This window comes from Streptomyces sp. NPDC052721 (assembly GCF_040678315.1).
GTDB lineage: Bacteria > Actinomycetota > Actinomycetes > Streptomycetales > Streptomycetaceae > Streptomyces.
In genome coordinates, this window is record NZ_JBFATL010000015.1 from 57,480 (window position 1) to 115,150 (window position 57,671).

The 57,671-nt window shown below is 68.3% G+C and carries 33 protein-coding genes and 1 pseudogene (2 of these 34 cut by a window edge); 26 read left to right on the forward strand and 8 right to left on the reverse strand.

The window, feature by feature from the left end; genetic code table 11:
* The 4 genes from AB0L21_RS16955 to AB0L21_RS16970 all read right to left on the reverse strand — a co-directional run.
* A protein-coding gene (locus AB0L21_RS16955; RefSeq protein ID WP_365784723.1) for an aldehyde dehydrogenase family protein crosses the window boundary here: on the reverse strand, positions 1 to 968 show its 5' portion. The gene continues 511 nt to the left of window position 1, outside the view; only the first 968 of its 1,479 coding nucleotides appear in the window; the start codon lies at positions 966 to 968; its stop codon lies beyond the left edge, outside the window.
* A 90-nt stretch (positions 969 to 1,058) separates the two neighbouring features.
* Entirely contained in the window at positions 1,059 to 2,045 is a 987-nt protein-coding gene (locus AB0L21_RS16960) for an aldo/keto reductase (protein ID WP_365784725.1), read from the reverse strand.
* A 130-nt stretch (positions 2,046 to 2,175) separates the two neighbouring features.
* Positions 2,176 to 2,946, reverse strand: coding sequence for an alpha/beta hydrolase (locus AB0L21_RS16965; protein ID WP_365784727.1), 771 nt, complete (start codon positions 2,944 to 2,946; stop codon positions 2,176 to 2,178).
* Between the two features lie 311 nt (positions 2,947 to 3,257).
* Positions 3,258 to 4,088, reverse strand: a complete 831-nt coding sequence (locus AB0L21_RS16970) for an oxidoreductase (protein WP_365784729.1) — start codon at positions 4,086 to 4,088, stop codon at positions 3,258 to 3,260.
* 166 nt (positions 4,089 to 4,254) lie between these two features.
* On the opposite strand from AB0L21_RS16970, the gene AB0L21_RS16975 reads away from it, so the two are divergent.
* Genes AB0L21_RS16975 through AB0L21_RS16990 form a run of 4 tightly spaced genes read left to right on the forward strand, consistent with a single transcriptional unit; the run spans position 4,255 to position 8,562 of the window.
* A complete protein-coding gene (locus tag AB0L21_RS16975; RefSeq protein WP_365784731.1) occupies positions 4,255 to 5,082 on the forward strand; it encodes an enoyl-CoA hydratase/isomerase family protein in 828 nt (275 codons plus the stop codon).
* Positions 5,079 to 6,548 (forward strand): NAD-dependent succinate-semialdehyde dehydrogenase, encoded by a 1,470-nt coding sequence (locus AB0L21_RS16980; RefSeq protein ID WP_365784733.1) that lies wholly within the window; start codon positions 5,079 to 5,081, stop codon positions 6,546 to 6,548. The genes AB0L21_RS16975 and AB0L21_RS16980 overlap by 4 nt, the downstream gene beginning before the upstream one ends.
* On the forward strand, positions 6,545 to 7,324 hold the full coding sequence (locus AB0L21_RS16985; RefSeq protein WP_365784735.1) for an SDR family NAD(P)-dependent oxidoreductase: 780 nt from the start codon (positions 6,545 to 6,547) through the stop codon (positions 7,322 to 7,324). The genes AB0L21_RS16980 and AB0L21_RS16985 overlap by 4 nt, the downstream gene beginning before the upstream one ends.
* Positions 7,321 to 8,562, forward strand: coding sequence for a CoA transferase (locus tag AB0L21_RS16990; RefSeq protein ID WP_365784737.1), 1,242 nt, complete (start codon positions 7,321 to 7,323; stop codon positions 8,560 to 8,562). The genes AB0L21_RS16985 and AB0L21_RS16990 overlap by 4 nt, the downstream gene beginning before the upstream one ends.
* Here the strand turns inward: AB0L21_RS16990 and AB0L21_RS16995 are convergent.
* On the reverse strand, positions 8,511 to 9,152 hold the full coding sequence (locus AB0L21_RS16995) for a TetR/AcrR family transcriptional regulator (protein WP_365784738.1): 642 nt from the start codon (positions 9,150 to 9,152) through the stop codon (positions 8,511 to 8,513). The two genes, AB0L21_RS16990 and AB0L21_RS16995, sit on opposite strands and share 52 nt — an antisense overlap.
* Before the next feature lie 25 nt (positions 9,153 to 9,177).
* On the opposite strand from AB0L21_RS16995, the gene AB0L21_RS17000 reads away from it, so the two are divergent.
* The 10 genes from AB0L21_RS17000 to AB0L21_RS17045 all read left to right on the forward strand — a co-directional run bounded on the left by AB0L21_RS17000 (position 9,178) and on the right by AB0L21_RS17045 (position 21,538).
* Positions 9,178 to 9,972, forward strand: coding sequence for an enoyl-CoA hydratase/isomerase family protein (locus AB0L21_RS17000; protein WP_365784740.1), 795 nt, complete (start codon positions 9,178 to 9,180; stop codon positions 9,970 to 9,972).
* Entirely contained in the window at positions 9,969 to 11,114 is a 1,146-nt protein-coding gene (locus tag AB0L21_RS17005; RefSeq protein WP_365784742.1) for an alcohol dehydrogenase catalytic domain-containing protein, read from the forward strand. The genes AB0L21_RS17000 and AB0L21_RS17005 overlap by 4 nt, the downstream gene beginning before the upstream one ends.
* Positions 11,111 to 11,641: a thioesterase family protein gene (locus AB0L21_RS17010; RefSeq protein WP_365784744.1), complete on the forward strand. Its 531-nt coding sequence runs from the start codon at positions 11,111 to 11,113 to the stop codon at positions 11,639 to 11,641. The genes AB0L21_RS17005 and AB0L21_RS17010 overlap by 4 nt, the downstream gene beginning before the upstream one ends.
* Positions 11,638 to 12,828, forward strand: a complete 1,191-nt coding sequence (locus AB0L21_RS17015; RefSeq protein WP_365784746.1) for a thiolase family protein — start codon at positions 11,638 to 11,640, stop codon at positions 12,826 to 12,828. The genes AB0L21_RS17010 and AB0L21_RS17015 overlap by 4 nt, the downstream gene beginning before the upstream one ends.
* A 27-nt stretch (positions 12,829 to 12,855) precedes the next feature.
* Complete coding sequence (locus tag AB0L21_RS17020; RefSeq protein ID WP_365784748.1) at positions 12,856 to 13,617, forward strand: 3-hydroxyacyl-CoA dehydrogenase; 762 nt, start codon at positions 12,856 to 12,858, stop codon at positions 13,615 to 13,617.
* Between the two features lie 33 nt (positions 13,618 to 13,650).
* Entirely contained in the window at positions 13,651 to 14,460 is an 810-nt protein-coding gene (locus tag AB0L21_RS17025) for a crotonase/enoyl-CoA hydratase family protein (protein WP_365784750.1), read from the forward strand.
* 322 nt (positions 14,461 to 14,782) lie between these two features.
* Positions 14,783 to 16,111, forward strand: coding sequence for an MFS transporter (locus AB0L21_RS17030; protein WP_365784752.1), 1,329 nt, complete (start codon positions 14,783 to 14,785; stop codon positions 16,109 to 16,111).
* 546 nt (positions 16,112 to 16,657) lie between these two features.
* A complete protein-coding gene (locus AB0L21_RS17035; RefSeq protein WP_365784754.1) occupies positions 16,658 to 16,810 on the forward strand; it encodes a hypothetical protein in 153 nt (50 codons plus the stop codon).
* Positions 16,811 to 18,658: 1,848 nt separating this feature from the next.
* A complete protein-coding gene (locus tag AB0L21_RS17040) occupies positions 18,659 to 19,978 on the forward strand; it encodes an MFS transporter (RefSeq protein WP_365784756.1) in 1,320 nt (439 codons plus the stop codon).
* A 108-nt stretch (positions 19,979 to 20,086) separates the two neighbouring features.
* Positions 20,087 to 21,538 (forward strand): aldehyde dehydrogenase family protein, encoded by a 1,452-nt coding sequence (locus tag AB0L21_RS17045; RefSeq protein ID WP_365784758.1) that lies wholly within the window; start codon positions 20,087 to 20,089, stop codon positions 21,536 to 21,538.
* A gap of 230 nt (positions 21,539 to 21,768) precedes the next feature.
* Here the strand turns inward: AB0L21_RS17045 and AB0L21_RS17050 are convergent, their stop codons facing one another.
* Positions 21,769 to 24,141 (reverse strand): acyltransferase family protein, encoded by a 2,373-nt coding sequence (locus AB0L21_RS17050; protein WP_365784760.1) that lies wholly within the window; start codon positions 24,139 to 24,141, stop codon positions 21,769 to 21,771.
* A 125-nt stretch (positions 24,142 to 24,266) separates the two neighbouring features.
* Here AB0L21_RS17050 and AB0L21_RS17055 point away from each other — a divergent pair.
* The 3 genes and pseudogenes from AB0L21_RS17055 to AB0L21_RS17065 form a co-directional block, all read left to right on the forward strand.
* Positions 24,267 to 24,728: pseudogene (locus AB0L21_RS17055) on the forward strand (hypothetical protein); the annotation flags it as partial.
* A gap of 134 nt (positions 24,729 to 24,862) precedes the next feature.
* Positions 24,863 to 28,156, forward strand: coding sequence for a right-handed parallel beta-helix repeat-containing protein (locus AB0L21_RS17060; RefSeq protein ID WP_365784762.1), 3,294 nt, complete (start codon positions 24,863 to 24,865; stop codon positions 28,154 to 28,156).
* Positions 28,157 to 28,284: 128 nt separating this feature from the next.
* Positions 28,285 to 29,430 (forward strand): S8 family serine peptidase, encoded by a 1,146-nt coding sequence (locus AB0L21_RS17065; protein ID WP_365784764.1) that lies wholly within the window; start codon positions 28,285 to 28,287, stop codon positions 29,428 to 29,430.
* Positions 29,431 to 29,516: 86 nt separating this feature from the next.
* Here the strand turns inward: AB0L21_RS17065 and AB0L21_RS17070 are convergent, their stop codons facing one another.
* Both AB0L21_RS17070 and eccCa read right to left on the reverse strand, forming a co-directional pair.
* Entirely contained in the window at positions 29,517 to 30,353 is an 837-nt protein-coding gene (locus tag AB0L21_RS17070; protein WP_365784766.1) for a zinc-binding dehydrogenase, read from the reverse strand.
* Positions 30,354 to 30,606: 253 nt separating this feature from the next.
* Complete coding sequence (gene eccCa, locus AB0L21_RS17075; protein ID WP_365784767.1) at positions 30,607 to 34,533, reverse strand: type VII secretion protein EccCa; 3,927 nt, start codon at positions 34,531 to 34,533, stop codon at positions 30,607 to 30,609.
* A 275-nt stretch (positions 34,534 to 34,808) separates the two neighbouring features.
* On the opposite strand from eccCa, the gene eccD reads away from it, so the two are divergent.
* The 9 genes from eccD to AB0L21_RS17120 all read left to right on the forward strand — a co-directional run.
* Positions 34,809 to 36,209: a type VII secretion integral membrane protein EccD gene (eccD, locus tag AB0L21_RS17080; protein WP_365784769.1), complete on the forward strand. Its 1,401-nt coding sequence runs from the start codon at positions 34,809 to 34,811 to the stop codon at positions 36,207 to 36,209.
* Between the two features lie 26 nt (positions 36,210 to 36,235).
* Positions 36,236 to 37,708, forward strand: coding sequence for a type VII secretion protein EccB (eccB, locus tag AB0L21_RS17085; protein WP_365784771.1), 1,473 nt, complete (start codon positions 36,236 to 36,238; stop codon positions 37,706 to 37,708).
* 263 nt (positions 37,709 to 37,971) lie between these two features.
* Complete coding sequence (locus AB0L21_RS17090) at positions 37,972 to 38,337, forward strand: WXG100 family type VII secretion target (RefSeq protein ID WP_365784773.1); 366 nt, start codon at positions 37,972 to 37,974, stop codon at positions 38,335 to 38,337.
* Between the two features lie 80 nt (positions 38,338 to 38,417).
* Entirely contained in the window at positions 38,418 to 38,741 is a 324-nt protein-coding gene (locus tag AB0L21_RS17095) for a hypothetical protein (RefSeq protein WP_365784775.1), read from the forward strand.
* A gap of 48 nt (positions 38,742 to 38,789) precedes the next feature.
* Entirely contained in the window at positions 38,790 to 39,254 is a 465-nt protein-coding gene (locus AB0L21_RS17100) for a type VII secretion system-associated protein (RefSeq protein WP_365784777.1), read from the forward strand.
* A 40-nt stretch (positions 39,255 to 39,294) separates the two neighbouring features.
* Positions 39,295 to 42,390, forward strand: coding sequence for an AAWKG family protein (locus AB0L21_RS17105; protein WP_365784779.1), 3,096 nt, complete (start codon positions 39,295 to 39,297; stop codon positions 42,388 to 42,390).
* Between the two features lie 60 nt (positions 42,391 to 42,450).
* Positions 42,451 to 42,900: a YbaB/EbfC family nucleoid-associated protein gene (locus AB0L21_RS17110; protein ID WP_365784781.1), complete on the forward strand. Its 450-nt coding sequence runs from the start codon at positions 42,451 to 42,453 to the stop codon at positions 42,898 to 42,900.
* 4 nt (positions 42,901 to 42,904) lie between these two features.
* Positions 42,905 to 43,249, forward strand: a complete 345-nt coding sequence (locus AB0L21_RS17115; RefSeq protein WP_365784783.1) for a hypothetical protein — start codon at positions 42,905 to 42,907, stop codon at positions 43,247 to 43,249.
* Positions 43,250 to 43,305: 56 nt separating this feature from the next.
* A protein-coding gene (locus AB0L21_RS17120; protein WP_365784785.1) for a toxin glutamine deamidase domain-containing protein crosses the window boundary here: on the forward strand, positions 43,306 to 57,671 show its 5' portion. It continues 9,043 nt past the right edge of the window; only the first 14,366 of its 23,409 coding nucleotides appear in the window; the start codon lies at positions 43,306 to 43,308; the stop codon falls past the right edge of the window.

Consider the following 57,671-nt stretch of genomic DNA (forward strand, 5'->3'; position numbering starts at 1 on the left):
AATTTGAGATCTCGTACTCGGTCGACGTAGAGCTCGACGAACCGGTTGTAGACGGCGTCCTGGACGATGATGCGGTTGGCGCTGATACAGATCTCGCCCTGGTGGAAGAACCTGCCGAAGACTGCCGCCTTGGTGGCGAGTTCCAGGTCGGCGTCGTCGAGGACGACCAGTGGGTTGTTGCCTCCGAGTTCGAGCGCGACACGCTTCAGTCGCGGTCCGAGGGCCACTTGGGACGCGATGCGCCGTCCCACCGGAGTCGAGCCGGTGAACGAGAGTACAGGCGACAGAGGGTTCAGCACGAAGGCGTCCCCGATCGCGGAGGCGGGGCCGCTCACCACATTCAGGACGCCCTGCGGCAGGCCTGCCTCGTCGAAGATCCGGCCGAAAAGGAAACCGCCGGTGACTGGTGTCTCCAGCGAGGGTTTGATGACGACGGAGTTGCCGAGGGCGAGGGCCGGCACGACGGTACGACTGGTCAGGTGTGCGGGCCAGTTCCAGGGACTGATGACGGAGACGACGCCTACTGGTTTGCGGTAGTTCCGGTTCTCCTTGCCAGGGACGTCTGAGGGGAGGATGCGGCCCTCCGCCAGGTGCGGAAGTGTGGATGCGTGGAGGGTGATCGCCCGGACGGCATTCCACTCTGCCGTTGCTTTCATCCGAGTACTGCCGGACTCCTGGATCAGCCAGGTGATGATCTCTTCCCTGCGTCGCTCGATGATGTCAACGGCCCGGCGCAGGACGTCAGCCCGCTCGCCGGGGGGCGCTGCCCCCCACTCCAGCTGAGCGGCACGTGATGTGGTGAACGCCTCCGCGACATCCTCGCTATCGGCATCCGCTATGTCGAGCAGAGCCTTGCCTGTGTAGGGGTCGGTCACCGTCGTGGTAGTCGAGGCACGCCCGGTGCGCCATGAGCCGATCAACTGGTCACCGAAGGAATAGGGCGATGACGGGGACGATGCTTCAATCATGTCCTGTGTAGTCCTGACTGTCGGCGCGCCGCTGCGGCGCGCGGTTAGGAGGCGGAGGATTGTCCTGGACCGGATCCTCTTCGCCCTGCGTCACTTGCCGACGGCGCCGGCGTGACTACTGCCGTAGCGCTCCCCTGAGACGGCGTCGCGGGGGACCGCAGCCTCGATGGCGGCGAGGTCAGAGGGGGAGAGACGCAGGGAACCGGCTGCGGCGTTCTGTTCCAGGTAGGTGACGCGCTTGGTGCCAGGGATCGGAATGATGTCGGGTCCCTGGTGAAGGAGCCAGGCCAGCGCCAGTTGCCCAGGCGTCACGCCCGCTTGGTCGGAGAGCCGGGTCAGTGCGTCGACCATGGCCTTGTTGCGCTTGATATTCGCGTCGGTGAAACGGGGCATCTTGCTGCGGATGTCGTGCGGACCGATTTCCGCCGCCGAATTGATGCCTCCTGTCAGAAAGCCGCGGCCGAGCGGGGAGAACGGTACGACCGCAATGCCGAGTTCTCGGCACGTAGGGAGTACCTCATCCTCGATGTCCCTCGTCCACAGTGACCACTCGCTCTGGAGCGCCGTCACGGGATGGACGGCATGGGCGCGTCGGATGGTCGAGGCGGAGGCCTCCGAGATGCCCAGGAATCGGACCTTGCCCTGCGTGACGAGCTCCGCCATGGCACCCCAGGTTTCCTCAACGGGCACGTCGGGGTCGACACGATGCTGGTAGTAGAGGTCGATGTGGTCGACGCCCAGCCGACGCAGGGAGTTCTCGCAACTCTCCCTCACGTAGGAGATGTCCCCCCGGGCACTCATGGCGCCGTCACGCCAGACGATCCCGAACTTGGTCGCCAGGCAGGCCTCGTCTCTGCGTCCCCGCAGCGTCTGCCCGATGAGTTGTTCGTTGGCTCCCTGCCCATAGATGTCGGCCGTGTCGAACAAGGTGACGCCTATGTCGAGGGCGCGCAGCAGAGTGGCACGCGACGTGTCGTCGTTCCGTTCCCCATAGGCATGGCTCATGCCCATGCAGCCGAGCCCCACAGCGCCGACCCGGGCGGTGCCCAGCGGCCTGGTGGGGAGCTTGTCGCTCATCAGATTGGCCTCCGACTATCTATCTGTATCCGGTGTGTTACGTAATTGCTGTGGGGTGCTTCGTCGTGTATGTCCACTCGGTCCGGCTCGGAGGCGCAGTGTCCCGGCAGGCCGCGAGGTCGGCCGGGGATCAGTGGTGCGCATGGCCGTGCTTGGCTTCCACCTCATCCACGTGATCGAGGAGCAGCGCTGCGAGAGGCTCCGGTTGTTCCAGTGGGAGCAAGTGGGCAGCGTTGTCCACAATGTGGTGCGTGGCAGCCGGCAGGGCGGCTGCGAGATCGGCGGCCATGGACGGAGTCGATCCCAGATCGTCGCTGCCGGTGATCACCCGGGTCGGTGCGGCGATTCCCGGAAGGCGGGGCCATACCTCGAGATCTGCTTTCGTGAATAGCCGGAAGCATGCGAGGAGAGATTCACGTTCATGCCCGCGGATGGTGACTGTGAGCTCGTGCGCGAGATCCCGGTCCCGCTTGAGCCAGTGCGGCGGGAACCAGCGGGCGAGCATGTCATTGACCCCTGCGTCGAAGTCGCTTTCCATCAGGGCGAGACGCTCGCGGACGATGGCTCTCTCCTTCTGCGTACGGCGTCCAACGGTGCTCACGAGGGTCAGCGATCGCACCAGGTCGGGGTAAGTGTGCGCGACAAGGGCGGCCACGAGGCCGCCCAAGGAGAAGCCCACGAGATGGGTGCGAGTGCGCAGGCACGAGGCGGTGAAGTCCGCCATGTCCCGCAGGGTCAGGTCAGAGGGTGCCAGCGGCCCTGGAGCGTGGCCCAGCAGGGGTTGGAAGCTCACATCGAGCCGTCCGGGAAGGAGCCGTGCGACGCGATGCCACATGGTGGCGTCGAGGCCGAGACCGTGGATGAAGGCCAAGCGCGGACGCTGATGTGCGCTGCCCTGCATCGGGCTCTCCTCGGGGCGAGTCGGAGGTAAGTGCGGATGAGGGCTCTTGCCCCCCTGCTCGACGGTCATTGCTTCGCGGCGCGTGGCGCCGCGGTGCCGTCCCGTGTGCAGGATGGTGCGCGCCGGGGCTGGCGCGATGAATCGTTCAGTCCACTGTGGGAGACCCGGCGCCACAAACGGGGTCTTGGCGTAGGGGCGGGAGACACAACGCGCGTTGACGGCCGATCTCGATTGGTGTGTCGAACCGGGCCTGAGCGTACAGATCCGGCCCCTGTGCAGACAGCTGCCGCCTGTGCGGCGTCGTGCACACATCAGGAGTGGGCGGTGGACAGTGCGAGCTCACGCCATTGCGCCAGTTCACTCGCTACGACTTCCAGCTTCGCCTCGACTCGTGCGACGCAGTCAGCGCCGAGCTGGATGCGCGTGGGTGGCTCGGAGCTGTCGGCCACCGTGATGATCGCAGCAGCCGCCTTGACCGGGTCACCGGGCTGGGCGTGGTTGTTCTGTTCGGCCCAGGTCCTGGTGCCACCCGCCGTAGTGGCGTAGTCGTCGATCGTACGCCCGGTCCGGTGCAGTGAGCTGCTGTCGAGGAAGTCGGTGCGGAAGACGCCCGGCTCCACGACGGTGACCGCGATGCCCAGTGGGGCGAGTTCCGCCCGCATCGCCTCGCTCAGGCCCTCGACCGCGAACTTCGTGCCTCCGTAGACACCCCAGCCTGCGCCCGCGGTGAAGCCGCCCACGGAGCTGATGTTCAGGACTCGACCGGAACGGCGCCGACGCATGACCGGAAGGATGGCCCGTGTGACGGACAGCAGACCGAAGACGTTGGTGTCGAACACGGCCCGGACCTCATCGTCGGAGGCCTCCTCGACTGCCCCGAGGAGACCCCGGCCGGCGTTGTTGACCAGGATGTCGACCCGGCCGAACCGGTCGATGGCGGCATCGGCCGCCTGTAGTGCCTGCTGCTCGTCGGTGACCTCGAGAGGGAGAGCCAGCAGGCGGTCACCGCCGCCTGGGAGTGCCTTCTCCACGGCCCGGGGGTCGCGAGCGGTGGCTACGACGGAGTCTCCCCGCTCAAGGGCCTGTCGTGCGATCTCCAGTCCAAAGCCACGGGACGCTCCCGTGATGAACCACACCTTCATTGACGGCCTCCAGGTGAACACCAGCACTGTGTGGTGATGACTGCTTTCGAATGGGTGGGCGCCCGGTCTTGCGGGCGGCTCGACCCGGGATTACATTACGTGTCTAGCACGAAATATAAATCGGGGCAAGCCACAACGGTGCCTATGGGCCCAGAGGGAGGTCTCCGTGTTGCCGACACCCGCGCCGGACGAGGACGAGCCTGTACAGCTCGCGGTGAAGGGAGACGTTGCGCAGATCCGCTTGAACCGCCCGGGACGTCTCAACGCCGTCGACGATGCAATGATCGAAACCTTTGCGTCCCACTTGGACACCCTGCGCCTGCGCGACGATGTCCGCGTCGTCGTTCTCACCGGTGCCGGCCGGGCATTCTGCGCGGGGGGTGACCTGAAGCGCCCGCCACGTACTGGGCCCGCCGATGAGCAGGCCGCGCTGCTGCGGCGCCAGGCCGCCACGGTAGAAGTGCTCGCCGCGCTGCCGCAGGTTACGGTCGCCGCGGTGAACGGCGCCTGCGCCGGCCTGGCCGTCGGATGGGCCGCAGCCTGCTCCCTGCGTGTCCTCAGCGACTCCGCAGTGGTCAACACTGCCTATCTCGCCGCCGGATTGTCCGGAGACTTCGGCGTCGCATGGTGGCTCACCAGGCTGCTCGGGCCCAGTGTCGCGGCCGACTGGATGCTGCGACCGCGGAAGATCAGCGCCCGTGAGGCGCAGGAGCGCGGGTTCGCCACCATCAGATGCCCCGAGAGCGAAGTCGGCGCGACTGTGGAAGCTCTGGTCCGCGAACTCTGCGCATGGCGCCCCACAGCGCTGGCCGGGGCACTGGCCAACCTCCGGCAGGCCTACGACCTGCCGCTGCCCCGATACCTGGATGAGGAGAGCGCCCGGCACGTCGCCGCACGCCAGGGGCCGCAACCAGGGCTGCCTGCGACGCCTTTGGGTACGACGGCCCCCGCACCGGCGCGCCTTGCGGCCCCAGAGGAAAGGACAGCGCGATGAAGCTGCCGTACCCGGCCATCCGCCAGTACATTGCGGGTGAATGGCAAGAGGGACGGGGGGAGGGCTGCACAGCCGTCCTCAACCCTGCCGACGAATCGAGCCTCGCCCAGCTGCGCCATGTGAGCACCGCTCAGCTCGACACCGCGCTGGGCGCCGTGCGTGACACGGCCCGGCTCTGGCGTCGCACGCCTCCAGCGGAGCGCAGTGCCGTCCTGCGCAGGGCCGCCGCGCTGCTGCGGGAACGGCATGAGCATGTCTCCCGGATCCTCGTGCTGGAAGAGGGCAAGCCACTGCATGAGGCGCGCGCTGAGATCCTGGTCTCCGCCGACATCCTGGACTGGTACGCGGAGGAGGGGCGCCGGGCCTACGGCCGCGTCATTCCAGGCGAGTACGGGAGCAGGCTCAGTGTCATTCCCGAACCCATTGGTCCTGTGGCGGCCTTCACCCCGTGGAACTTTCCCGCGACCTCGTCGGTCCGCAAGCTCGGCGGGGCTCTCGCGGCGGGCTGCCCCATCATCCTCAAGCCGTCGGAGGAGACACCGGGAACTGCCGTAGAGCTCTTCCGCGCGTTGCACGACGCCGGACTGCCTGCTGGGGTGGCCAACCTTGTCCTCGGCGATCCGGCCGCCATCGCCGCGCGTCTCCTGGCCGGCCCGGTGATCCGGAAACTGTCGCTCACGGGCTCCCTCGCGGTGGGACGCACGCTGGCACATCTGGCGGCGGACGCCGACATCGTCACCACCATGGAGCTGGGTGGCAACGCCCCGGTGCTGGTCTTCCCCGACGTGGACGCGGGAGCGGTCGCAGAAGCGTGCGCCAAGGCGAAGTTCCGCAACGCCGGGCAGGTGTGCAACGTCCCGAGCCGCTTCTTCGTCCACGAGTCGCAGGCCGATGCCTTCGCCGAGGCGTTCGCCGCGATCGCAGCTGAACTCCGGGTCGGGCACGGGCTGTCGGCGGACGTGGAGATGGGGCCGCTGGCCAACGCACGCCGCAGAGACGCGGTGCAAGAGATGGTCGACGAGGCAGTGGCGCAGGGTGCGCGGGTCCTGGCGGGTGGAACGCGTCCGGCTGGTGCCGGATTCTTTTACGCCCCGACCGTTCTCGCCGACGTCGAGGAGAAACACCGGGTCTTCTCCGAGGAGGTCTTCGGGCCAGTCGCTCCCATCACTACCTTCCAGGACGCGGACGAGGCCGTCGCCCGGGCCAATGACACTGGATACGGGCTCGGTTCCTTCGTTTTCACCAGTTCCCTCGACATCGCCACCCGGGTCTCGGAAGACCTCCAGGCCGGAATGGTCGGTGTCAACACCACCGTGCTGTCGCGGGCGGAGACGCCGTTCGGCGGTGTGAAGGCATCCGGGCACGGTCAGGAGAGCGGATCTGAGGGACTTGATGCGTACCTCGTCCGCAAGGCCGTGCTTCAGCATCGGCCGCTGGCTTCCAACACTACGAAAGGCACCGTATGAACGACCACGCACCCACACCTGCCGATTTCCCCGTCGCCCTGATCACGGGCGGCGCGAGTGGAGTGGGACGGGCCGTGGCACGCGAACTGCACCAGCGGGCCTATCGGGTGGTGTTGCTCGATGTGCAGGGAGATGCCGCCGCTGAGGCTGCTGGTGAGCTGTCCTCCGATCACACCACGGCCCTGGCGCGCAAGACGGATGTCACCGTGGAGCGTGAAGTCGTCGACACCGTCCGCGAGGCAGCAGAGGCATGGGGCCGACTGGATGTGGTGGTGAACTGTGCCGGCGCGGCCACGCACAGCATCCCCTTCACCGATACGACCGCCGAGCTCTGGCAGCGAACCCTGGCTGTCAACCTCATGGGTCCCGTACACATCAACCGCGCGGCCGTCCCGTACCTGCGCCGTAGCCGGGGCTCCATCGTCAACATCAGTTCCGTGGCGGGTGTGCGTCCCCGCGCCCGACTGTCCGCATACTGCGCGGCGAAGGCGGCTCTGGTCTCGCTGACCCAGACTCTCGCACTGGAGCTCGCGCCCGACCGGGTCCGGGTCAACTGCGTGGCCCCCGGCGCCCTCGAAACCCCCATGTTCAACGGCTTCAGTCTGCCCGGGGAGTCCCCCGACGACGTCCGCCGCCGGTACGTGGAAGGCATCCCCCTCGGACGGCTGGGCACCCCGGACGACATCGCGCACGCGGTTGCATTCCTCGCCGACGGCGATGCCTCATCCTTCGTGACCGGTCATGTCTTCGTCGTGGACGGAGGACGAGCCCTGTGAACCACGACGCCACTCCTGACGCCGGCGGGGCCCTGCGGGGCCTGACGGTGCTGGATCTCTCCCGCGTGCTGGCCGGGCCGTACTGCGCCCAGATGCTCGGTGACCACGGCGCCCGCGTCATCAAGGTCGAACCGCCGGAAGGCGACATGACCCGGGAATGGGGGCCCTCGGGCGCCGACCGGATCAGCGCCTACTACGCGGGCCTCAATCGCAACAAGGAGCACATCAGCATCGACCTCGGAAGTACCGAGGGCCAAGAGCTGCTCCTGGAACTCGCCGAGGGCGCGGACGTCCTCGTCGAGAACTTCAAGGCGGGGACGATGGATCGCTGGGGGATAGGCCCGGACACCCTGCTCCAACGCTTCCCCCGTCTCGTCTACTGCCGGATCACCGGCTTCGGCTACGACGGTCCCATGGGCGGCTTGCCTGGTTACGACGCGGTGCTCCAGGCATTCACCGGCATCATGCACATGAACGGCGAAGCCGGCCGGGGCCCCGTGAAGGTGCCGATACCAGTGGTCGACCTCACCACCGGCCTCCTGGCTCTGTCGGGCGTCCTGCTCGCGCTGCAGGAGCGGCAGCGGTCGGGCCGGGGACAACTCGTCGATCTCGCCCTACTTGACGGCGCCATGAGCCTTTTGCACCCCCAGGCCGCCAATTACTTCCTGTATGGGGAGGAGCCCCGGCGAATCGGCACCGCCCACCCCAACGTCGCCCCCTACGAGACTTTCGGGGGACCGGACAACCAGCTCTTCGTAGGCGGTGGCAACGACCGTCAATTCCGCGCCCTCTGTATCTGGCTCGGCGCCCCTGAGCTAGCCGACGAGCCGCAGTTCCGCAGCAACGCCCAGCGGGTGGCGAACCGCGCGGAGCTCAGCGCTCGCATCGCGGATCTCATGGCAGATATCGACTTGCAGGAGGTCGCGGGGACGATGCTCGCGCACGGCATCCCCGCCAGTCCGGTCCGGCCACTGCCCGAGGTGGTCGAGGACCCGCAGGTCTGGCACCGCCAGATGGTGCAGGACGTGGGCGACTACCGGCTCCTTGGTGTGCCGGTGAAATTGGCCCGCACGCCGGGAGCGGTGAAGACTCCGCCCCGCGCGCTGGGCGCTGACACCCGCCGGGTCCTCACCGATCTGGGCATCACATCGAAGCGGGTCGAAAAGCTGGTGCGCGACGGGGTCGTTCACGTCCCACAGGCGTCGCTCTCCGACCCCGCCGACGGCATGGGGGTGTGATGGCGCGCTCCGTCGAGCAATGTGGTGACCACACGCTCTTCCCAGTCGGCATCCAGGGCAAGCTGCTGTGTGTAAGCGCCGTAGAGGGCGCCGATGAGCATCGACGCCAGCAGCGGGGCATCCGTCTCCGGCGGCAGTTCACCGGCGTCCATCGCCCGGGTGATGATCGCGGCGATGCGTTCCCGGCGCGGCTGGACGACCCAGCGGCGCCAGGCCGCGATGAGTTCAGGGTGATGGGGCTCCTCAGCGAGCAGCGTACCCACCATGGCCATGGGAACCGTGCGTTCGTAGGTCTGCCGTACGTCGTGCAGTTCCGCCACCAGATCCCTGCGCAGGTCGCCCACCGGGTCGGGCCGGTTGCGGTGGCTGTTGGCGATGGCAGCGGCGACGACCTCCGCCTTGTCGGACCAGCGCCGGTAGACCGCGGGTTTGGACACACCGGCACGCTCGGCGATGGCCGCGATGGTCAGGCGGGGGAAACCCACTTCCGCGAGCAGCTCCAGCGCCGCCGACAGGATCTGATCGTCCGCGTCCAGCCGCGGACGGCCAGGGCGGCGACGGGACCCGCCGTCAGCTCGTGCAGAAATCATGCAGACAACCTACAAGGAGATGGCCGTGCCTGAGATCACGGATGTCGATGTCGAACGCGCGGGACCAGTCACTGTCCTTCAGCTGTCCAACCCCGGCAAAAAGAACGCCTTCGACCGGCACATGCTCGACAGGTTGACCACTGAGCTCGTCCGGGCCAGCCGGGACCCCGAGGTGCGTGTGATCGTCCTCACCGGAAGCGGGGACGCGTTCTGCGCGGGCGGGGACATCTCCGGGATGGGCGACAAGTCGGACGCGACCAGCCATCTGACGTACCTCACCGACCATATCCACACAGTTTCCCGTACCCTTATCAGCTGCCCAAAACCCACCATTGCCATGATCAATGGCCCGGCTGTCGGCGCCGGCTTGGACATCGCACTCGCCTGCGACCTCAGAGTCGCCGCCCGATCCGCCGTCCTGCGCGAGGCGTATGTCAGGGTCGGCCTGTCTGCCGGAGACGGCGGTGCCTGGCTGCTTCCCCGCATCATCGGCCGCGGGCGTGCTCTGGATCTGCTGCTGACCGCACGGGCGGTAAACGCCGAGGAGGCCGAAGACATCGGGCTGGTCACGCTCGCCGTGCCCGACGCCGAACTGCGCGAGCGGACCCTGGCGCTGGCCCGCAGGCTCCACGAGATGCCCCCCAACGCCCTGACCGCAATGAAACGGCTGGTCAACGACTGCGCGGAGACGTCCTTCTCCACCGGACTGAGCTTGTCCGCCCACTCCGTCGCGGTGCTTCAGAGCAGTGACGAGCATGCCGAGGCGATCCGCCGGACGCGCGAGCGGCGCAACGCCGGGAACGCCGGGAGGACGGTATGAAGACCCAAGCCGCCGTGCTGAGGGCGACCGGAGCGGGTCGGCCGTACAACGCCAGCCGTCCCCTCAATCTCGAAACGCTCACGCTCGCCCCGCCCCGGCACGGCGAACTGCTGGTCCGCATACGCACCGCCGGAGTCTGCCACTCCGACCTGTCGGTCATCACCGGCAGCCGGGTCCGACCCCTGCCGATGGCCCTGGGCCACGAGGCCGCCGGAGTGGTGGCCGAGATCGGTCCCGGCGTCTCGGACGTCGCGGTGGGCGACCATGTCGTCCTGGCATTCGTTCCCAGTTGTGGCACCTGCGGCTACTGCGAGGAGGGCCGCCCAGCGCTGTGCTCGGCAGGCGGAGCCGCCAACGCCGCCGGTGATCTGCTGCGCGGCGGCGGCCGGCTGTGCGACGCCTCCGGCGCCCGCATCAGGCACCACCTCGGGGTGTCGGGCTTCGCCGAGTACGCGGTCGTCGACCGCTCTTCGGCCGTCGTGATTGATGAGGACGTGCCCTTCGACGTGGCCGCCGTCCTTGGCTGCGCCATGCTCACGGGCTTCGGCGCAGTGCACAACACGGCTGGGGTGTCGGCCGGCGACAGCGTCACTGTGCTGGGCCTCGGCGGAGTGGGGCAGGCGGCCGTGCTCGGAGCAGTCTCGTGCGGGGCGTCGCCCGTTGTCGCCGTTGACCCGGTAGCCGGCAAGCGTGAGCTGGCCCTCGCGCTCGGGGCGACGCACGCCTGCGCTCCCGACGAGGCGGACGGCCTGCTTCGCTCGTTGACCGGGGGCGGCAGCCGCTGGGTGTTCGAAGCCGCCGGAGTTCCGGTCGTCATGGAGCAGGCGTTCGCGCTGACCCGGCGGGGCGGTACGGCCGTCTCCGTAGGATTGCCTCCGCCCGACAGCCGCATCAGCCTCCCCGCGCTGGCCTTCGCCGGTGATGCGAAGACCTATGCCGGCTCGTACATGGGTTCCTCGGTGGCGCAGCGTGACATCCCTTTGATGATCGGTATGTGGCGAGAGGGAAGACTGCCCGTGGAACGGCTGGTCAGTGGCGTTATGCCGCTTGACCGGATCAACACCGCCTTCGAGGAACTCGCTGCGGGCCGCGCCGTGCGGCAGCTGATTCACCCCGGCCCCGGTCCAGAGGTGACACGATGAGCCCTGCGGGACCGGATGGCACGCTCACTCCGGATGCCTTCCCCGTACACATGCCCTTGGCGACTCGGTGGCGCGATAACGACAGCTACGGACATGTCAACAACGCCGTCTACTACGAGTTCTTCGACACCGCGGTCAACACCTGGCTTCACAAACGAGTAGGTGCCGAAGCCCATGACGGCGACGCCATCGGCGTGGTCGCCGCAAGCGGATGCCGCTACCTGCGGCAGGCCGCCTATCCCGAAGCCTTGGTGATGGGGCTGGCCTGCGAGCGGCTGGGCCGCAGCAGCGTCACCTACCGGCTTGCTGTCTTCGGCACGAGGGATGCCGAGTCCGGGCCGTCGGGCGTCACCGCCCTCGCCGTCGGCCGGTTTGTCCACGTCTACGTCAGCCGTGACACCCGGCGGCCAGTGCCCATACCCGTCGCCGTGCGTGAGGCCGTGATCAAAGACCTGATCACCGAGGATCCGACCGACGCGGACGAGCCGTCCGTCGGCCATGAGTTTCCGACAGGAGAATGGGTGTGAACCAGGCAGTGATCGTCGACGCGGTGCGTACCGCGTCCGGACGGGGCAAGCCAGGGGGCGCTCTGTCCGGTATCCACCCAGCCACGCTGTTGGCCGGGGTCCTGGCAGAGCTGGTCCGCCGCAATGACCTCGACCCGGCACTGGTGGACGATGTCATCGCGGGCTGTGTCTCGCAGATCGGCGAGCAGTCGTACAACATCGCCCGCACGGCGATGTTGACTGCAGGTCTGCCCGAGTCGGTGCCCGCCACCACGGTTGATCGCCAGTGCGGCTCCAGCCAGCAGGCCGTGCACTTCGCCGCCCAGGGCATACTGGCCGGCGCGTACGACATCGTGATCGCCTGCGGTGTCGAGTCCATGAGCCGCGTGCCGATGGGCAGCAGCCGTCACGACGGCGACCCGTTCGCGCCGCTGGCCAGCCGCTACCCCGACGGCCTGGTCCAGCAGGGAATCAGCGCCGAACTCATCGCCGCCCGCCACAAGATCGACCGCGATGTGCTCGACGATTTCGCTGCGCGCTCACACCACAGAGCGGCACAGGCCGCCGGAGCCGGGTACTTCGACGCGGAGATCGTCCCGGTCGACGTCATGGACGCCCAAGGCGCGGCTGGGCGCCACCTGACGGACGAGACCATCCGTCCGGCCACCACTGCCGCGCAGCTCGCCAAGCTGCGACCGGCTTTTACCGACGAAGGCGTCGCACGGCGCTTCCCCGAGATCGACTGGCGGATTACCGCCGGGAACTCCTCGCCCCTGACGGACGGTGCGTCCGCCGTTCTCATCATGAGCGAAGAGCGCGCCACTGCCCTGGGGCTGCGACCCCGTGCCCGCTTTCACGCCTTCGCGGTCACCGGCAGCGACCCGCTGATCATGCTCACCGGTGTCATACCCGCGACCCGAAAGGTCCTTCAGCGCTCCAAACTGACGCTGGACGACATTGATTCCTACGAGGTCAACGAGGCTTTCGCATCGGTCCCGCTCGCCTGGCAGCGTGCGTTCGACGCCGATCCCGAACGCCTCAACCCCAACGGCGGGGCCATCGCGCTCGGACATCCGCTCGGCGGCTCAGGTACCCGGCTGCTGACCACCCTGATCGGTCATCTGGAAGCTACTGGCGGGCGGTACGGACTGCAGACCATGTGCGAGTTCGGCGGCCTCGCCAACGCCACCGTCATCGAACGACTTTGACCCGACGGCACTGAGGAACACATCACTATGAACATCGTCAACGGCGTGGCGCTGGTCACCGGAGGAGCTTCCGGCCTGGGGCTTGCGACCGCTCGCCGGCTGCTGTCCAGAGGCGGCCGGGTCGTGATCGTCGACCTTCCGACCTCACCGGGTGCCGCGACCGCCGCGTTGCTTGGTCCGGACGCGCGGTTCGCGCCCGCCGACGTCACGGATGAGACACAGATCGGCGCGGCATTGGACATGGCCGCCGAATTGGGGCCGTTGCGCATCGTGGTCAACTGCGCGGGAATCGACCGCCCGCTCAGGACCGTCGGCCGGGAAGGCCCCTTCCCACTCGCAGACTTCCGGAGGGTGATCGAGGTCAATCTGATCGGCACTTTCAACACCATCCGGCTCGCCGCCGAGCGTATGGTCGCGCAGGAACCGACCGACGAGGAACGCGGTGTCATTGTCAACACGGCATCCGTCGCGGCCTTCGAGGGGCAGATCGGGCAGAGCGCGTACTCCGCGTCGAAGGGCGGGGTGGTGGGGATGACCCTGCCCATCGCTCGCGACCTGGCAGGCCGGCTCGTACGGGTCGTGACCATCGCCCCCGGACTGTTCGAGACGCCGCTGCTCAACGCTCTGCCCGAGGAGGTCAGGACGTCCCTCGGTGAGCAGGTTCCGCACCCCCGGAGGCTGGGTCGGCCCGATGAGTACGCAGCTCTCGTCGCCCACATCATCGAGAACCCGATGATCAACGGAGAGACGATCCGCCTGGACGGTGCCATCCGCATGGCCCCGCGCTGAGCCGAGCCCACTATTCGGGAGGAAGAAAGACAGATGACAACGCAGAGCGCAACCGAGACCACCGAGCCCGCTGCCGTCTTGGAGACATTCGGAGGCATCGCCGTGGTCACACTCAATCGGCCCCGTGTGCTCAACGCGGTCAACACAGCGCTGTCCCATGCGGTCGGTACCGCACTTGAGGAGATCGCCCGGAATCCTGCAATCCGCGTCGGAGTGATCACGGGTGCAGGCCGTGCCTTTTGCGCCGGGGCCGACCTCAGGGAACTCGCTGCGGGACACTCCATCGACGCGCCGGGCCATCCCGAGTGGGGTTTCGCGGGAATAGCCCGCCACTTCATCGACAAGCCGCTCATCGCGGCGGTGAACGGGTTTGCGCTCGGCGGCGGCACCGAGATCGCGCTGGCCTGTGATCTGGTTGTGATCGACGAGACGGCCGCACTGGGACTGCCGGAAGTCAAGCGTGGACTGTTCGCCGCGGCCGGCGGCGTGCTTCGGCTACCGCACCAGCTGCCCGTGAAGATCGCCATGGAAGTCGCACTCACCGGTGAGCCCATTGCCGCCCGGCAGGCCGAGGCCTTCGGGCTGGTCAACCGTGTCGCGCCCGTGGGCCGTTCTCTGGAGGTGGCTATGGAGATGGCACGTGCGATCGACGCCAATGCCCCACTGGCTGTACGTGCTACCAAGCGCCTCATCCACCACAGTGCTGCCCTCACCTCGGTCTGGGAACCTGCGGCGTGGGAGCGCAACGACGCCGAGATGCGTGCGGTGTTCGAGAGCCGGGACGCGGCCGAGGGCACTCGGGCGTTCACTGAGAAACGCAGCCCTTCCTGGACCGGCCGATGACACCTGGCCGTGCTGCGGTGTCCTGGGCCTGACCGCCCGTGCATGTCCAATCGTGACCGACACTTTCGACGCAACTCTTGGCAGAGCATCCGGCCAAGATTATGTTACGAGCCAGGGACGGAACTGAATTCCGGGTCCCGGGCCGAGTCCAACCATTGCTGTGCAGCCCCCCACTCGCCTGGTCCCACGGAAGAGGCTGACCACCCACCTCCCGGGCCATCCCCCTTCTCACGTGAGCCCCGCTCGACCCCTTTGTTCCTCGCCCCATCCAAGAGCGGCTCTACGTCGAGATCAAGCGTCTTCAGTCACTTGAGGAGCCTCCATGGCAGCAGCGCAGCCACCCGGCATCACCACGCTCCACTCCAACACACCCGCAGAAGACCATAAGGTGATGCGGCGCGTGACGCTGGCAGGTGGAATCGGCACCGCCATCGAGTACTACGACTTCAGCGTTTACGGCTTCCTGGCCGTGACGCTGGCCGAGATCTTCTTCCCGGAGTCAAACCCGACGGCATCACTCCTTTACACCCTCGCCGTATTCGGAGCCGCATTCGTCCTGCGTCCACTCGGCGGTATCCTGCTGGGCCACGTCGCCGACCGCTACGGACGCCGCCCGGCCCTGGCCGCCTCCGTGCTGGGCATGGCCCTCGCCAGCGCCGCCATGGGAGCCCTGCCGGGCTTCACGGCCATCGGCCTCGCCGCTCCGATCCTGCTGCTGGCCCTTCGTTGCGTGCAGGGCCTCTCCACTGGCGGTGAACTCGGCAGCGCAGCCGCGTTCGTGGCCGAAGCCGCGCCCGACCGGACACGCGGTTTCCACACCAGCACGACGCAGGTAGGAACTCTTACCGGCACCCTGCTCGGCGCCCTGGTCGTCGCGGTGGTGCGAGTAAGCCTTACCCCAGAGCAGATGTCGTCCTGGGGCTGGCGCATCCCCTTCCTGCTCTCCCTGCCGCTGGGCGCTCTCGCGCTGGTGGTACGCAACCGGATCGAAGACTCCAAGCAGTTTGTGCGGCTGAGGGACAACGAGCAAACCGCCAGAATGCCCGCGCTGACAGCGCTCAGGTCCCACCCGCGTGCCGTGCTCACGGTGTGCGGCCTGTCTCTGGTGTCCTTCGCCGCCTACTACCTCGTCTTCAGCTACATGGCGACCTACTCGACCATTCAGGGCATCATGTCCCCGACCGCTTCCGTCTGGTGCACTGTGCTCACCCTGGCCCTCGCCGCCTCCGCCATCCCCTTCTGGGGCAAGGCCTGTGACCGCTGGGGACGTCGACCGATCCTGATCGGCGTCTCCCTCGCCATCCTGATCCTCGATTACCCCCTGTTTCTGCTGATGGGCCAGGGGTCGATCACCTTGGCTCTACTGGCACAGGTCCTGCTCGGCCAGGGCGAGGCCGCGTACATGGGTGTCATCCTCGCCACGTACACAGAGCTGTTTCCCGCCCGCGTCCGCTCCAGCGGCTTCAGCCTCGGCTACAACGTCGCCTCGATAATCGCCGGCGGGAGCGCTCCGTACATCGCGACCTGGCTGATCGACGAGACCTCCAGCTCGCTGGCTCCTGCCTGGATGCTCATCGCCGCTGCCGCGGTCTCCCTCGGCACGGCCCTCACCGTTCAGGAGACGGCAGGGAAGCCGCTGCCCACGATCTGACTGATCCGCCCCCATCCTCAACCGGCGCCCGCCTCCTCGCAGGGGGCGGGCCGGACCGGTCCACCGCACCGTGCCCGTCGTGCTGCCGGGCCCCTGACTGCAGTCGCGTGGCGTTTATCCCGCGGCCATGACACAGTCGGTCGATCCCGCTGGGACTGAAGCTGCGGTGAACGCCTTTTACGCGGCATTATCTCGGCTTGTAGGGCTTTCCCCCAGGTATGTATGAGTGGCGGGGTGACGCCGGCACCAGACTGGTGTTCACCGGTCTGCCCATGCCCAGCCTCGACATGGTCTGTGTGGGGACAGACCTGGATCTGGACGAGGTGGATGCATTCGCCCGGGAGTTGTCCACGACGGGCGTTGGCGTGGAGTATCCAGCTGCGCGGGGACGCTGATCCTGCGCTGCTCGAACTGGCCGCCCGCTGCGGCAGGACATCACGCAGCAGCCTTCCGCTGCTTGTGTGGGGCGCCAACCCGCTGGCCTCCCTCTCCGTAACCGTGCCAGACGGCGCCACGGTGCGGGAAGTTCCAGGGAGCGAGCACGAGATGTTCGCCGCCGCCTTGGCGAGGGGGTTCGACATGCCGAAGGAAGCAGCGGACGTGCTGTCCCGGCCGGCGCTGCTCGACGCTTCCGACGTTCTGTTCCGTCTCAGCACCGGCGCAACGGCTACTATCGCGCTCTCGTCACTGCGCGTTTGAGGCACGCGGTCGCCTCGGGAGCCGAATACGCCTTTACCCAGAACACCCCGATGTCACGGCCGCTGTTCGAGTCGCTCGGGTTCTCTCTCGCAGAGACGTGGACCTACCTCACGGCAAAGCCGTGAGGTAAGGACATCGCCGCGTCCTGATGACCGGTGCCGCGCTCGCCATGGCATGTTCGCAGGCGAGTTCCTGCGAGCTGCCGGCCCATCTGTCGACGGTATGTGCCGTCGACGGGGTCAGGTACCCGGTCTCGGCGATGCGCCCCGTACTCGGTGTGTGTCTGCCCCAGCAGGGCGGAGCAGACACACGCTGCGGATGGTGCCGAAGGGGACGGCGAACGGCCTGTGCGGTGATCAAGGCGATCGGGCCGCAGACGGTACTGGCCGACGTCCGTGGGGCGGGAGCGGTTCAGCGCCTCGTGGTTCGGGTCCCACCAGGTCGAACCGATCGTTGCATGCCCGGGCCGCCGTGCCTGACATCTTCCCTTCGCGAGCCGTTCGCCCGGCAGTTTCCCTCCCGCGTCCAGTCCCGCATGCCTCGCTCTGCTCGCTCCTCGGCAGTCATGGCCAGGCTCGGGCCGACGAGGGCGCCCCTTGCGCGCGGCCTCGATCTCACGTCTGCCCGACAGACTGCCCCAGCAGCCTCGCCCTGGCATCGGACCAGGGATGCGGGGAGGGCGCGCCTCGACAGCGGGCGGTAGGGCTCTTGACGACGTTTTGGGGTCGACTTAGGATCCGCCACGGAAATGCGTAGTTAACTTCGCAGTCTCGAAGCGCGCTGCCTCGTGGAGCTGGGCGGCCCTGACTCGGCGGGATCAAGATCATGCGCCAGTGCCCCACTCCGCCCGACGGCATCAGATGTGTCGACCTGAGCACCCGATCCGGTGCCTACGCGGGGCGTCTGCCATGCGGTGCGAGGCCTTGCTCGCTAGGTCCTGTCGTCAAAATCCCGTCTGCCGCGCGACGCCATGCACGCACTCTCGCCGCACCGGGCCCCGACCCAAGTACATCCAGTACGAGGGCCGGGGCCCGGCACGCCGAGAGCACGCACCTGACGCCGCGCGGCCCGCCCTCCGGGCGGACGACGGGAGTTTGACGACAGGACCTAGGTGTATTGACCCGCAGCGTTGTTCACACGGCTGATCGGTGGCTGGCCTGCATGCACGGGCGATGCACCTGTCCGCCGGCCTCGTCCTGTAGGGCGAAGCGCAGGCAACGTCAGCGGTGTGCGCATCCTTGCCCGCAGTCCCTGGGCTGTGACGCCGGACACGTCGGTGCAGCCGACATGGTCCCGTCGGCCGGAACGAAACACGGCTTAAAGGTCGTACGCCATGGAACCACTCACCGACCGGGGCGACACACCACACCGACCGCCGGTATGTGATGTCCCTGTAGACGTTGCCGGTTCGGTCCAGTCCAGCAGCCCTTACGCGTTCGGCTGTCCAACGCACTCGGCTTATGCCGGGGCCGGAACCCTCGCGCTGCTCGGCATCGCTCTGTCATGACCTCGAAAAGACACTTTTTCTGAGCCGGCTCAACAGCCCTTGACGGCTCACAAGGGGCAAATTAGCTTCCTTGCGAAGTGTGCTTCGCGTTCACGAAGTGCCTGAGCAGACGGCCGAACACACAGGCAACGATTCGGCCGTTACTCATCGAAGACGAGCTGTCGAGCGTCCGAGCGGTGAGTCAGCCGCTGCGATTCGCTCGCTGTTCTCACTGCGTTCACCTATCCCCTCGAACGCACTCTCCACGACCCCCGCGCACGTACAAGCGCCACTGCAGCAAGGAGGCTGCCCCATGAAACAGCGCCGGAGATGCCAGACCGATCCCCCCATGGAGGTGCGGAATGCTTGACGTCAGCCGCGCCAGACAGACTCGCGCCGCCGTCGCGAGCACCATCGGCACCACGATCGAGTGGTACGACTTCTTCATCTACGGCACCGCTGCCGCGCTCGTCTTCCCGGGCCTGTTCTTCCCCGATGCCTCGAACTTCCTCGGGGTGCTGGCCTCTTTCGGAACCATGTTCGTGGGCTTCATCGCCCGTCCTGTCGGTGGCATCCTGTTCGGGCACTACGGAGACCGGGTCGGACGCAAGTCGACCCTGGTGGTCACGCTGGTCCTGATGGGTGCCGCGACAGTCATGATCGGTCTGCTGCCTGGCTACCGAAGCATCGGGGTCGCTGCGCCGATTCTGCTGATCCTGTTGCGCATGCTGCAGGGCGTCGCCGTCGGCGGTGAATGGGCGGGCTCGGTCCTCATGTCCATGGAGGGAGCGAAGCCAGGTCGTCGAGGGCTGATGGCGTCGTGGCCGCAGATGGGTGTTCCGCTAGGCGTCCTGCTGTCGTTGGCAGCCGTGAAGGGCGCCGCCGGCGCCACGGGGAACGAATTCCTCACCTGGGGATGGCGCATCCCCTTCCTGGCCAGCGCCCTGCTCATTGCTGTCGGTCTGTATGTCCGACTGAAGGTTGAGGAGAGCCCCGAATTCGAGGAGGTGAAAAACCGGCAGAAGGTCGCGCGCATGCCGGTGTGGGAGGCCCTGCGCACTCATCCCCGCATGGTTCTCACCACTGCGATGGTGCGCATGGGACAGCAGGCGCCCTATTACCTGTTCACCACTTTCCTGCTCAGCTACGGCACCGAGCACCTGGGCATGGCACGGGACGATCTGCTGAACGCCACCATCGCCGCCTCTTCCCTCGGTCTGATCACGGTGCCGCTGTCGGGGTACCTCTCCGACGTGTTCGGGCGGCGCAGGGTCTATCTGGTCGGACTGGTCGGGATGGGACTGTTCGCACTGCCTTACTACGGGATGGTCAACACAGGCCAGGTCGGTCTGGTCATCGGGGCTACCGTGCTCGCCGTGTTCCTGCACGATCTGCAATACGGTGCCCAGGCCGCGCTCATCTCCGAAGGTTTCGGCACCCGGGTTCGGTACAGCGGCTCCAGTCTCGGATACCAGCTGGGTTCCGTGATCGCCGGCGGGCCTGCGCCTCTGATCGCCGCGTACCTGCTGCAGCACACGGGCGGAACCAAAGCGATCAGCTTCTACATCATCGGATGCGTACTGCTGTCGCTGATCGCCCTGGCTCTGATTCCGCGCACTGGTGAAGTACCGGCGTCGGCAGAAGACGGTCACGTCGCTGGTACCGCTGAAGCCCTGCGTTGACGCCTTGCCGGTGGCCGTAAACCGGCCACCGGCAAGGAGAGCGGTTGCCCCCGCTGCAACAGTGACGGCCCCGACGGTGGTCGGCCGTCTCATCACAGGAGGATTTCCATGAAACAGTTGACTGCGGTAATCGGCGAAGAACGCGCTGCCGGGCAAGGGGTGTTCGACGTCCTTGACCCATCGACGGGAGAGCTGATCGCCCAGGTTGCCCGATGCGGCACGGAAGAAGTGGACGATGCCGTCTCAGCGGCACGTGACACCTTCGAGTCCACATGGCGTCACACTACGGCGGAGCAGCGCTCGAACCTCATCCGGCGTCTGGCGGAGCTCGTCCGCGCGGAGCGGGAACCACTGGCCGACCTCGAGAGCCACGACACTGGAAAGCCCCTGAGCCAAGCGCGCGCGGACGCCGATGTGGCGGCGCGTTATCTGGACTTCTACGCCAGTGCCATCGAGACCTTCCACGGTGAGTCACTCCCGGACCTCGCCGGTGACATGGTCGCCAGCACCCGGCTCGAACCGCTGGGCGTGACGGGACACATCCTGCCGTGGAACTATCCCCTGCAGATGGTGGCGCGTTCGATCGCTCCCGCGCTGGCAGCCGGCAACTGCTCGGTGGTCAAGCCGGCCGAGGAAGCTCCGCTGAGCATTCTGCGTCTCGCCGAGCTCGCGCTCGAAGCGGGCCTGCCGCCGGGTGCACTCAACGTCGTACCGGGCTACGGAGCCGAAGCCGGAGCGGCCCTGGCGGGGCACGCAGGAGTCAACCACATCTCCTTCACCGGTTCGGTCGAGGTCGGAGTCATGGTCGCGAAGGCTGCTGCGGACAACGTCGTTCCCGTGCTCATGGAACTCGGCGGCAAGTCCCCGAACATCGTCTTCCCCGACGCCGACCTGGATCGCGCGCTGCCGGTCATCACCAAGGCACTTCTGCAGAACGCGGGCCAGACGTGTTCCGCGGGCGCACGGCTTCTCGTTCACCAGGACATCCACGAGGCCGTTGTGACCGAACTCGTGCAACGGCTCCGGGGCATCCGCATCGGAGCCGGGTTCACCGACCCCGACCTCGGGCCGCTCATCTCGGCCGCCCAGCTCGAACGGGTCAGCCGGATGGTGGAGGAAGCTGCCGAATACGCCAAGGTCGTACACGGCGGTGCGCGCTACGAGAGCCCGGAACATCCCGGTGGTTTCTACTTCTCCCCGACTGTCTTCGACGAGGTCGACCCCAGTAGCCGCATCGGTCAGGACGAGGTCTTTGGTCCTGTCCTCGCCGTGACCCCGTTCCGCGATGTCGCGCAGGCGGTGGAATTCACCAACGGCACCGAGTACGGACTGGTGGCCGGCGTGTGGACGCGGAGCATGGACGTCGCTCACCACATGGCCAGGGAGATCCGGGCCGGGCAGGTGTACCTCAACGCATATGGTGCCGGCGGCGGCGTGGAGCTTCCGTTCGGTGGCTACAAGAAGTCCGGTTATGGCCGCGAGAAGGGCGTGGAGGCACTTCGCTCCTACAGCCAGACCAAGAGCGTCGTACTGCAGATCGGCCAGGTCCGTCACCAGTAAGGGAGTTCGGACGCCGGCCGAACAGGCCCCGGGCATCCTTGGCTCGGTCTCATCCACCGCACGCTGCACCGGAGCGAGTGGACGCCGACGAGGCACTCGGCGCGTGCGTGGCCATTCGGACATCGACGCGCTGACCACCTGCCGGGCAACCGGCAGGTGGTCAGCGCGTGGCCGGTAGCACGCAGCGCGTCTGCCAGCTCGTCAGTCATAAGGTGCGGGTTGCTGCGTGCCTACTTGGCGAGTATCCCCAGTTCTTGCAGTTCCTGGCGCAACACGGGCGTCAGCGCTACCGCGTAGGACTCCGCCATGTGACTCTCGTCGCGGTAGACGAACGTGTCACCCACGACAACGGGGCATCTGCCGGACCGGGGACACAGCCAGGGCTTTGGGTCGATCACTGCCGCACCGGCACGGCGGGCGCCCTGCCTGTTGGCCTCGCGGCGGGCCGGGTCCTTGATCGCATGAGACTGGTCCCGCTCGCAGACCCCCAGACGCAGGGGATAACTGGATGCGCACTCGACGGCGTCGCCCTTCGGCCACGGGTTGTCGAGCAGTACGGCCACGTGGCCTGCGGTGGCGACCAGCCGCCGGTAGACGCGTTCGTATCCCGCTGCCCAGCTCCGCGGCGTGTCCGTCACTCCCTCCGCCGGCTCTCCCGCCTCGGAGGAGGAGACCACAACCAGTATCGGGTCGAGGCTCGCGATCCGTTCCAGCGAGTTCTTGCGCCAGATGTCACAACGCTCGTACGGCCGATGGTGGTTGACGATCGTGATATCGGCGGTCTTGCAGGACGCCTTCGTCAGGGACACCAGCTTCCACCCGTACTGCCGGCTCAGCCTTTCCGTCGCCGGGAACCACTGCGCGGCATGCGAATCCCCGAACAGGACGACGACCTTGTCGGAGGACCGGTCCCCGTAGACGCAGATGGGTGATCGGGTTGCGGTGTAGTCGACATGACAGTTGTCGCGGTACACGGCCGACCGCTGCCTCTTGATGTCGGGGAGCGACGGGGACAGGTTGCGGGGCAGACCTGGTGCCGATGTGCCGAGGAGTTCAGCCAGCCGGGCCTGCGGGTCCTGTGCCCTCGTGAGAACCTCGTCCAGCATGGGGGCGCGAACGGTCGTACTGATCGACGGCGGGAAGGACGCGGCGACCAGGGAAACGGACACTACGACTGACGACAGACCGAGACCGAGAATCACCGCATGCGTGGGCCTGCGACGCAGCGGGCCGAAACGGAGCGGGTTCTCCACAAGGTGCAGGGTCACCCAGGCCAACAGCAGGGCGGCCAGACACAGCGCCACGCTCAGCTGCGGATCGGCCGGCCGGCGCAGCGCCGCCGGGCCGATCATCAGTACCGGCCAGTGCCACAAATACCAGCCGTACGAAACGTCGCCGACCCACATGGCGGGGGAAAGCGAGAGCAGCCTCGAGACGGCGGAGGGCTTCGCACGACCTCCGTCCGCGATCACCAGGGCCGCCCCCAGCACAGGCAGTAACGCGTAAGGGCCGGGAAACGGCGTGTCGTCGTCGTACAGCACGGCCGAGGCGACGATCGCGGACAGTCCGAACCACGCGCCCGCGGCGAAGACGACACGGGGAACACGCCGGAGCGCCCTGTCGCTGAAGGCCAGCAGGCCCCCGGCACCCAGCTCCCATAGCCGCGTGTGCGGACCAAAATACGCCCACGAGGGCGAGGTCTCGGCCGCCCGGACGCCGAGACAGTACGAGAGCAGACACAGCAGACTCAGTGGAAGCGCCCTCAGCCATGGGCGCCGGGTCACCCTCCAGCTGACCAGCAGCAGGAGGGGCCACAGCAGGTAGAACTGCTCCTCAACGGACAACGACCAAAAGTGCTGGAACGGTGACGGCGCGGTTCCTTCACGCAGGTAGTCGGTACCCGAGGTCGCCAGGTCGACATTCATGAAGTAAAGGGCACTGGCCAGCGCGTCATGCATGAACTCCGCATAGCGGATCTTCGAGGCGAACAGCCGGCACCCGGCCATCGTGACCAGGCAGACCAGAGTCGCAAGCGGGAGGATGCGCACCGCGCGACGGGCGTAGAAGCGCCGTAATGACAGCGATCCAGACCGCTCGGTCTCGCGGAGCAAACCCTTGGTGATGAGGAATCCGGAGATGACGAAGAACACGTCGACCCCGACGTAGCCACCGGCGACGTGCGGAACTCCGGCGTGGGCGAGCACGACGAGCGTAACGGCCAGGCCGCGCAGCGCCTGGATGTCACGTCGGACGAAGGGCTTCGGCGAACGGGCGGGACGGGATGCACGCACATCGCGCTCGAGGGGCGAGGACTTCTTGGCCGGCTGGTCAGGCTTCCCGTTCCACAAGGAGGGGAAGGCCGTGGAATCGCGCGTCATGCCACTGAACTGTCCGACATTCATGGGCAGTTCCTGGTGATCCGCGACACAGGAGGTCGTGTTCGGTCGCAGACAAGGCATGTTGAGAAGACACGGAAAACGAGCAGCCCATGCTGTGCCGCTGGCAGCTGCGCTCGCGGCGCAACTGCTGGCCGGCAGCGCGGCGGACGCCTCGCAGACCGCGCACCCCTCAACCGGATCCATGACGACGGTCACGCTCGTCACCGGTGACAGGGTCACTCTGGATGGCACCGGCAAGGTGACCGGCCTGGTGGCGGACAAGGGCCGAGAGGGGATGGGCTTCCGCACCGAGCAGGGCAGAGGTCACCTGCACGTCGTCTGGCACCGGCGTCAAAGTCGCCGTACTGGACACCGGGGTCGACGCCACCCATCCGGGCCTGAAGTCCCGCGCCTCCGGGCCGCAGGCGGGTTCACTCGGTCGGACACGGAAGGCGTTGGCCGTGCGGAGGCCGGCTGGGTGGGTGCGTCCCCCGGCACCGGCAACGGGAAAACGTCACGCTGGGAGGCACCGAACTTCGTCACACCATGTTCCACACCACCCTGAACCGCACGCATCGTATCCACCGCCCAGAACGTCGACCAACTCCACAGAAAACTCTGGCGAGACGCCGCCTACACCAGAATCGTGCGGCGATGCTTGGTCATCCAGGTGGCTGCCCCTTCGTGCCCTCCTGTGCTGCCCTTACGGCCCGGTCACGGTCTCGGGTGGCAGCGAGTGCAGCAGGCTCGCTCGGCGACAGGCCCGGCAATTGCGCCCACCAGGCGCTGTCACCGCAGGTAAAAAGGTGTGAGGGGCGAACCGCAGGCGGCGATCGACTCGACCGGGTTCGCTCGTTCGGTATGTGCATGATGGGCTTGTCATACCCGGCACCGGCTCCGGCCCAAAGGCCAGCCCTGCGGTGCCACGATGAGGAGGTTTCCGCTCGTGTCACGCCAGGTACTCCACGTCGACCCGTCGCGGGCCGGCGCCCATCGCACACTCGGCGAGGCCCTGAGCCGGGCTCGCAGTGGCGCCGTGATCAGCGTGGCGCCGGGGCAGTACCCCGAGAATCTGGTGATCACCACCCGGGTGACCATCGCCTCTGAGCAGGCCCGCGGCACCGTCCACATCTGCCCTGCCGAGGGCAGCGCGGTGGTGCTGAAGGCCGACGCCATGATGATGACGGACCTCGTCCTGCGCGGGCGCGACGAGAACGTCCCGGTGGTCGCCGCGCTGCGCGGCCAACTGGCCATGGACGGATGCGAGGTCACCGGCGCCGCCTGGACGGCCGTGCTGGCCAGGGATGGCGGCGCACTGGCCATGCGGGACTGCAGGGTGAGCAATCCGCGCGGAGCCGGCATCGTCGACACCTCCGGGCAGGAGTCCTCCGTTGAGTCCTCCACCATTGAGCACTTGGGCACCAGCGGGATCGTCCTGACCGAGCAGAGCTGCATCACCGTACGCGGGTGCACCATCAGGGATGCCCGGGGAAACGGAGTGCTCGCGAGCGGCTCCGCCCGGGGCTCCGTGGAGGACTGCGACATCTCGTCCACCGACAAGCCGGCCATCGCCCTGGAGGAGCAGAGCACCACGCGAGTACTGCGTACGGTGGTGCACGACACCAGTAGCGGCGTGCAGTTGTCGAGTGCCGCCCGCAACGAACTGGACGAAGTACGTGTCACCGGGACCGTCGCCACCGGATTCGTCCTGACCAATGGAACCGATCCGATGCTGCGTCGTTGCCGCACAGCACGCACCAAGGGCTCCGGCGTCCTGATCACGGACCGGGCCCGGGGTACCTTCGAGGACTGCTGGCTGGAGTCCGCCGATGTCGCCGCGCTGCAGGTGAACGGCGCGGCGACGCCGGTCCTCGTCGGCCTGTCCATACGCGACAGCGCGGCCGGCGCAGAGTTCACCGAGGGGGCAGCCGCAGAACTCGACCGCCTGGAGTTGCTGGACATCCGCGGTACGGCCATCTCCGTACGTGGCGCGGCCAACCCGCTGATACGACGCACCAGACTCCGCGGGGCCGGCGGGAGCGGTGTGGTCGTTGTGGACTCGGGACGGGGACGGTTGGAGGACTGCCACGTGGAGCGGACCGCCGATGCCGCCGTGCACGTCGCCGATGGGGGCGATCTGTACATCGGCGGCGGCAGCATCGAGGAGTCACAGGCGCCTGGTCTCGTCGTCGGCCCCGGCGGAACGGTCACCGTACGGGACTGCTCGGTCCTCGCGCCGAAGGGCGTCGGCGTGCATGTCGAAGCGGACGGCGAACTGAACGCGACCCGGCTTCGGGTGCACGCGGCGGCGGAGCACGGCGTCCTGGTCGCCGAGGGCGCCCGTGCCTCGATCAGCTCCTCCGAGGCCGGGGCCTGCGGCGGCGACGGCTTCCGGATCGACAGCACCGAACCTGTCTCGCTGACTGGCTGTTCCGCGCGGGAGAACCAGTGCGGCGGCCTCGTGCAGACACGGTCCGGCGACCGGCTGTCCGTGGAGGATCTGACCTCGGTCGGCAACGGCGCCCCGGATGCCTACGGCGACGCGGCGCTCGATCCTCTCGACCCCGACCAGCTTGCTCAGGGATCGGGCCCCCTGGCGGAGCTCGACCGGCTCATCGGACTGGAGAACGTCAAGCAGCAGGTGCGCACTCTGGTGAGTCTTGCCCAGCTCGCGCGCCGCCGTGCGGAACTCAACATGCCAGCGCCGCCGATGGCTCGCCACCTGGTGTTCGCCGGTCCTCCCGGCACCGGTAAGACCACTGTGGCCAGGCTGTACGGATCCATTCTGGCCGGTCTCGGTGCGCTGCCCAAGGGACATCTCGTCGAGGTCTCCCGCGCCGACCTGGTTGCCCAGGTGATCGGCGGCACCGCCATCAAGACCACGGAGGCGTTCCAGCGTGCCCTCGGCGGGGTGTTGTTCATCGACGAGGCGTACACCCTGCTGTCGGACGGCGGCCGTTCCGGGGCGGACTTCGGACGCGAGGCCGTGGACACGCTGCTGAAGCTGATGGAGGACCACCGCGAGGAGGTTGTCGTCGTGGTGGCAGGCTACTCGGACCGCATGGAGGAGTTCCTCGCCTCCAACCCGGGTCTGCAGTCCCGCTTCTCGCGCACGATCGAGTTCGAGAACTACACCGTTCCCGAGCTGGTTCTGATCATGGAAAGCATGTGCGCATCGCACCAGTACGAACTGGGTGAGGGTGCACGTGAGGCCCTGACGCTGCTGTTCGAGCGGATGCCCCGTGACGCCGGCTTCGGCAACGGCCGTGCGGCCCGCCAGGTGTTCGAGGCGATGGTCGACCGACAGGCGTTCCGGCTGTCCACGATGCGCAACCCCGAGCCCGGGGACCTGACCACTCTGCTGCCGGTGGACGTCGGCGAACGGGAGGCCGCCGAGGTTGCCGGTACTGAGGGCACGGAGACCGGCGCACCGCTGGAGCGATTGAGCGAGATGATCGGTCTCGCCACCGTGAAGCGGGACGTCACCGACCTTGTCAACCTGCTGGCGACTGCGCGGCGACGGGAGGCCGCCGGACTGCCGGCGCCGCGCATCAGCAACCATCTGGTGTTCGCCGGACCGCCGGGCACCGGCAAGACGACCGTGGCGCGCCTCTACGCGGAGCTCTTGGTCTCACTGGGTGTGCTGCCCCGCGGCCAACTTGTCGAGGTAGCCCGGGCCGACCTGGTCGGCCGGTACATCGGGCACACCGCGCAGCTCACCCGTGAGGCTTTCGAACGGGCACGAGGGGGTGTGCTGTTCATCGACGAGGCGTACACGCTCACCCCTGCCGGCGCCTCCGGCGCGGACTTCGGCCGTGAGGCCGTGGACACGCTGCTGAAGCTGATGGAGGACCACCGCGACGAGGTCGTCGTGATCGTCGCCGGCTACACCGAGGAGATGGACGACTTCCTGGCTTCCAACCCCGGACTGGCGTCACGCTTCTCGCGCCGCGTCGAGTTCGGCAACTACTCGTCCGACGAACTGGTCACCATCGTGCGCCAGCACGCCGCGGCGGCCAGCTACGACTGCGCACCTGGCACGGCGTCGGCGCTGCGGAGATACTTCGACTCCCTGCCCAGGGACCGTACGTTCGGCAATGGGCGCCTCGCACGCCGGATCCTGGAAGGCATGATCACGCGGCAGGCTGGGCGGCTCAGCGCGGTGTCGGCTCCTTCCCTTGAAGAGCTGCGCACCCTGCTGCCCGAGGACCTGGCCGGCGCGGAGACGATGGCGCGGTGAACGCCTCCGAACACGTCCGGACCGATACGCCGCGAGGCCCTGTCTCTGCCTTCTCCCCGATCCCGGCTCCGGCACAACGGCGGCCACACGCGAGTCGCAGACGGTTCCTGTCGGCTGCGGTGGCCGCGGTGGCCGCGGCACCGTTCCTGCTGCCGCCCGCGGCCTTCGCTGCGGGAGCGGCCCGGCGCGCCGACCCGGTGAAGCTGCCCGTCATGCCCGCCGTGCTCGACGCCGGTGACGCCTGCACACAGCCCTCCACCACGAAGGTCCGGACCGAGCCGCGCTACCAGCGAAGGCTGGCCCTCCAGCAGTCCTGGCGGTTCAGCCGGGGCAGCGGGGTGAAGGTGGCGGTCGTGGACACCGGCGTCGCGGAGGGAACCGCCCGGCTGGCGGGCCGGGTCAGGGCGGTCACCGGCAGCGGCGACTGCGTCGGTCATGGGTCCTTCTTGGCCGGTATCGTCGCCGCCGCCCCCAAGTCGGGAGGAGGGTTCAGCGGAGTGGCGCCCGAGGCGCGGATCCTCGCCGTGCGCGGCACAGGAGAAAGCGGTGTGGCAAGCGCCGCCACGCTGGCAGCTGGGATAAGGGCCGCCGCGGACGCCGGTGCCGAGGTGATCCTCGTGGGCCCGGCGCTGTCCCGCGGCTCATCCGAGCTGACCGCGGCGGTGGAACACGCCATTGACGCGGACGCCCTGGTCGTCGGGGCGGCGGCGCCCCAGCAGGAGGCCAGCACCGGGGAGCGCTCGCCGGCCTCGGACTATTGGCCCGCGGCGCAGCCCGGAGTGCTGTCCGTGCTCGGCACGGCGGACGACGGATCGCTGCCGGAGGGCACGGCTGTGCCGAGGAAGTCTGATCTCGCCGCGCCCGGCAGCGGCGTGATCGGTGTGGGACCGCGCGGCGACGGCCACTTCATCGCCAGCGGTTCCTCGCTCGCCGCCGCGTTCGTGGCCGGCGCGGCCGCACTGGTGCGCGGCAGGTACCCCGACCTGACGGCCGCCGAGGCCGCCGAACGGCTCACCCGTAACGCCTACCCCGCCGACGTGCCCCGCCTCGACATCTACGCGGCGCTGAGCGCTTCCGGCCCCGGCCGGGTGGCCGGGGCCGGGCCGAAGCCCGCCCCGGCTGTGATGCCGCGTGACGAGGCCGCCGCGTCCGCCGTCCGCCGGGCCACGCTGCTGGCCGGCGCAGGGGCGGCGACCGCGGCGGCGGTGGCCTGGGTGGCGGGGGCAGCCCGTGCACGTAGCCGCCGCCCGCGAGACCTCCCGCACGAGCGCTGACCGTTCGCCCCAGGTCTGCGCCGACCGGGGGCGTCGGTGTGCGGGGCCGCGGCCCCGCCACGCCTCGCACGTCCGTTTGGTCCGGGTCAACCGTTCGGACGGGTGACCAGTCGCCCGCGGACTTTCCCGTGGCGGATCCGGTCGAGTCCCTCGTTGAGGTGGGCGAAGGGAATCTCTTCCACCACGGGGGTGATCCGGCCTTCCGCTATGAAGCCGAGCACTTGGCGGTACTCGTCCTTGCTCGCGCCGTACGACCCGCGCAGTTCCACACTCTTGCGAATCAGTGCACCGTTGGAGAAAGCCGTGGTCCTCGTGCCGAGCCCGACCACGACCACACGGCCGAGGCGGCGTACGACGTCGACGGCGTCGGACGTCGTGGTTCCCACGCCCGCGAAGTCGATGACGGCGTCAGGCTGCAGCTCCGCGAGGGCGGAGAGGTGGGTGAAGCAGTCGCGGGCGCCGGCCGCGCGGGCGGCCTCGAAGGTGTCGGAGTTGACGTCCACACCGTAGACGTCCGCCCCCGCTATCACACCCGTACGGATCCCGTTGAGGCCAAGGCCGCCCAAGCCGACAACGGCTATCACCTCGCCCGGTCTGACCCGGGCCTCCGTGCGGACCGCGTGGTAGGCGGTGACGACGGAGTCCGTGGCAACGGCCGCGTGGACCGAGGAAACGGTGTCGGGAAGCACCACCAGAGTGGAGGCATGGGCCACCAGACGCTCGGCGTAGCCGCCATCGACCCCGATGCCCGGCGCATAGTGCGCTTGAACCTCCGGGTGCGCGACGATTGCCACGGCCACACGGTCGCCCACCGCGTAGTCCGACACCCCCTCGCCCAGGGCTGAGACGGTGCCCGCGACCTCGTGCCCGAGGGTGAAGGGAGGGCGGCGTGAAGGTTCGATCAGGCCGTCGATCAGGTGCACGTCCGAGTGGCACAGCCCGGCGACCTCGACGTCCACGACGACCCAACCCGGATCCGGCACCGGATCCGGCAGTTCCACGGTCTGTAACGGGGCGCCCCTCGCCACGTATCGGAAAGCCTTCATCGATCACTCCAAGTCTTTGATCAAGGACAGATTGCGACATGCGCTGCGGATTCTCACCGGCCGGCCGGCGGTCTGTGATGGACGGCGCACAGCCCGCACCGTCCGTGACACTTGCAGTCCCACCACTCCTTCAGGACTTGGCTGCCTCGTCCAGCAGTGCCGTCTGGATCATCACCGGCTTGCGCCGCACGATGTAGTGGCCGCGGCCGGGCGGCAGGTTCTTCGGCTTGAAGTTGCCGAACAGATAGCCCTCGGACGGCGGGCAGGACAGCAGCAGCCCGGGGGTGTTGGCCTCGTCCAGCCGCCGCATGAGTGGATCGGTCAGGGCGCGCCCCGCGCCGGTCGCCGAGCGTACGACCACCATGTTGAGCCCTACCTCGTGACCGAGCCCCAGGAACTGGAAGAGCGGCGCCAGCGGGTGGTCGGGCCCGGACGAACCCAGGAGGTCGTAGTCGTCGGCGAGGACGAACAGCCGCGGCCCCTGCCACCAGTCGGCAAGCCGCATCCTGGCCGGGGTGATCTCCTCGCCGGGGAGCCGCTGCGACAGTGCCCGGGCCGCTCCGGAGGCGAGTTCGCGGAGCGAGTCCGCGGATACAGCGGTACCCAGCCGGTACTCGTTCGGCACGACGTCCGCCAGACTGCGCCGGAAGTCGACGGTGAGGACGCGCGCCTCCTCCGGAGTGTAGTGGTCCGTGATCGCACGCACGAACAGCTTGATCAGGTTGGTTTTCCCGCTCTCCGTGTCGCCGATCGCCATCAGGTGTGGCGTGCGCCCGAAGTCGTGCCACACCGGTGCCAGGGTCTCCTCGTCGAGGCCGATGGGGACCCGGAGCACCGCCTCCTCCCGCTGCGGGGCCGGCAAGTCCCGTGCTGGGAGCCGGGTCGGCAGCGTGCGCACCGCGGGCGCGGGCGGCCCCTGCCACGCTTCGGAGACCCGGGCGACCAGGTCGGACACGCCCTCTGCCAGGTCGTCGGTGCTCCGCAGCCCGTCGATACGGGGAAGGGCCGTCAGGAAGTGCATCTTGTCCCCGGTGGTCAGGCCACGTCCGCCCGCACTGGGCACGGTCCGGGCCTTGCGTGAGTCGATCATGGAGTCCATGGGGTCGCCGAGGCGCAGCTCCAGCTTGGTCCCCGCCTGGTCACGGACTTGTGCGGAGAGTTCCACCCAGCGTGTGGTGGTCACGATCAGATGGACCCCGTAGTTCAGGCCCTGGGTGGCGATCTGGTTCAGCAGGGGCAGGAGATGGTCGAAGTCCTGCCGGACGGACTGCCAGCCGTCCACGACCAGAAAGACGTCGCCGTGCCGCTCGTCGGGCAAGTCGCCCCGCGCGCGGCGCCTGCGGTAGGTGGCCATCGAGTCGATGCCGTGGTCGGCGAAGAACTGCTCGCGGTGCGTGAGCACCGCCGTGACCTCGGCGACCGTGCGCTTGATCCGCTCGCCGTGGAGCCGGGCGGCCACTCCGCCGACGTGCGGGAGCCCAGCCAGCTGTGCCAGGGTGCCGCCGCCCAGGTCGAGGCAGTAGAACTGGACTTCGGCAGGGGTGTGCGTGAGGGCCAGTGCGGCGACCAGTGTCCGCACGAGTGTCGACTTGCCGCTCTGTGAACCACCGGCGATCGCCAGGTGCCCACCGGCCCCGGACAGGTCCACCAACAGCGGGTCGCGGCGCTGCTCGAAGGGTTTGTCGATGATGCCGACCGGTACCCGGAGCCGTCCGGTGCCCTCCCATCCGCCGGCGGCCAGGCCCCGCTCTTTGTCGGCGGTCAGCGGCGGCAGCAGAGAGTCCATGCTCTGCGGCTCGTTCAGCGGGGGCAGCCACACCTGATGGGCGGGCGGGCCCGCGTTCCGGAGCCGTTCCACGGCGACGGACAGCAGGGATTCGGTGCCCTCCTCGTCGTCCTGGGGCTCCGGCTCCGGCGCCTGGACCGGGTCCCTGGGGACTACCCAGCTCGACGTCCAGGGCACGATCTGGCTTGCGACCCGAGCCTGGACGGCGGCCGTACGCCGCTGCCGGTAGGGGCCGGACACATAAGCGGCGCGGAAGCGGACGAGATCGTCTGTGCCGTGCTTGAGGAATCCGGCGCCCGGCTGCGGCGGGAGCTGGTAGGCATCGGGCACACCGAGGACGCCGCGGCTCTCGATGGCGGAGAAGGTGCGCAGGCCGATGCGGTACGACAGGTGGCTCTCGAGTTGGTGCATGCGGCCCTCGTCCAGTCGCTGTGAGGCCAGCAGCAAATGGGCGCCCAGGGACCGGCCCAGTCGGCCGATCATGACGAACAGCTCCATGAACTCCCGGTGGGCGGCCAATAGTTCGCTGAACTCGTCGACCACGACGAAGAGGCTGGGCAGCGGCGGCAGATCGGCTCCCTGGGCGCGCGCCTTCTCGTACTCCAGCGCCGATGAGTAGTTGCCCGCGCTGCGCAAAAGCTCCTGACGCCGTATCAGCTCACCGTGCAGTGCGTCCTTCATGCGCTCGACCAGCGCCACTTCGTCGGCCAGGTTGGTGATGACCGCCGAGGTGTGCGGCAGCGCGTCCAGTCCCAGGAAGGTGGCGCCGCCCTTGAAGTCCACGAGGACGAAGTTCAGCGTCTCTGAGGAGTTGGTCAGGGCGAGCGCGAGCACCAGGGTGCGCAGCAGTTCGCTCTTGCCGGAGCCGGTGGCGCCGATGAGCATGCCGTGCGGCCCCATACCGCCCTGCGCGGACTCTTTGATGTCGAGTTCCACGGGCTGGCCGTCGACGCCCACCGCCACCGGGACCCGCAGCCGAGTGGAGCCCGTAGAACGCTGCCACAGGGTCGGCGGGTCGTGCCGGTGCAGGTCGGAGATGGACAGCAGGGTGGTCAGCTCCACGTCCGTGGTGAGTGGCTCCGAACTTTCCGTGCTGAGACTCATCCGGTACGGGGCAATCATCCGGGCCAGCGACTCGGCCATGCCGGGCCCGACCGCGTCCGGCCGTCCAAGATAAGTGGCCTGCTCCTTGCGCGTCTTGTCGGTCCGGATCAAGGAGACCCGGTCCCGCTGCACGTCCAGCCTGAGCGTGGTGCGCCCCGGTCGCCACTCCAGGCTGCCCGCGACGTCCACCACGACCACGTTGCGGTACCCGGCGGCGTCGAGGCGGTGGCCGGTGCCGAGGCGGACGCCGTCGATGACCACTACGGTCAGGGGCTCCTCCCGGCCGGGGACGGCCTCCGGGTCAAAGACGGGACGTTCGTAGATGTCAGAGCCCAGCAGGTCGTCCAGTTCCTCGACCACTGACACGGACATCCGCACATGTCCGGCGCCGTCCTGGTCATGCGGATGCAGATGGTGCGGCAACCACTTGGCCCACTCCCACTCGGCACGTTGCTCCGGAGCGACGCACAGGACGATCCACAAGTCGTCGGGTGCGTGAAACACCGTCAGCTGTGACAGGGCGGCACGAACCATGTCACGGCCCGCAGCAGCGTCGCCGCGCAGCAGGATCCTCGACCACGATCGCAGGTACAGTGCGATCGGCTGGTCGGGTACCGTCGTGTAGGCCCGTACGAAGCGCCGTAGTGCGTGCGCGCTGAGCGGCTCCAGGTCTTCCACGGGTTTGGTGGACTGCGGGGTCAGCTGCAGCGCGAGCTGCTGGTCGCCCATGGCTATCCGTACCTCGCCGAAGTCCTCGTCGGTGGTGCGGCGTTCCCACAGACGCGTGGTGCGGACCATGGTCCGCAAAGTGGCCGGCTCCGGGTGGCGCCAGGCCAGTGCCTCCTGCTGCTGGAGGACGGCGGAGCGGACTTGATGGCGGATCTGCGTCAGATAGCGCAGGTAGTCGCGTCGTTCACCGTGCAGCCGCTGCTTGCGCTCGCCGCTGCGACGTGCCCACTGTCCGATCAGCATGATGGCCGAAGCCAGGACCATCATGCCGATCGCGAAGTAACTGAAGGCGTTGTTACCATGCCCGGGCCGCAGGTACATGAACATCATCGACCCGGACATCATCGCCATCGGCAGGTACGTCCACACGGCGGAACTGTCGGGGACGACCTCGGGCAGGCCCGGCGGCTCCTGAAGACTCAGTTCGCCGTCCGGCATCTCGGGACCCCGACGCCGAGCCGGACGCCGGAAGAGAACCACACTCAATGGATTGTCTCCTTATTGCTGACGCGGAAATGTGCCGCCTGGTGGATGACGGCCCTGCCTCAAAGCAGCTGGAAAGGAACATCAGACAACGAATTGCATACGAGCCGGCAGGCCCGAGAGACGGCTCGGTCCGTTCGACGGACCGGCAGTCGACACGAGTAGTCTGCATCCCAACAACGCACATTCAAAGCCCGGTCAGCTGCTGCTCGGGGAAGGCGCTTCCTTTCATGACCGAAACTTCAACCGCGGGCCTGTGCCGTCTCACCGTGCGCACCCCCCGCAATTCTGTCGATCTCGCGGTCCCGTCCGACGTTCCGGTGGCCGATCTGCTTCCCACCGTGCTGCGCCATGCCGGCACGGAGTTGGAGGAAGAAGGCCTGGAACACGGGGGCTGGGTGCTCCAGACACTGGGAGGGACTCCGCTGGAGGGTGAGGAAACCCTCGCATCACTCAACGTCGTCGACGGCGAGGTCCTGTACCTGCGCCCCCGCGCCGACGAACTCCCCGAAGTGCGCCTCGACGACTTGGTGGACGGCATCGCCGACACCATGCGCGACCGCCTGCACACCTGGGGGCCCGGGAGCAGTCGCATGCTCCTGCGTAGCCTGACGGGCCTCGCGCTGGCGACCGGTCTGCTCATAGTTGCCTGGCCAGGACTCTCAGGCGGCACGCGCGTGGTGGCGTTCGCGGCCACCGCTGTGCTGCTGCTGGCCACCGCGGCGACCGCGAGCCGGGCCGTGGGCGAAGCGGCATCGGGTGCTGTCCTCGGCGTCTTCGCGGCACCGTGCCTCGCCCTGACCGGCGCGCTCATGGTCGGCGGCGACACAGCCGGTCCGCACGGCTACGAGGCGTTCGGCGCCCGACTGCTCGCCGCAGGCGCGGCGGGCGCGGGCGGCGCAGCCCTGGCCCTGGCCCTCGTCGGCCGCCACACCACGGTGTTCGCGGGCGTGCTCCTCTCGGCCTTGGCGACCGCGACCGCCGGGTCGCTCATGGCTTTCGCCGGACTCGCGCTCGACGAGGCGGCCCTGGCGATCGCGGCGACCGGCGCGGTGCTGGGCCTGTTCGTCCCGTCGATCGCTTTCAAACTCGCCGGAATGCGCATGCCGTTCCTGCCGTCCACACCCCAGCAGCTGCAGGAGGACATCGAGCCGTACTCCAGCCAGAGCGTCGTCGCCCGCACGGAGACGGCCGATACCTGGATGACGAGCCTGTACGGCACCACCGGCGTGGTGGCCGTGGTCTGCTTCGCCGCCGCGGCCCCGTCCCAGGCCGTGCCGGACCGAGTGACGACGGCCGTCCTCTCCCTGCTCCTGCTGTTGCACGCGCGGGGACTCGGCAACACCTGGCAGCGCCTGTCCATGGTCCTGCCGGGCGCGCTAGGCCTCGCCCTGCTCACGCTCGCCCTGGCCGTGGCCGCGGGGCCGGGGGCACGGTTGCTCGCGGCCGGGGCGGTACTCGCCGTGGCGGCCGCACTCGCCATCGCTTCGTGGTTCCTGCCGGGCCGGCGGCTCGTGCCGCACTGGGGGCGGGCCGCCGAACTCCTGCAGAGCGCCCTCGCTATGAGTCTGCTGCCGCTCCTGCTGTGGGTTCTGGGCGTCTTCGGAAGCCTCCGCGGCCTCAACGGCTGAACGCAGCACGCTGAACGGAGAACACCATGCAATCCAAGCGGGACCAGGTCCAGGCGTACATGTTCGTCATGGGCCGGCTCAACTCCGGGATGCTGGCGGCCGAGCCCGACGCACCGGAAAGCCCTCTGGCACGGACCACCCGGGGCCTGGTGATCGGCGTGGTCATCACCCTGGTCATCAGCGCCGGGGCGTTCGTCATCGGACTGATTGCGCCCGGCGGCAACGACTCGTGGCGCAGCGGTGACGCGTTGATCATCAACAAGGACACCGGGGCGCGCTACCTCTACCTCGACGGCCGGCTGCGTCCTGTCCGCAACTTCTCCTCGGCGCGGCTGATCGGCGGCAAGGACCTCACCGCCGTCACCGTAAGGACTCCCTCCCTTGAGGGCACCCCGGTGGGCGCGCCCGTCGGGATCGAGGGGGCGCCCGACGGTGTTCCTGGCGGCGACCGGTTGGAACGCGGGGCCTGGCGCGTCTGCTCCGTCACGGATCCCGGGAACGGGAAGAAGACCAGGACCGTGCTGGTGGTAGGCGGTGACCGTTCCGCAGACCGCGCGCTCGGCAGCCGCGAGGTGGCCCTGCTGAAAGGCCCCGACGGCGCGACCTTCCTCATGTGGCGTGGCAGCAGGCTGCGGCTCGACACCAGGAGCGACGCCGTGAAATCCCTCGGGTACGGGTCCGCCGCGCCCCGCCCGGTGTCGGGGGCCTTCCTCGACGCGTTGCCCACCGGACCGGACCTGGCCCCCGCAGCCGTACCCGGCCGCGGTGAACGCGGACCCTCCCTCGGCGGCGCCCGTACGACGGTGGGCCAGCTGTTCCGGGTGCAGGTGCCGGGCGGGTCGTCCAGCTGGTACGTCCTGGGACGCGAGGGCCTTCGGCCGCTCACGGAGACCGCCGCGGCCCTGCTCCTCGGTGATCCGAAGACCCGCGCCCTGGCTTACGCAGGGAAATCACCACAGGTGCGGACGCTGGGCTCGGACGTGCTGGGGCGGCACCTCGCCCCCGGCGGCGGTATCGCACCGGACGGGCTGCCGGCCTCGCCTCCGCGGCTGACCGACGTCCCGAGCGAGATGGCGCTCTGCGCCGTGGTGAAGCCGGGCGGTAGCGCCGGCACCAAGGTGTCCAGCGCCCTTGTACCCACCGCGGTTCTGACGCCCCTGGTCCAGCGCACCCGCGAGCGTGTCGAGGCGCCGTGCACCCCGGTGGACGGCACCGTCGTCCCCCCGGGGCACGGCGTGCTGGTGCGGGTGCTGGGCGCCAGCGGGGGCGAACTCGGCAACACCACCTATCTGGTCGCGGAGAACGCGATCAAGTACCGCGTGCGCGGCAACGAGGCCCTTACCGCCCTCGGGTACACGCCGAAGGACGCCGTCGCCCTGCCCTCGCCACTGACGGCGATGCTGCCGACCGGCCCCGACCTCAGCACGGAGGCGGCCGAGGGCGTGGTGCCCTCAAGGATCACCGCCGCCGCATGCGTGACGAGCGCGACGAGACCCTGACGGCCGTCCGCGGGCCTGCCACCTGCCGGGGGGCGATGGGACATTCGTGAGTGCCCCATCGCCCCCTTCTCGTCCGCGGCCGCGGACGGCGATCGTTCCGCGCCGTTAGAGTGGCACAGAGGAAATTCCCCGGAGGAATGGTAAATACGCGTTTGCCGTCCTCATGCCCGGCCCTGGCGCCGTCTCGGAAAAAACAGTGTTTCCGCCCGATAGCCGGCGGCATTGATCTCGCACACGTCTGAACTTACGAGGAGGGGTAGACCATGCCTGCGAATGTGACGCACGACGGATCGAATCTGAGCCAGGACTTCGACGCGGCAACGCGTGGAGTCCAGCACCTGACGGACACCCAAAATGACATCAACAACGTCGTGACGGAGGTGGAAGAAAGCGTCAACGTGCTCACGGCGGCTTACGGCGGTGCGGACGGTGCCGCATTCCGGGGGCTCCTCGACGCCTGGCGGGCGCATGTCCGGGAGATCAACCAGGTGCTGGGCAACATGGCCAACATGCTCCAGGGAAACGTCCAGACGAACTCGAGGCTCCAGGTGGGCAACATGGACCAGATCCAGAGCTTGACCTCCCGGACGAACGGGGCCTTCGAAGCGATGGGCGGCAGGTCCGCGTAGCCCGGTCGGTCACGGTCGGCCGACCGAAGTGACAGAACACGCGGGTAGAAGACTCAATCAACAGAAAGTGAAGGACAGTCATGCCTGATCTGAACGGCGACGGCATCCATCTGCAGTACAGGGAAGTGGGTGCGGTAGTCGACGAGTTGTGGCGTGCGACCCAGCGGATCGACCACCTCCTGGACGGCATGGAGCAGCAGCTGATCCCGCTCGTCAGCAGCTGGTCGGGATGGAGCATGCAAGGGTTCCAGACGGAGCGGAGCAAGTGGGAGGCCATCTGCGCCCAAATGGCGCGCGACCTGGGCCAGAACGCCACCCTGCTCGATGACATCAGCACCACCTACAACAGGACCGACACACATCTCGGTGACCAGTGGAGTGGGGTCTGGGGCGGGGCCAGCTGATCCGGCTGCCGTATCACCGGCACCGCATCCGGATGAGAGGAGCACACTGTGGCTGACCTGACCCACCTCGATGTCCAGACTCTGCGGACGTTCCTGCAGAACGACGTCGCCGAGTTCGTCCGGGAACTCGAAAAGATCCGCACCGACGACTGGGCGCCGGCGCTCAGGAGTCTCCTCGAAAACCGTGCCTCGGCCGACACGCTCCAGGAGAACCCGTTCCTCGCCATCGGGCTGATGGGGCAGGATGACACGCTCGGAGGGCAGGCACTGCTCACCGCAGTGAAGGATCAGGCGAAGGCTGCCGACGGCATCCTCGACTTCCAGCAGCGGTTGTTCAGGGACATCGACACCGAACTGCGGGAGACCATCGACACCCTCCTCACGACCCAGGGGGCCAGCCTGGAGGCGATCGAGGCAGCCGACTTCCTCGACGTCCTCGACGGAGTGGACCACACGCTGTCGGGTGGAGACGGGGTGTCCTCCTCCCCGAACGACTCCGCTCCGAACAACTGACCGCAGGCACTCGACTCCCGGAAACTGCTGAGAGACCATCATGGCCGACGCCACGTACGACCCCGATGACTACTGGGGCATGGCCGTCAACCTACTGACGGGCTTCCCGATGCCGTCGCGCCACTCACTGTTCGAAAAGGTCACGAGCGGTGAACACGGCATCCCTCTCTTCCGCATCAACGGGATCTCCCACTGGCCGATACGGGGGGTCACCGCCGCGGACATCGGCTACTGGGGGTGGCAGCGGTTCGGCGCCGACTACAACATCCCCTTCTACGAGACGCGGCAGGGCAACGGTGCCCATGACACCGTCCGTATGCGGAGCGTAAACATCATCTTCCTCGGCAGCGAGGGAGTCGCCCCAGGTCAGGCGAACCTGCTCGACGGCGGGCAGACGATGAGCGGCGGTCAGTCCGGACACGAGGACAACGTCGAGTGGGACCGGGGGTCGATGGCGAACTACATCTCCGGCCCCAAGGTGGCCCTGGACGCCCTCCTCAACCCCCCGTACACCACCCGGGATGTCTCGTTCAACGGGGCCGGTGTGGCCGACGCGAACGCCGTGGACCTCAACTCCTTCAGGAACACGGCGATGGCCTTCGACCGCGTTGCCGGGTTCTTCCGAGGCCGCTCGGTCGTACTGGAGCAGTGGGACAAGGCCCTCGGCGAGGGGCGGTCCGCCTGGCAGGGTCAGGCGGCGGACATGTTCTGGAGCCTGATCAACCAGATACGCCGCAACTACGACGGTTACGTCCAGCAGATGGGTGGCCGACAGTACACCTCCCAGTACAGCCTGATCGACGGCTACACCCCGGTCTCGAAGACGGGGGAGGGAGTGGCCCTGGCACAGAGCCGGCTGGTGGCGCACGCCGGGACCCTCCGTGAGGCATGGAACACCTGGGCCGATGGCTATCACGACCCCTACCGCATCCTGCTGCAACTGCTCGACGAAGTGGCTGAGTGGACGGTCCGCAACAACCTCACCCAGGTACTCAAGCGCACCGACGGCAACGACGACAACCTCGGCGGTCTGACGGCGCACGATTTCCACGAGGGGTACTTCACGACGCCGGCCTTCATGCAGGACCATCCCCAGTACGGCTTCCTGGGGTGGCCCTCCTCCTGGAAGAAGGTGGGCGAGGAGGCCGTCAGGCGCTGGAACGCACGTGTCGAGGAGATGCTGGGGCACGTGGCGAGCCAGGTGATCGCCGACCTCAAGAACAACTGGATCGACGCGAGCCGTGTGATGGACCATCCGATCGAGTCGGTGGCGACGAAGACTCTCGACCAGATCTACCAGGAGGAGCAGACCGACGCCGCCACGGCAGCGGCCCAGGAGCAGGCCGACGCGCTGAATGACGGCTTCGCGGCTCTGAACGACAACTTCGCCGGTTTCGGCGGGGCGCTCAACGACGGCCTCACACAGCTCGGTGACAGCGTCGGTGACGGACTGAACGGCATGGGCGACGACTTCAACGCCGGGCTGGACGCGTTCGGTAACGCACTCGGCGGTGGGGGCGGCTTCACTTCGCCGCTCAATGACGGCAGTGGACTCGGCGGCCTGGACAGCGGGTCCGGCACGGCGCTGGACGGGCTCGGCGGTGGGGGCGGCTTCACTTCGCCGCTCAATGATGGCAGTGGACTCGGCGGCCTGGACAGCGGGTCCGGCTCGCCGCTGGACGGGCTCAGCGGCGGGAGCGACTTCACTTCGCCGCTCGACGACATCGACGCGGGAAGCGGACTCCCGGACGGCGTTGCAGGCGGCGGCGGAACCCCCTTGGACGGCATCGACGCCGGCGGGCCGCCCGTCCCGCTGAACCCCAGCGGCCTTCCTCTCCTGCCCCCGGGCGGTGAGTCCCTGCCCGGGACGGCCGCTCCGGGGACGCAGCTCAACCCCGACGGCACCCTGACCACCACCTACCCCGACGGTTCCTCGGTTGCCCTCAACCCCGGCCTGGGAACGGCCGTCACGACCCGGCCGGACGGCTCGACCGTCACCACGGACCTCGGCGACGGGCCCTTGGTGAACCCCGACGGCAGCGTCACGGTGGCCAATCCGGACGGAACGGTGACCACCACGCATCCGGACGGCACCGTCACCGTACTCAACCCCGATACGGGCACCCTCACCTCGTTGAACGCGGACGGAACCCTCGGTACCACCTACCCCGACGGCACCACCATCGCGGTCGACCCGGACACGGGATTCGCCACCACAACCGCCCCGGACGGTACGACCAGCACCACTGATCTGGGTAACGGAGCACTGCAGGCACCCGACGGCAGTACCATCGCCCTCAATTCCGACACCGGCGCGCTCACCACGACGCATCCCGACGGGACGACCGTCACCCTGGACCCCGCAACGGGCAACCTCGTGACGGAACGCCCCGACGGCACCGTCACCACACTGAACCCCGACACCGCCACGCTCACCACGCAACACCCCGACGGGACGACCGAAACCACCGACCTGAACGGTCCGACGCTGCCGAACTCCGATCAGCACGTGGATGTTCCACTGTCCCCGAACGAGGACCTGCAGTTGCCGGGAGGGCTCACCACGGAGCTTCCGCACTCCACGGCAGGGGACGGGGGACCCGGCCTGGGCACGGGCGGCTCCCCGCTGAACGGAGGGCTGGCCACCGTCGGAGCGGGAAGTCCGCACGAGGAGCCCTATTACGACGAGGACCAGGACACCGGCCTGGCCGCACGAGGTATCGGCTCACCGGCCGCTGCCACGACAGCCGGCGGCACCCCGCTCAACCCGGGACTGGCAGGCACACCCATGATGCCGGGCATGATGCCGCCCGGGATGATGGGTCCGGGCGCGGGCGGTGGCGGCAAGGAGGGCGGCAGCTCGGAACGCCAGCGCAACGTCTACTCCACCGCCACGGGTGCATCCCTGGCCTCCCGGCGGGGCGGCCGGCCCGCCGCACTGGACGACGAGGACGTCGTCATCACCAGGGGGCGCACCTCGACCACCTCCGGCGCGGCGTACTCCGGGCGCGGCGGCGCAGGAGCCGACCGGCGGCGCACCGAGAGCGTCAACACGGCCAGGGACGGCTGGCGGACCGACGACGAGGACGTGTGGGGCACCGACGAAGGCGGCGCCCCGGCGGTCATCGGCCGCTGACGACCGTGGTCCGTCCGTCCGGACGGGGATCTCGAGGAAGGGAAAGGAGGCGGGAGCGCCGTGGAAAGGTCGATCCAGGAGCGCCTGGCCGAAGCCATGGAGCAGCTGAGGGAGACGGAGGCGGCGGTCGCGCGGGCCGAGGAGGAGCTGCGCGAGTCCTCCTGCACCGTCAGATCGGCGGACCGCGCGGTGGAGGTCACTGTCGACGCCCAGGGAGCGTTGATCGCCATGCGCTTCCTGGGGGGCCTGTACCGGGACATGAGCCCGGCCGAACTCGCGTCCAGCGTGCTGGACGCCGCAGAGCGTGCGCGCTTGACCATGGCACGCCAGGTGATGCAGCTCGTCGATCCGCTCACACGGAGCCTGCCCGACGCTCCCGAGCTGCCGGGAGTGACCGTTGACTGGGGCAAGATCTTCGGGCCGGGTGTCCTCGACGAGCCGGAGCAGACCGATGTCCGGTCTGTGCAGCGCAGGCTGAGGGACGAGATCGACGAGGACGAGGAGGAGTAGCGCCATGCCGGCATCCGAAGGGTTCTTCGCGGACCCCGCCCGTCTTTATGCCGCGACCCGTCAGATCGAGCAGATCAGCGAAGTCGCCCGATCGTTGTCCGCGGGGTTCCAGGACAGCCTTATGCGGGACGTCGACTGGCCTGGCGGTGACAGGTTCGGTCGGCGGGAGATCCGACCGCAGGAGCGGCAGGAGCGGAGGACCGCGCTGCAGACCAGTGCCGACGTCGCCCAGGTGGTCCGGCTCGTGGCGGACGGCACTCTCGGCAACCTGTCCACCATCCTGAACGCTCAGGCCGGGGCCATGGACGACATCGCCCGTCAGCAGAGCAGGAACGGCTCACGGCGGTAACGCCTTTCCGCACGTGACCACCGACCGTCCACGAACGATCCCGACTGGTAAGTGCCATGGCGATTGAAGTAACTCCGCAGCTGAACGTGCTGATGTACATCCTGGTTGGCGATCCGTTCCTGCAGGCCAACGAGGACGGTGCGGCGCGGTCTGCGGGGGCTTTCGAGCAGCACGCGGGAGACGTCCGGAAGCTGGCGGATCTGATCGATGAGTCGGTGCTGGGGACAGCGCGTGCGCTGCCTCCGAATGTGGGGCGCGCGTACCGGCGGGCGATGCAGGCGCTGCATGACGACGGTGGCGTGAACCATCTGCGTGCTTTCGCGGATCATCTGGACACGGTGGCTGCCGGCCGTCGTGACATGTCGACGAACATCGCGTTGTCGAAGTGGGAGCTGATCGCGGAGCTGGTGCGGACGCTGATCGACCTATGGGTGTCAGCGCTGCTGGCGGCTTTCACGGGCGGTGCGACGGCGGCGCGGTCCGCGGAGGTGATGGCGCGCAGCCGGGTGAAGCTCTTGCTCGTTCTGGATGCACTGGCGTCAAGGGTCCAGCATGTGATGGGCGGTCTGACGGGGGCCGCTGATGAGGCCTTCCAGGCACTGATGGTCCGGTTGGCGGCGATGGTGTTCATGCCGCGGGATCGTCGTCCCAGAGGGATCGACTGGGGGAACATCGCGCAAGAGGCAGCGTTCGGCGCGGTCAACGGGATGGTGGCCGGCGGGCTCGGCGCACTGACGCACCTGGGCCATGGTCCGGTTCGGAACGTGTTCAAGGGCGACGGCTTCGACGGGTTCCGAGATCTGCCGGCAGAGGGTGTGGTCCGAAACAGCGGGGGTGTTCCCGCCCGGGGGGCCGGTGCCGGTGCCGGCCGTGGGACCGGCACCGGCGGGGTGGTGGCCGGCTTCGGCGGAGCGGTGGGCCAGGCCGGTGAGATGTTCGCTGTTGGCGGTATCTCGGAGGCGGTTGCAGGCGTGGTGGTGCCGCTGTGGTTCGACGGGGCCGCGGTGTGGGACTGGACCACGTTGTGGAGCGCGGGTACGAGTTCCATGGTCGGGGAGGGTGCGGAACGGGGCGCGGAGAGGTTCGGCGCCGGCATCCGCAACACCTTCGTCAACCCGGTCGCCATGCCGGATGCGTCGGTGGGCGGTGCGGACGAAGAACGTGCTCGTGGCGGTGCAGCTCGCCCCGAGGGGAGCCACCCCTTGGTACCGGGAGCCACCGGCACGGTCGCCGGTGCGGCCATCCCTCGCGTCGATCCCGCCACGGTCGCCGTCGGCGAAACGGGAATCGAGACCGGGATACGGAACGTCGTCCCGGAGTCCCTGGCGGGAACTTCGGGCGCCCCTCGTGCGTCGGTCCCTCGAGGCACTGGTGCTGCGGCGGGTGTCAGCCCGGCAGCCACCGGCATGTCGTCGGACGGCACGAACCCGGAACCCCACGCGACCACCCCCGCGGAGGGCGATGCCGTGACCCCGCCCTCCGCCGCGAATGGCCGCGCACCCGCCGGCACCTCTACCGGGGCGACCCAGCTCCGCACGACGGGCGGCCTGGCCCCCACGTCCCCCGGCCGTCCTGCGGCTACCGGCACTCCGGCCGACAGTCCGAACCCGCACCCGCGAGACGAACTCCACGCCGCCACCCCGGCGGAGGACGATGCGGTGGCCCCGCCCTCCGCCGCGACGGACCACGCACCCGTTGGCACCTCGACCGGTGCGGACCCGGTCCGCACGCCGGCTCCCGCGGCCCTTGGCGTGTCGGCCGGCACGCCCGCCGACATCCGGACCGGTACCCCGCACCCGGTGCCCCCCGGCGTCCCTGCCCCGGCAGTCCCAGCAGCCTCCGGCACGCAGGCCGATGCCCCCGAGGGCACGGGTACCGCCACTCCCCGCACAGCAGGATCCGGGGCTCTGGCCGGCACCCCCGCCGGCACCCGCACCTCGGTGAGCGGCGACGGCGCCCCGCGCCCCGCGACCACCCCGGCATCCGCAGCCAACGCAGCCACGCCAACGAGCCCGGGATCCACGCCCACCACCCCGGTACGCACCCTCGGCGGCCAGACCCCCGCATCCGCCGCATCTGGCCGGGGCGACGACCTCGACACCGACGAGGCCACCGGGGTCACCGAGGCCTCTGAGGAGGCCCTGGCCCCGACCCGTACGACGAGCTTCGCGGACGCCACCACGAACGAGGCGACGAGCTCCGCGGACTGGACGACCGGCACCTCCGCCGGCACCTTCTCCGACACCATCGTCACGGTAACTCCTCCCACACACCAAGGCGTTGAGGCCATCAGCGGGCGGATCGGGGAGACCCCGCTCACCTCGCTTACCGCCTCCGCCACGACCCCGGCGGCGCGTCCCGAGCTGACAGAGGAGCAGCGCGTACGCCTGCGCCATGCGCCCCTGGCCGACGCCCTTGTGACCAAGAGCGAACTCGACAGCCTCGGCATCCGCTACGGCACGGAGGCGGACGTTGCCTGGCAGGTCACCCCTCAGGCCGCGCTGCCGATCGGGACGGCGGGCCTGAGCGACGCGGATCTCGTCCGCCTGCTCCTCGACCGCCCCGAGATCGACCCCCCTCTCGCCCGCGACCTCGCCCGTGACTCCGGACCGCACAACAGCGTCCCGACGACCTCCGCCCCGGACGACCTGGCGACCGATGCGTGGTCCGTGGCCGATGAGCCGTTCGCCACTGGGCCGGTGACCGAGGGGTATCCGTCGTGGGCCGACCTCGCGAGCCGCGACAAGCAGAACGAGCGGCAGAGGTCTCTTCCCACTTCCGGGACGGACACCCCCGGTCCGTCGCGGGATCGTCGCGCCAAGTCCGAGGAGTCCCAGGCACCTGGCTCGGACCACGAGGACGTGGGCGCACTGTCGGCCCCACGGCGCGGCGAGTTGAGGTCCTTGGACAGCACCGTTCCCACCACGGCCCCGGCTCGCCTTGAAACCGGTGACACACCGCCTCCGGAGAGCGCTGCCGGAACGGACGTCGCGGTGGACGGGGCCGAGGGCAGAGCGATCGGCCCTGAGCAGGACCAGAAACAAGGCCGGTCGGCGGGTGAGTCGATGGCCGGGCGCAAGCGTGCTCGCGAAGAGCCGGCCGGGCAGACGGAAGGTCTCGCCGAAACTGGCGATGACCGAGAAGCCGGGCCCGGCCCGAGGATGGATTCGCGGGAGGACGGTCCGTTGAAGCGGGCGCGGACGTGGTCTTACGAGAACACTGAGGCGGTGTTGCGTGATCGCGGGCTTGTCCCGCCCACCCGGGCTCAGTACGAGGCTCTCGACAGCTACGTGCGGGCCGCCGGTGACGGGAGACAGCTTGAGTTGACGCCGGAGCTCTTGCGGTTGGTCAACCCGCACAGCCGCAGTGTGGACGGCGGGGAGCTGTTGGTGTGTCTGGAGGCGACGGAGGCGCTCCGAGACACCTTCTTCGGGCGTCCCCGTCCGGCGGGACAGCCGCAGACGTCCCGTGCGGAACAGTCGCCCGGCTGGACCTTGTTCAAGCGTCATGGTGCTCCGGTTGTTCACGGACCTTCCGAACTCGGCGTGGATGCGCTGCTGGCGCGGGTGCGCGAGGCAGGCCCGGGGACCTTCTCCACCGTGCTGTTCGGGCGCGAGGGCGAGGACGGGCACGCTCTGGCCCTGGTACACACCGCGGCGGGAATCGTCTGGGCCGACGCCACGACCCATCGAGTATGGGCGGGCGAAGACGGACAGTTGCCGGGAGAGTGGGCGCGGGGACGCATGGTGTGGGCGGCTACGTCCGGTCCCGACGAGGTGGATCTGGGCGGTCGGACGGACCAGCGCCTGTTTGACGCGGACGGAAACCGCTTCGGGATGCCTTTCGGTAAAAGGCATGCCAGTCATAGCAGCAACGATCCCAATCGGGGGGAGGGTTCTTCCCGGCAGGGCGGCTTCGGAGGCGCGGGCGGCAGGGGTGCGGCGAGTGACAGTTGGTTGATCATGCAGCCGGGATATGCCTCCGGCGACCAGTTCGCCGTCGCTGCCGCGCTGGTTCACGACCCGAACCTGCACGTCCTCATCGCCCGCGGGCCCAGGCCCGGCTTCCCCGGCCACGACCCGCTCCTTGACAAGTCGGCGGGCATTGCCGACTTCTACCGCAGCACCGGCATCAGCCGGCACCGCATCCACTTCGTGGATGTGGCGAGCCCCGGGAAGGAGTTTGCCTGGCCGGCTCTGAGGCAGGAGGGCCGCCGCATCATCGAGCAGGAATGGGGATTCCCGCGCGGGCAGTGGCGTGAAGACCAACATCTGCTGGGGGTGACGGACGCCACCAACTACATCGCGGAGGTCTTCTCCTCGAACCTGCGTGCCTCCCTGCGGGAGGCCTGGGGGCTGAGGCCCGACCACGACCGGGAGATCCGAGCCTGGTTGGAGAGCCGGGGCATCCACCTGCCCAACTCGCGCGGACATGTGCTGGTGCTTTGGGCCCGTTTCACCGGAAAGGGATACAGCTGGTCCACTTTGCGTGGGCGGATGGAGCACGACACCAGTTTTCAGGGGGTGCGGCAACTCCTGAGAGTCGCCGCCCGGGCGTACGACGCGGTGATCATCACTGGCGACCAGCATCCCAACCAGCGGGAGCACAGTGGGAAGTGGGACCAGGTGGTCGCGCAGATGCGTGGCGAGCTGGGCGTGGCCAACATCCACCAGATCACGGGCTTCTGGAAGGGCAGCGATCCGCTGTTGGCCGCTTGGGGTGGAGGGACGCGCACCGGACAGTTCAGGGTGTACGACTACCTTGACCGGCATCACAGGCTGAGACACCTGGGTTTCCGCTCCGGCAACCTGGAGGCCATGGCGCTGATCGGCCACCGAGTCCGCTACCTGGAGGAGTCGAATGCCGACGGTGGCAACCGCATGCTCCAGTGGCGCGACAGGGGAAGCGGCCGAACAGGGAAGGGAGGCAAGGCTCCCGGCTATGAGCGCCTCCTGATAGCGGAGCCGGTGACCGCCTCGGGACGCTACTCCAAGGAGTTGCAGGACAAGTACGGGCAGGGAGCCTTCAATCCAATCTTGCCCGGGGCCCGGTGGCCCAAGCCGGTCGAGGTCTATGGTATGGACCGCGGATTCACCTACGCAGACCTGGAGGACATCCGCGATTACTTGGGAGTGCGGCCGCCATCCGACCCGATGAGGGACCGGCTGAGGTTCGAGCGGGACCGCTTCGAGTACTTCAAGCGGAAGTACACCCCGATCGGCGATGCTCTGCGGTGGTATGCCCAGGCCCTGCCGGATGACGACTACAAGCGCGGACTCGTCGCGGCCGTGAAGTGGGCCGACCAGTACTTCAGCATGAAGCCGGAGACGTATCCCGGCGGGGCCGACCAGTTGGCTTCCGATCTCACGTACGAAGTCATTCCCCAGTTGCGGCACATCTGGCGCTACTACCGCCAGCTCACCGAGTGGTATGAATCCAGGCAACAGAACCAGCAGCCGTCGTCGCACAACGCATCGGGCTCCGGGAGCCGAGGACAGGGGCGCGGCGGAGGCAGCCGGCGGTTGGGGGGACAGACCGCGGGTGGGGCGGACTCTCGTGGCGCCGCGGTTTTCGCACGCTCTGACACGGCGTCACTTATGCGGGGCGGCGAGGCCCCCTTCGGTGTGCGGATCGTGTCCGCCGATGCCGGTCAGGCGTTGCCCCTGAAGTACGAGTGGCTGGACCGGGTCAACCCGTATCGCGAGCAGGGCGGCGAGTTCACGACCAACTGTGTGTTGACGGCCATCGCCGTTGACATGTCGTTGGCGGATCCGGACGGTGCGACGTATCAGGCGCCCCCCTCGGATCTGGGTGTGCAGGGTCGGCCGGATGGTGAGGTCTCAGGTCTGCGGAACTATCTGGCCAATTACCGGGACCGGGACCCGGATCCGGTGGCTGGTCCGGCGGACGTCGTCAAGGCGATGTCCCAGGCGCCGCTGGGTGCGCGGGGCATGGTGGTCGTTGAAGACGACGACGGTGAACTCGCCCATGTGATCAACGTCATGCGCGACGACAACGGTGTTGTCTTCCTGGACGGGCAGGCAGGTGCCCTCGCCCCGGTGCCATCCCACGCGGTCTCCTTCCTGCCGACCACGGACGGCATTCCCGGATTCCCTTTGCTGCGGGAGACCGATGCGGGTGAGCCCATGACGAGGCGGGCCCCTCTCGGGGCGCCATTGGGCGGCTTGCGGGAGAACCCGACGGCCGTGTCGTCGGTCGCGGACCGCCGGTACGCGACGGAGCTGGCGCGGCTCCTGGGAACCCGCCCCTCGGTGGACGTCCAGGCCGTACTGACCGTTCTCGGCCGCAGGAGGTCTACACCGCAACTGCTGACGCCCACCTCGCTGGACAACGCCCTGCGTGCCGACAGTGGCCGCACCCTGACGGAGCTGGCGAACCGTGCCCTGCAGCGCCGCGCTCTGTCCCCATCGGACCACGAGACCATCCTCGTTGAGGCAGGGCTGCGGGCGGGTACCTCAGTCCTCGGACGGGACCGGTGGGCGGCCTCGCTGATCGTGGACGTGGGGCAGAGGTCTCACGTGGTCCAGGCGGCACGGCGGCTGCACGACGGGAACCTCGACACCGTACTCGCGGACCTCATGGCCCTCGACCGCGACATGCGCCGCATATGGGCGATCGCCAAGGCATGGCAGAGGCAGTACGGGACCGACATCCGCCGGGAACTGCCGGCCAAGTGGGCCGAGGCCGCTGGGCGGATCGGGTTCCTGCTTGGCCACACGAGCTCCGAACCGGTGCCGATGAAGCAGGTCGAACAGTGGTTCGAGCGGTTGAGTGAGACTCACCTCCTCCACTCGCAGTTCGGCTGGGTGCCCGTCACCACGAAGCACCCCGAGAGCGGTGGCGCGACGCGGGCGCATCTGTGGGCACTGCAGCTCCTAAGGTGGGGTGCGAAGCCCCGCAAGGTGATCGTTGGCAGTGCCCTGGGAATCCGGATCGCCTCGGCCCACGCCGAAGGAGCCCGGAAGGGCCGCGCCGGGACCGTCTCGTGGTTCGAGCACATCGCTCCCACTGTGGACGCCGTGAGGGAGTCCGGCGAGGTCGTCACGGTGGTCATGGACCCGATGCTGGCCGGGCGACCCCTAACCGTGCCCGAATGGCTCAACCGCATGCAGGGTCCGAACGGGGGATACACGTGGCTGGAACATTCCCTGGCGGACATCCACCGCCTCATGGAGAGCTGGTACGCGGAGGATCCGAAGCGCTGGGAACGTTCGGGTAGCGACTTGTACCCGAAGTACTACCTGGCCATGCTGACCGACGGCTATGCGACGAACTTCCCCAAGCCGCAGATGCCTGTCGCCACCTCCTGGGAGGACGCGGACAGAGGTTTCCGCAGCGCCGAGACGGAGCTCCTCGAGCACTTCCTCAAGGCCCAGGAGAGATCGTTGGCGCGGAAGTTGTGGAGCGATCTCGAGAAGCTTCTTACCACGCCCGTAGCGCCGACCCTGGCGTTGCAGCGGCTGGCCAGCAGGGTGGATAAATCCGCACCCGCGCCCGACTATCTACATCGGCATCCCGAACTCGACCGGGCGGTCCGGGACGTTCTGGGCCCCCTGTATCGGGACTTCGCCGCCATCGTCCGTCGGCCAAAGACCACCACGCCACCGGCGGCGCCTGCCCCAGCCACCTCGAACCCGGAGCCGCGCCGAGGCCGCTCCCACTCCGTCGTCCCAGGCGACGCGGTTGCATCCCTGGTGGCGGTGGCGACCGACCCGCACACTCGGTCGGGGCGAGGACGTTCCGGCTCCCTAGTACCCCTGGGCCACGCACCGTTGGGGCATGCCCCCGTGGTGCCCACGGTCACCGGTTTTCGGGCGGATCCAGCCCGGAAACGCTCGCGGTCCCGATCCATCCTGAATCGGGCGAGTAACCTGACGTCCGCCATCGGCACCGCATTTGCCGCGGGGATGGCCTCGATGGCCAGCCTGTCAACGGTGCTGTCCCAGCCACAGTCCGAGTCTCGATCCCGGCCCCGCTCTAGTTCTCGCACGGGACGTATCCACGACCCCGCGTCCACGCGCTGGGTGCCCGGCTTCGTATTCCCTGAGGACCCGGGCCCGTTGGGGCCCGACGACCGGCGGGGTCGCGGTGACAGCTCCAACCGTTGGAAGGCATCGGCAACCTGGGAGTCTGTGTCGTTCCCCTCCTCCCCGGCCGGTACTGCCGAGGCCGCTGCGCCTGTCCGGGACCTCTCGGCCTTGGCGGAACTGCGGGAGATCGCCGTGCCAGTCAGGATCGAAACCAGCCGATATGAACCGCTGCCCTTCGACACACCACGGCGTGACCGCCTGCCCGGTGAGCCTGCGCTGTCCGGGGCATTGCTGCCCGACGGATCCCGTCGGCACACCCTGCCCGGGACGATGAGCACCATCCGGTACGACCTGCGCCGCTTCCAGCTCGCGACGGGCGAATGGGTCTCCGACTTCACCGTGCGGCTGAGTCTGGAAGCAGGAACCGGAACCGCGGAGGCAGACCTCCGCTTCCTGATCGGACGCCTGGCCGACGCGGTCCTGGAGCGGATCAACAGCACTCCGGGCTTCAGCCTGCCCAATAAGGACTTGTTCCACCTGAACCTAGAGTTCGGCGACGCCACGGACGCGCACCACACAGTCCGCGTCCACCATGAGCGGGGCAGGACCACGACCCGTGACTGGTACACGCTTAGCGACTCGGGCGTGCCGCTCACCACCTACCAACTGTTGCACGAGGTTCTGCACTTCATAGGCCTCCCGGATCGCTACGAGGATGAGGGCACCGTCTTCCGGAATTCGGCGAAGTCGACGGCCGTCCGTGCCAACGGCTCTCTCACTGTCGGCCCGCCGGTCGACGGTGCGCCGGTTCTCAGCGCCGAGGATCTGGCTGTCATCGCCGCCACCGCACGCGCGGGCGGACCGGAGGTCCGCGACTGGCGCCACCCTCTGGCCCCGCCGTCCTCCACGACCCCGCCGCCGACCCAGTGGGAAGCCGCGCACGATCCCGTACGGGACGCGGAACCGGACACCGTGCAGGGCGCCGCCGATCCGGCGGTCAGCATCGGTCCCCGTGACACGGATGGGTGGATCGCGGAACTGAACTTCCGGGCAGCCCACTTCACGCCGCCGAACCTGGAGGACCGACCGTCCCACTTCCCGAGGACCCGGGCCGACGCGTGGAACCGCTTCCTGGCCTCCCACGAACACCATCGCGACCTGGCGGACGCCCTGTCCGAGGAACAGGCCAGCGCCGACCGCCCGGTCACGTCGCTCCTGAGCCCGGCGGTGGCGGCAGAGGCCGCAGCCCGGGCCCGGGTCGAGGTCGACGCCGCCGGCCTGTGGGAATGGGGACACCCGTCCCCCGACGACCTGATGGCCGACTACCGCATCTGGCGACTAGCCGGTGCAGACGGAGTCGCGGATACCGACACGGTGAGCGACGCCGACGCCAACGAGGCCGCCGAAGCGGCCGGACCCGCGGACGCGGGTTCCGGTGCGCCGACCGCGCTTCCGCAAGGCCCCGACAAGGGCAAGAGAAAGAGCAAGGCACTTCCGGGCGAGGACGCCGAGTCGTCGGCTGCAGACATCGACGACGTCACAGAGGACCAGGCTCTTGAAGCACTGACGAACGCTCGGAACACCCTGTTCATGGCGGATGCCAGGAGGGCGGCGGCGGAGGAGAACTACTTGGCCGGCACAAGCACCTCGGCACAGACCGCGGAGGATGCCTGGGCACAAGCCTACGCGGAGTGGTCCGAGGCGGATCTGGCCGTCGAGCTGGCGGAACAGCAGTGGTACCGAGTGACCGGCGGTGCGCCGCTTCCGGTTGTCCGGCCGGTCGACGAGGCGGAGGCTGGTCTCCCTGGCGCCGCACCCGGCGCGCGGGCGACGAACAGGCTGCTCGGTGTCCAGCATGTGCCTTCGGCCAGCCACATGGTTACCCCACTGCCTGACGACATGCTCATTGCCAATGAAACGGTCACCGCGATGGGCGGCCGAGTCAGCCGGGCTCTCATCCCTACGGGGCAGGATCTGATGGTGGCCCGCTGGGTGAGCGACCCGGAAACAGCCCACGGATGGCCGTCCCGGAAGGGACGGCCAGGGTATGCAGGGGACCTGGAGGTGCAGCGCAGTGTGCTGGCTCACGCGCTACAGCGAGCCGGTGACAATGGGGCACTCCGGCAGGTACTGCTCCAGCAGCAGGCGTCACTGGAGGAGAACAGGCAAGTTCTGCGGCTGCTGGAAGATCGGGGCAGTGCCCTGAGGAAGCTGCGACCTCCCCAGCTGGCGGCTCTTGTCATGATTGAACGACGAAGCCACCGAAGCCGCGAGCAGGATTTGCGGGACGCCGCCGCGCGGCTGATGTCGGCCGGCTGGGGAGCCCCCTATCTCCGGGCTTTCGGTCAGGTCTCCGGCCTGATCCACGCGGTCGAGGAACATCTACGCAATAACATGGCGCTGGTGGTCAATGTTCCCCTGGCTACCCCAGCGGTGCTGGAGTCGATGCTCAGCGACCCGAAGATCATGCTCCGCAATCAGTGGCAGATTGGCGCTCGCAGCATGCAGGACGCCGAGCGCTTCTTCCTCCGGGCACAAAGCATGGGTGCTTTCGAATTCCGTGGCCTCACCGAGGAGATGCTCGGCTATCCGGCGTCCCTTAAGCGGGGGTCAGTGCAGACGGAGGACTCGAGTTTCCTAGTATTCGCCCCGGACCAGCAAGACCTTGCCGATCTGCCGCGCTACGCCGGCCTCACTACGCGCTACAAGGTCCAAGGCCAGCGGCGGTTCGGCTCGGTTGTCTTCCACCTGAAGCGGAAGGTCATGCGTCGGTCCACGTTCGCCCAGGCGGACACTATTCGGTACGGTCACCAGGTCACCGCCAGGGCTACGGGATACAGCAACCTGCTCCCGCTGCTGAGCAGCCCGCTGGACGGCGTTCTGCGCCTGGCGTATGCCGAGGCGACCGGCTTCCGGTTCGACCCCGAACTTCTCCACCACGTCAACAACGGCAATCTCACCAACGTGGTGCAGGACTACTTCGAAGTGCAGTTGCACGGAGACATGACCTGGTCCGATCTGGACCGAGTGGTGCTCTTCCCGAGCGCCACGCCGGGCGATGTGCCGCCTGCCGAACTGAAGCGGAGGCTGGAGGCGTTCGGTCAGCGTCACGGCCTTTCCTTCACCGTGGAACTGGCCGCCGGGCCCCGCGAACCAGCATGGCCGATGCTGGCGCTGGCGCATCATCCGGACTTCGGAACCGGCACGCCGACGGTCGGCGGGGGGCCCACCACTTCCGGATGGCTGGACACGTCCGGCTGGAAACGCATCGGGCAGCAGCTGGGATCGAACCCGGGTGGCGTGTACGAGGATGCACGCGGACGCCGCTTCTATCTGAAGAGGTCGCCTTCGCCCCTTCACGCCCAGAGCGAGGTGCTGGCCGCACGGCTGTACGAGCTGGCCGGTGTACCGGTCGCCCGTATGCGGCTGGCGTTGGTGGATGGCGTGGCGGGGACCGCATCCGAATGGCTTTCGGGCGCGCAGCATGATGTGGGGAAGCAGCTGAGCAACCTGCGGTACCTGGACCTCGTCCGCCAGGGCTTCGCGGTGGATGCCTGGCTGGCGAACTGGGATGTCGCGGGGCAGAATTTCGCCAACCTCGCGACCGTGAACGGCGTGCCGGTGCGCATCGACACCGGTGGCGCCCTGCTGTTCCGTGCGCGCGGGGAGCGGAAGGGTGAGGCGTTCGGTTCCAAGGTCGGCGAGTGGCAAAGCCTCCGGGATCATGCCACGAATCCCACGTCCGCAGCTCTTTTCGCGGCCATGACGCAGGACCAGTTGGCCCGCTCGGTGCAGCGAGTGCTCGATCTCCGACCGGCGGATATCGATGCGAGGGTAGATTCCATCGGCTTCTCCGAGGCTGATGCCGCGCTACTGAAGCGGCGGTTGCGGAAGCGTCAGGCGCACCTGGCCCGGTTGCTCGACGAGACGACAGCCGCAGGCCGATCACATCGAAAGGGTATGAAAGTCGGTGCGTCCGCTTCTGGCGCGGTGGACGTACGACCTTCTGTCGACTACGGCCTCGTTCCCGGGAAGGGCGTCGATACAACCTCCGGTGTGGACGTGGCGGCCCATGGCCCGGTGGCGGCGGCCGGCGAGGTCGTTACCGACCGGTGGCGGACGTTGCGCGACCAGCCGTATACCGACCCGTTCCTGATCACCGAGAGCGCGAACGGGCTCCGGGGACTGGTCCGCCCTCCTATGTCCGGCGAACGGACCGGCGTCGGGTATGCATGGTCGTGGCATGAGGGGAAAGCTGGCCGGCCGCCGCTGTTGTCGCTGGTCCGCCGTATCCACCTGACCGCAGGCGAAGGGGCTACGGAGGCGGACCTGGACCTGCTGCGCAGCGGCCTGGTTCAGGGTCTCGATGAGTTCGTCAACAGGCGGGGCCACCAGCTTCCCGCCCTGCAGCCGGACGTGAGGCAGTCGGGGGGCGCTACGACGGCGGGACCGGTGCTGCATGTCGGGGTGGAGTTCGTCACCGACCCGGCGGCCGCCCACGACGTGGTCGAGGTCTGCCCCGGGCTGCCGGCCGACGGGAACGGCATGAACCAGGGGACCTGGTTCGCCGACGCGCATCCGCTCGCCTTCGTCCATGAGTTCGTGCACGGCCTGGGAGTGCACGACGACCGGGACGGTGAGCACGACTTCAGTCTCATGGGCCGGTTGCACGGCGACGACCCGGAAGCGTTCGCCCTCACCCAGGACCATCTGCGTCAGATCGCCGATGTCTACGCCCCGTACGCCCATGGCACGCCCCTGGCCGGAAGCTCATCCGGTGAGATCGGCAACAACCAGATGGCAGTGAGCCCGCTCACCGAGTCGCTCGCACACGGATTCACATCGGCAGCGCCCGCCGTGGGCTGGTCTGCCGATGACTTGAGGTCGGCAGTCTCCCGGGAACTGCGGAGGCTGGGTTGGCCCAAGGGCGAGGTGACCGAGGACGCTGTGCATGAGGCCTACCAGCAGCTTCCGGACGTCTTCAAGTCGGGTCCGCTTCGCCAGGTCGCCGACCATGTGGCCTCAATGGTGGTTAACAAGCAGCCGATGAGGCTTGCGGGCGCCGGAATCTTCTCCTTCTTCAAGAACAGGAGGAAGAAAGCCGAGCGGTTCAAGATCACCCCATTCCGCGTGGAGGATCTGACGGCAACTCCCGGGGCTGGCGGCAGTGGGATGTCCGTGGCCACGGGGCCGGTTGCTCCGTTGACGGTGCGGCCTAAGGAGCCCCGGCCGGCGGGTGGGGCGCCGTCTGCCGGTGAATTTCCAGGGCACCTCGTCCCGTCGCGGGGGAATACGATGGTGCCTCCCCCATCCACGTCGCCCGTGAGGCCGCGGGTGAGGCCGGGTTCCGTAATGGAGTACATCCTTCGTCCGGGACGAAACGTCGTAGTGGACGGTCTGCTTCCGAAAGTGCTTCAGCATGTCCCTGCCGCCACCACCCGGCCGACCACGGACGAGGTGTTGAGGACGGCTCTGCCGGTTGCGGTCGTCGCGATTCCGCAGAGAAAGCTGATCCTCGGTCGTCGCGGAATGCTCAGGTACCGATCTGAGGACGGACTCCTCTTCCGGTGGGAGACAAGGGCCTGGCGTGCGGGGGGCTACCAGGAAGTCTTTGAAAAGGGATTTGAACCGAGAAACCCCCGCCGTGTTCCGAGCATCGCCGACTACCAGAGGGACAACCTTCCATCGTGCTTCGTCAGCACGACCCGTTCGGAGACAGCCCAGTACGACGGGTGGGGCACGGATTTCCGTTATCTGATCGATGCTCCCGGAGGCATCGATGTGACCGGCTCCATGACCAATGAGGTTCTGTCCAACGAACGAGAGATCGCCTTCCCCGGCGGTATTCGGCGAGAGTTCATCGTTGGTGTGGAGATCGTGAACGGTGCCCGTCTCAACCCGACGACGGGCGGTTACGAGCGCTCGGTGACGTTCGTGCCCAACCCGTACTACAACCCGGAGCACCGCATACCCCCATCGGACCGGCAGGCTTCGGGCTCGCGGTACGACCTGGGAAGCGTGGACCCAGACGCCGGAGTTGCCGCAGCGGAAGGTGAGGACCTTCGGCCCTCACCGGGCACCAACGTTCGCGATAGCGATCAGACCGTCCTCGACAGGGCCGAGATGGAAAGCGGTTGGCGATTCGCCGGCGAGGGGATGGCCACGCCCTTCGGCACGGTGGACGGCGCCGACGCTTCCGCGACGGATGCGGACCGGGCGGGGCTGGGCGCTTGGAGCCAGAAGGCCGCATTCTCTTTCGCCGAGGGCACGCGCGAGCTCTCTGACCTTGACCAGGACCTGCTGGACGACTTGGCCGGGGAGGTGGCTGCCGCAGGGTTGCGAAACGCTAGGGCTGGGCTGCAGCTGCCGGT

Coding starts and splice junctions, on each gene's coding strand:
- AB0L21_RS16960 (WP_365784725.1), bottom strand. CDS start 2,045: ATGAGCGACAAGCTCCCCACCAGGCCGCTGGGCACCGCCCGGGTCGGC.
- AB0L21_RS16965 (WP_365784727.1), bottom strand. CDS start 2,946: ATGCAGGGCAGCGCACATCAGCGTCCGCGCTTGGCCTTCATCCACGGT.
- AB0L21_RS16970 (WP_365784729.1), bottom strand. CDS start 4,088: ATGAAGGTGTGGTTCATCACGGGAGCGTCCCGTGGCTTTGGACTGGAG.
- AB0L21_RS16980 (WP_365784733.1), top strand. CDS start 5,079: ATGAAGCTGCCGTACCCGGCCATCCGCCAGTACATTGCGGGTGAATGG.
- AB0L21_RS16985 (WP_365784735.1), top strand. CDS start 6,545: ATGAACGACCACGCACCCACACCTGCCGATTTCCCCGTCGCCCTGATC.
- AB0L21_RS16995 (WP_365784738.1), bottom strand. CDS start 9,152: ATGATTTCTGCACGAGCTGACGGCGGGTCCCGTCGCCGCCCTGGCCGT.
- AB0L21_RS17005 (WP_365784742.1), top strand. CDS start 9,969: ATGAAGACCCAAGCCGCCGTGCTGAGGGCGACCGGAGCGGGTCGGCCG.
- AB0L21_RS17010 (WP_365784744.1), top strand. CDS start 11,111: ATGAGCCCTGCGGGACCGGATGGCACGCTCACTCCGGATGCCTTCCCC.
- AB0L21_RS17020 (WP_365784748.1), top strand. CDS start 12,856: ATGAACATCGTCAACGGCGTGGCGCTGGTCACCGGAGGAGCTTCCGGC.
- AB0L21_RS17025 (WP_365784750.1), top strand. CDS start 13,651: ATGACAACGCAGAGCGCAACCGAGACCACCGAGCCCGCTGCCGTCTTG.
- AB0L21_RS17030 (WP_365784752.1), top strand. CDS start 14,783: ATGGCAGCAGCGCAGCCACCCGGCATCACCACGCTCCACTCCAACACA.
- AB0L21_RS17035 (WP_365784754.1), top strand. CDS start 16,658: ATGTTCGCCGCCGCCTTGGCGAGGGGGTTCGACATGCCGAAGGAAGCA.
- AB0L21_RS17040 (WP_365784756.1), top strand. CDS start 18,659: ATGCTTGACGTCAGCCGCGCCAGACAGACTCGCGCCGCCGTCGCGAGC.
- AB0L21_RS17045 (WP_365784758.1), top strand. CDS start 20,087: ATGAAACAGTTGACTGCGGTAATCGGCGAAGAACGCGCTGCCGGGCAA.
- eccCa (WP_365784767.1), bottom strand. CDS start 34,533: ATGCCGGACGGCGAACTGAGTCTTCAGGAGCCGCCGGGCCTGCCCGAG.
- eccD (WP_365784769.1), top strand. CDS start 34,809: ATGACCGAAACTTCAACCGCGGGCCTGTGCCGTCTCACCGTGCGCACC.
- eccB (WP_365784771.1), top strand. CDS start 36,236: ATGCAATCCAAGCGGGACCAGGTCCAGGCGTACATGTTCGTCATGGGC.
- AB0L21_RS17090 (WP_365784773.1), top strand. CDS start 37,972: ATGCCTGCGAATGTGACGCACGACGGATCGAATCTGAGCCAGGACTTC.
- AB0L21_RS17095 (WP_365784775.1), top strand. CDS start 38,418: ATGCCTGATCTGAACGGCGACGGCATCCATCTGCAGTACAGGGAAGTG.
- AB0L21_RS17105 (WP_365784779.1), top strand. CDS start 39,295: ATGGCCGACGCCACGTACGACCCCGATGACTACTGGGGCATGGCCGTC.
- AB0L21_RS17115 (WP_365784783.1), top strand. CDS start 42,905: ATGCCGGCATCCGAAGGGTTCTTCGCGGACCCCGCCCGTCTTTATGCC.